This window comes from Acinetobacter sp. V89_4 (genome assembly GCF_029967875.1).
GTDB classification, from domain to species: Bacteria; Pseudomonadota; Gammaproteobacteria; order Pseudomonadales; family Moraxellaceae; genus Acinetobacter; species Acinetobacter oleivorans.
Genome location: NZ_JASCAI010000023.1, coordinates 1 through 57,671, shown reverse-complemented (window position 1 = coordinate 57,671; position 57,671 = coordinate 1). Strand labels below are relative to the sequence as shown.

The following is a 57,671-nucleotide window of genomic DNA, read 5'->3' as shown; positions in this document are numbered from 1 at the left end:
AAAAATCATATCGATTTTTTGATGATGAGTCCCAGTTAAACCACTCAATTCAGTTTGTGGCACACTGTATTTTTCTTGATCAAGGGCATGTAATAAATTTTCAATACCCGCATTACGAACAGCAACTGTTTCAACAACGGGCACACCCAAACGTTGAGATAACTTTTGAGTATTAATTTGGATGCCACGACGACGCGCTTCATCCATCATATTGAGTACAAGTAAAATCGGACGGCCTAGCCCGATCATTTCAAGCACCAGTCCTAAATGCAATTTTAAGTTAGTGGCATCAACCACACACAAAAATGCATCTTGCTGCCCTTCTTCTGCAATCTTACCCAAACAAACGTCACGGGTAATAACTTCATCAGGACTAGTTGCATTTAGACTATATGTACCCGGTAAATCGAGTACACGCACTGCTCGACCTGACGGTAACTGAAAATGACCTACTTTACGCTCAACAGTTACGCCCGCATAGTTTGCAACTTTTTGTCGAGTTCCAGTTAAATGGTTGAAAAGAGAGGTTTTACCACAGTTCGGGTTTCCCACAAGGGCAATACGTAACGCATCACTCATGCGGGTACTCCTTCTTCTACTAAAATTTCAATTTTTTCCGCTTCTGCTTTACGTAAAGCGAAACGAGTAAAGCCAATTTGGATCAAGATCGGATCACCACCAAAAATACCCTTGGTAATCACTTCCACTCGTGTGCCTGGTACAAAGCCCAGACTTTCCAAACGAATTGCGACCAAATCTTGCTGCTCGGACTCTACTTCTATCCGATTCACTTTGGTGATGGTCGCCGCTTGCTTCACTTTTAAAGCTGATAAACGCACCGCATCCGATCCTAAACCTTTTTTTCTAGTATACATATAAATGAGAATAATTACCAAATAAGGTTAAATTTCACTTCTTATTCAGTTTAATCGACAAACCTTAAAGTTTCTTTTAAAGTACAGTGGTTTAGAGGATCTAATGTATGTTGAATAAAAAACCGCGTATTCCAAGCCCAGTTCAAATTCCTGAACATTTAAGCTTTTTACAAGGTTTTCGCGACTACTTAGTTGCACAGACAGTGAGTCCACATACACGAAATGCTTATTTATCTGACCTCATTCAATGCAGTGAACTTCATAAAAAAACAGCTCTTCCACAGTGGACAAGTGATGATATCGCTGATGTTCTAATTGAACTGACAAAAGCAGGAAAAAGCCCCCGCTCGATTGCTCGCTGCTTATCTGCTCTACGCCAGTTTTACAAATTTTTACGTGAACAGAAATTACGAAGCGATAATCCTGTAGCAACTCACCATTCTCCAAAAATTGGACGAGCCTTACCCAAAGATCTATCTGAAGAAGATGTTGAAACACTGATTCAAGCACCCGATATCAATACAGCACTTGGCTTACGTGATCGAGCAATGTTTGAAGTACTTTACGCCTGTGGTTTACGTGTTTCAGAACTACTTAACTTGCGATTAGAGCTCATTAATTTAAAGCAAGGCTACTTACGTGTTACAGGTAAAGGCAATAAAGAACGTTTAGTTCCATTAGGACAATTCGCTTGTGAATGGGTAGAACGCTATTTGCATAATGCTCGGCCTCAGCTCTATAAAAGCTCAACTGACTATCTCTTTTTAACTCAACATGGCGGAATTATGAGCCGTCAGAACTTTTGGTATGCTATTAAACGCTACGCGCTTCAAGCCAATATTCAAGCTGAACTCTCACCTCACACCTTACGTCACGCCTTTGCGACACACTTGCTCAATCACGGCGCTGACTTACGTGTAGTGCAAATGTTACTGGGTCATAGCGATTTATCTACAACACAAATCTATACGCATGTTGCACAAGTACGAATGCAACAATTACATGAAAAACATCACCCTAGAGGATGATAAAGCTTTAAAGCTCTAGGCAAGTATTTCATATCAATCGTTTGATTTCGTTCACAAAGGTTAAGAAAGTTTTAACAATACACATTAGATTTTTTGTTATGCTTAGCAGCTTCTGACTATAAATACTGATGAAATAAGGGTTATCTATGTCTTTTACCCGCTCTCAAATTTTTCTTGCCTGCACTCTGGCATCTAGCCTTTTGTTCAGTGCTTGTTCTAAAGAAAACAAACCACAAAAAGAAGATGCGCTCACAGCGACTGCACCTGCTACTGGGGAAGCTTCAACCATTATCGAACGTAATGATAAGCAGCGTTTGATCGAAACTTTGCAGAAACAATTTAAGAATGCAAATATCAACGCCAAAATTTTAGATATTAAGCCGACAGAAGTTCCTAATTTGTATTGGGTAAATCTTGAAGGAATGACATCAATTTATACAACCAGTGATGGAAAATATTTAATTCAGGGTGATGTAATCCGATTAGGAGGCAAAGAGCTTCATAATATTGGAGATAATCTTCAAGCTTCGGAAAATAAAAAGCATCTTGCTGCGTTAAAAAATGAAGATTTGATTGTTTACCCAGCGAAAGGCGGTAAAGCTAAACATGTGATTTATGTGTTTACCGATGCAAGCTGTCCTTATTGCCATAAACTACATGAGCACATACCTGAAATTAATGAAAAGGGTATTGAAGTACGCTATATCGCTTGGCCACGTGGCGAGCAATTTATGCCGACCATGGAAGCTGTATGGTGTAGTGCAGATCGTAAAGCTGCCTTTAGCCAAGCTGTACAAGGTGTCAATATTCCGCCTGCTCAATGTAAAAACCCTGTTCGTGAACAATATCAACTTGGCTTAAACATGGGTGTAAATGGTACACCTGCTATTTATAGTGTTGATGGCGAGTACTTAGGTGGATATCTAACACCAGATGAATTAATTAAACGTCTGGATAAATAATCTACTTAAAGTTGATGAATGATTAATCATCTATCTCTTACAAAAAGCGCTGCTCTCATTGCAGCGCTTTGTTTTTTCAATAAATAATGCTTTAACTACCTGTGTTTAAAGACTGATCTACTCTTCTTTTCCAAACATCGCACTCTAATTCATTGAACAGGCACTAAAAGCGCTAGAGTCTGGCGTTTTTTTTAGCTATGATCTAGCTTCAACTAAATGATTAAATGATGAATGGAGTGTGACGTGAAACCAGTTCGCCTGGCAATACTCGGTCTAGGAACCGTAGGTGGAGGAGCCCTTAAACTACTACAAGAAAATGCCGCTGAAATTAAACGTCGCACCGGTCGAGAAATTCAAATTACCCACGTTGGAACACGCCGCCCTCGTCCAGATCTTGAATTGGAAGGGATTAAACAAAGCGCCGATTTACTTGACATCGTTCGTCAACCAGACGTTGATGTAGTTGTAGAAGTTATGGGTGGGATCCACCCTGCTTACGAAGTTATCATGGAAGCGATCAAACACGGCAAACAAGTCGTGACTGCAAATAAAGCGTTACTCGCTGAACATGGCAATGAATTATTTAAAGCAGCAGAAGACAATGCTGTGCAAATTGCTTATGAAGCAGCAGTTGCTGGCGGTATTCCAATTATTAAAGTCATCCGCGAAGGCCTTGCTGCAAACCATATTGAATGGTTGGCAGGCATCATTAATGGTACAGGTAACTTTATTCTCACTGAAATGCGTGAGAAAGGCCGTGCATTTGATGATGTATTAAAAGAAGCTCAAGAACTCGGTTATGCAGAAGCAGACCCAACTTTTGACGTTGAAGGTATTGATGCTGCGCACAAGCTTACAATTTTAGCGTCTTGTGCGTTTGGTATTCCTCTTCAGTTTGATAAGGTCTATACCGAAGGTATTAGTAAAATCACTGCACAAGATGTGAAATATGCAGAAGAACTTGGTTTCCGCATTAAACACCTAGGAATTGCACGTCGCGCTGAAAAGGGTATTGAACTACGTGTTCACCCAACGCTCATTCCAGATGAACAGCTTATTGCGAATGTAAACGGCGTTAAAAATGCTGTTTTAGTTCAAGCGCATGCTGTAGGCCCAACGCTCTATTACGGTGCTGGTGCGGGTGCTGGTCCAACAGCTTCTGCTGTTGTTGCCGATGTAATTGATATTGTTCGTGACATCTCTTATACCGAAGACGGTGCAGGAACAATTCCTCAGTTGGCTTTTGAAGCATTAACAAATGTGCCAATTTTAAGCCGTGAAGAAATGACCACTGGTTATTACATCCGCTTAAATGCAGAAGATCAAACTGGCGTACTTGCAGATGTTACTACCATCTTAAGCCGCGCTGGAATTAGTATTGATGCCATCATGCAACAATCCCGTTTAAAAGACCTTATTCCAATCGTGATTCTGACCGATCCAATCGTTGAATCTAAAATGGATGAGGCTCTTGCACAAATCCAAGCATTACCTGCTATTCGTGGCGAAATCGTAAGAATTCGTTTAGAATCGCTCGATAGTTAATCAGGTTGAGGGAAAGATTCCCTCTCCCGCTTCACCTCTAATTGGAACACCATCATGTCTAATGCCAATCGTTATACTGGTCTTGTAGATCGTTATCGTGACCGTTTGCCAGTTTCGGCAACTACTCGTGCTATCTCTTTGGGTGAAGGCAACACCCCACTCATTAAACTTGAGAATATTCCACGTATTATTGGCAAAGATGTTGAAATTTATGTGAAATATGAGGGCTTAAACCCAACTGGTTCATTTAAAGACCGTGGTATGACCATGGCTGTAACCAAAGCGGTTGAAGAAGGCTCTAAAGCGATTATCTGTGCATCTACGGGTAACACTTCTGCTGCTGCTGCTGCTTATGCTGCACGCGCAGGTATCAAAGCATTTGTTTTGATTCCAGAAGGCAAAATTGCAATGGGTAAAATGGCGCAAGCGATGATGTATGGTGCAATCACTATGCAAATTCGTGGTAACTTCGATGATGGTATGCGTCTTGTAAAAGAAGTTGCTGATCAAGCACCTGTAACAATTGTAAACTCAATCAACCCTTACCGTTTGCAAGGTCAAAAAACCATTGCTTATGAAATCGTTGAAGCTTTAGGCCGCGCACCTGATTATCACTGCTTACCTGTTGGTAATGCAGGTAACATCACTGCTCACTGGATGGGTTATACCGAAGCTGTAGCAAACCAACCTGCTGATCAGTTTGAACAAGTGATTTATGATGCAGCTACTGATCAATTCACTGGTCCAAAACCTGAAGGTTTACCAACAATGGTTGGTTACCAAGCTTCTGGCGCAGCTCCATTCTTACGTGGTGCTCCAGTTGAAAACCCAGAAACAGTTGCAACTGCAATTCGTATTGGTAATCCACAAAGCTGGAACCATGCAAAAGCTGTAGTACGTGACTCTAAAGGCTGGTTCGATGAACTTCAAGACAGCGAAATTTTAGAAGCTCAACGCTTACTTTCTATGTATGAAGGTGTATTTGTTGAGCCAGCATCTGCTGCTTCTATTGGCGGTGCGATTCGCGATATTAAAGCAGGTAAGATTGCTGAAGGTTCTGTAATTGTATGTACAGTAACTGGTAACGGCTTGAAAGATCCTGACACTGCAATCAAACAATGTGCTGATGCAGTGATGTTGTCAATTGATGCGACAATGAGCCAAGTAAAAGATTCGATTTTATCTAATATGTAAAATCTGAGTTTTCAAAAAACGGCTGTTCAACACAGCCGTTTTTTTATGTCTTTTTTATAGCCATAAAAAAACGCTTCTTGATAGAAGCGTTTTTAGAATATTTAAATTAAATACGTTTCGGTAAATTACTTAACCAACCTAATAGGTTAGTTGCATCGTTATTACGTGCCTGCGTACTTGGCTCGCCAAGTAATACAATCACTGCTGGACGCGAGTTTACAGTCGTATGCATGACAACACAGCGACCTGCTTCATTAATATAACCTGTTTTAGACAAGTTAATATTCCAACCACCATTACGTACTAAAGCGTTGGTATTATTAGATTTCAACACACGATAACCCAAGTTAAAGTCATAGGTCGGTGTAGTTGAGAATTGGCGAATCAAACCATATTGAGAAGCTGTACTCGCTAAAATCCCTAAGTCACGCGCAGAAGATACATTGCGTGGATCTAAACCAGTTGACTCATAATAATGGGTTGCATTCATACCTAAAGCACGTGCTTTAGCGTTCATCGCCGCTACGAATGCAGGACGACCACCCGGATAAGTACGCGCTAAAGCTGCCGCTGCGGGATTTTCAGACTTCATCAAAGCAAACAACAATACTTCTGCACGGTTCATTTTGTCGCCAACACGAAGTGTTGAACTTGAATTTTTACCGTTTGCCCCAGCAAAATCAATTTGCTCAAGCATAATTTCTTCTGACATGTTCAAACGAGCATCTGCCGTTACCACTGCTGTCATCAACTTGGTAATAGACGCAATTGGCACAGAAGCATTGGTGTTTTTACTAAACAGCACTTCACCCGTTTGCGCATCCATCACTAACGCAGCTCGAGCACTTACGCTCGGCTGAGCATTGTAACCACTCGTATCACGAATTGGAGCAAGCTTAGGAGCAGATGCTATAACTTTAGGTGCATTACTACCACGTAAAGTTGTAGTTACAGATGTTGATCCTTGAATAGTCGGCTCATCATCTTCATCATTCAACAGTTGACTAACGTCAGCTGAAGACCAATTTAAATTTGCAGTGCCAGTACTCCCTGAGGACGGGTTATTGACGAGTTCTGCAAAGCTTGTTGAACTCAAACTAAGCAAAATAGACATGCTTAGCACATGTATTAAAGACTTTTTAGAATTTTTCACGGCACAATACTCGACTCAGGGTGATACACATTTGCGCTTACTATAATTATGCCTTACATTTGAGGTATAAGGTATAACGCTTTTACCGACACAATTGTGCACAACTATTCGCTCACTATATAAGAATAGGATTGCTAATTTTGTCATTCCATTGCAAGCTAATTTTGCTTTATGTAACAAAAAACTTGTTTTTTGAAAGAAAGGAGGTCTTCTTGATTACAGTTTTAGTTGTGGATGACCATGAACTTGTACGTACAGGCATTTGCCGTATGTTAGAAGATCATGCCGATGTAGAGGTCATTGGACAAGCCGAATCGGGTGAAGAAGCAATTGCTATTGTTCGTCAGAAACATCCTCAAGTTGTGTTGCTTGATGTCAACATGCCAGGCATCGGGGGCGTAGAAACGACACGTCGTTTACTACAAACCGCACCAGACACAAAAGTTATTGCTGTAAGTGGTTTATCAGAAGAACCATACCCTTCTCTTCTGCTTAAAGCAGGAGCTAAAGGCTATATCACTAAAGGTGCTCCAATTACAGAAATGGTTCGGGCAATCAACAAAGTCATGCAAGGCGGCAAATACTTCAGTGCCGATATTGCTGAGCAGTTGGCGAGTTCCTATCTATCTGACACGCAGCAATCACCTTTTGACGCTTTATCTGAACGAGAAATGCAAGTTGCAATGATGGTTGTAAATTGTATTAGCGCTCAAGAAATTGCGGACAAACTTTTTGTAAGTGTCAAAACAGTAAATACTTACCGCTACCGTATTTTTGAAAAACTCGCCATCGATAGTGACGTTAAACTAACTCATCTTGCGATCCGGTATGGTCTGATCAAACCATAATCAAACTTATATGCAATTTCCCTTAAACTCATCGTTGTCCAATACGATTTTTCGTTTGGGCACGTGGTATGGTTTATATCGTCTTATTATTGCGGTTAGCCTCAATATTATTTTGGTTTTAACCGATGCTCAAATCGACAATAGTCTACAACAACCCACATTATATTCTTACACACTGCTTGGCTATTCCATATTAAGCCTTCTTCAGCTTTTGTGTTTTAAGTTTGTTGCAACTCAGGCAACAAAGCAGCTTATTTTATTTTTTGTAGTTGATGTTATCTGCCTGAGTTTACTTACATTTTCTGTAGGTGAACCAAATCTACAACTCAGCTTGCTGTATGTTATTGCTATATTTACCTCGGCAATTTTACTCAGCGCAAGAATGTCTTTACTCATTACATTACTTGCGGTCATTGCCGTTATTTACCAACGCTTTGTCGGTAGTTTATTTGACTACAATAATCTAAATACAATTGGCAATAGTGCCTTATTAGCCTTCTTATTTTTTGTGGTGCATGGCATTGGGCAAATTGCGGTACAGCGCTTTAAACTACTTGAAGCACTGACTTTCCACCAATCCATAGAACTCTATCAACTACAAAATATTAACCGCTATATTTTGGAACAAATTGAAGAAGGCTATTTGGTTCTAGATGAAAACTATGACATTGTTTTAAGTAATCCGGCTGCCTGCTCTCTGTTAGGGATTCCTCCTCAATTTGCTAGTGAAAAATATCCTTTAGCGAAATGGCACCCCGATTTATTTGAAATTCTTAAGTTTGATAACCTGCAAGAAGGCGATCGATTTATTTTTGAGTCTCGGCTGTCGGCGTATTCTATTAATATTAAAGTGCAACATCTTGTGGTGCCGCAACAAGCATTGACACTACTCATCTTACAAGATGCACAGCAAATTAATCAGCAAGCTCAACAACTCAAACTTGCTGCTTTAGGGCAACTTTCAGCCAGCATTGCACATGAAATCCGTAATCCCCTAGCAGCCATTGTTCAGGCAAATGAATTACTTAAAGATAGTGATTTAGAACAGCAAAATACTTTACGTCGTATGATTGGTAAGCAAACAAAGCGCATCGATAGTATTGTTCAAGACACATTAGGACTGGCCAGCAGCGAAAGAACTTACCCAATCCAGATTGAATTAAACAATTTCATAAAGACGTTATTAGACGAAGATCTTTTAGATGTTAAACATTCTATACAGCTTAAAATTTCCGATTCATCCTTAAAATTATTATTTGACGAGAAACAACTTAGGCAGGTGCTCATTAACCTTGTCAGAAATGCTTTACGACATAATGCACCCGATTCACCCCATGTTCTGATCAACATTCATTCACAGACAAATAAAATTTATATTGATGTGATCGATTACGGCGAAGGGGTTTCAAAACGTGATATATCTCAATTATTTAAACCATTTTTTAGTACCGAAATTAATGGAACTGGTTTAGGATTATATTTGTCTCATAGTTTTTGTGAGGCAAACCATGCAAAGCTCACTTATGTAGAGCAAAAACAAGGGGCATGCTTCCGAATGGAATGCCCAATAATATATTGATTTTTTTATTAGGTTTTTGGGGAAATGGCAGAACAGCAACCACTGGTTTTGCTTGTAGACGATGAAGAAGATTTGTGCCTTTTAATGCAAATGACTCTTGCACGAATGGGGATTAAAACACATCTTGCTTATCGGGTTGAACAGGCCAAACAACTCTTTACTCAGTTTCATTACGATGCATGTTTAACCGATTTAAACCTACCCGATGGTAGCGGTTTAGAATTGGTTAAACACGTTTCTCAAACTTACCCACACACACCAATTGCAGTTTTAACTGCATACGGCAATATGGATATTGCAATTGCAGCGTTAAAAGCAGGAGCTTTTGACTTTGTAAGTAAACCTATTAACCAAATTCATTTAGATCAGTTATTAAAAAAAGCGCTTAACCAGCCAAAACCAGAACATGAGTTTGGTGAAACAACTTTGGAAAATGACCTATTAATTGGTCGTTCTCCCCCAATACAAAACTTACGGACAGCTATTAAAAAAATAGCCCGCTCTCAAGCTCCTGTGTTTGTTACAGGCGAATCTGGTACAGGTAAAGAGGTTGTTGCTAATCTTATTCACCGCTTGAGTAATCGCAGCGAAGGCCCGTTTATTGCGATTAACTGTGGAGCCATCCCAACCGAGCTCATGGAAAGTGAACTTTTTGGACATAAAAAAGGAAGTTTTACTGGAGCGACCCAAGACAAACAAGGCCTTATTTTGTCTGCTCATGGCGGCAGTTTATTTTTAGATGAAATTGCCGAATTGCCATTAAGTATGCAGGTTAAATTGCTTCGGGCAGTGCAAGAGAAAAAAATTCGCCCAGTAGGTTCAGATCAGGAAATTGATGTTGATTTTCGAGTAATCAGTGCCAGCCACCAAGATTTAGATTTGTTAGTCCGACAAGGTAAATTCCGTCAGGACTTATTTTTCCGTATTCATGTGATGGATATCATGTTGCCCCCACTACGTGAGCGCGGTGGTGATATTTTGTTATTAGCCAATCATTTTATTCAAAAAGTTTGTATGGAATGGGAAATTCCAAGCAAACAATTAACTACAACTGGTGAAACTTATTTATTGCAGCAAGATTTTCCGGGTAATGTTCGTGAATTAAGAAATATGATTGAACGAGCTATTACCTTAAGTGATGATAAATTTATTGATTTAACACATCTAGCACCTCTTCTTAGAAGCAGTAGCGTTAACTCTCAAATCACCACTCAACCAGTGAATGACACGTCAACTGCGATAGCTCAGACTCGGCCAAAATTACCACTGGAAGGTTTAGAACGCTACTTAGAAAATATTGAAAAAGATCTTCTATTGAACGCATTGGACATGACACATTGGAACCGAACATTAGCAGCTAAAAAGCTAGGAATGACTTTTCGTTCTTTACGCTATCGACTGAAAAAGTTTGGCTTAGATACCGAATTGGGAGAAGAAGTATAAAACTACTTTTTCTTTAGAAATAAATCTGCAACGCGATCTAAATAGACGTCTTCTTTCATTTCTGGGGGCATAGGATAGGTCTGATTAGGCTGAATACCTTGCCCTTCAATCATATTGCCATTTGGCGTGTAATAGTGTGAGACCGTCATTTGTAGTGCCGCACCACTTGGCAAAGGAAATAGCTTTTGCACTACGCCTTTTCCATAACTTTTTTCACCCATGACCCATGCACGCTGGTGTTCTTTCATGGCCGCAGTAAAAACTTCGGCTGCCGATGCAGAGCGATGATTAATTAATATACCTAATTTGATATTCTGAAATTCATTGCCGGGCAAAGCCTGAAATTGCTGGTTACCTTCCGAGCGGCTTTTGGTTGAAACAATAATTCCATTATTTAAAAATAAATCTGCTGACTCAACTGCTGCTGATAACAATCCACCCGGATTATTGCGCAAATCGATTAAAACGGCTTTTAAACGTGGTGAACTATTTTCTTCAATTAACCGTTTAATTTCATTAGCCGTATCTTGCTGGAATACTCTAATTTTTAGTACTAAAACCTGATTATGTAGCATTACAGGTTCGATATCGGTTTCTATTTTTTTATTACGAACTAAGTTAATGTTTCCACTTAACTCTTCTGCTTGTACTTGAAGCGTACTTCCGATAGAACCATAAAGCAGTCCGAGCACCTGATCTTGATTTAAGTTTTTTAGATCTTGATTATCAATCTTGAGAATCATCTGACCATTTCTCAGACCTAATTTGTATGAGTCTGAACCCGTTTTAAGATCACGAATAATCCATTTATGGAGATGCAATTCAGGGCTTAAAGCAAAATCAACCGAGGCAAGGTCACCTTCGGTATATTGAATGAGTTGACGATATTCTTCTGCCGACAAATAACGTGAATAACGATCTAGCCCACTCACTAACCCTTTAATGGCTTGTTGAAATAAGGCATCGTCAGACTTCACATCGACATAGTTATCTCGAACGATTCCATAGATTTGTACAAACTGTTGAATCGATTCGATCGGCACCTCTGCATAGCTATGTTCCGGTTCTTCTGAATCAGAATGCAAAGGTGACAATTTCTCTTTTACAACTGGCGCCGCAAAAGCAAATTGGCTGCAACACAGCAACATACTTACAATAAGTTTTTTATATTTAATGTGTTGCAGCATCCAATCACCTTTGGTTTATGCAGATAATGTAATCAGGTTACGTCCTTGCATTTCGGCAGGAACAGGAATCTGCATTAAATTGAGAATCGTTGGTGCTACATCGGCAAGCACACCGCCTTCTGCAATTGTTGCTTGTGTTGGGCCAACATAGATAAACGGTACAAGTTCCGTTGTATGTTGAGTATGAACTTGACCACTCTCGTAGTCTTGCATTTGTTCAACGTTACCATGGTCAGCAGTAATGAGCATGTGGCCTTTTTTCGCCATAACTGCCTCATAGACACGACCTAAACAAGTATCAACCGCTTCAACTGCTTTAACAGCCGCATCAAAAATACCTGTATGGCCTACCATATCACCATTGGCATAGTTCACAACCAATAAATCGTATTCACCAGAATTAATGGCTTTAACCAATTCATCAGTTACTTCATAAGCACTCATTTCAGGCTTAAGATCATATGTCGCAACGTTTGGAGATGGAATTAAAATACGTTTCTCACCTGGATATTCATCTTCACGCCCACCACTAAAGAAGAATGTTACATGAGCATATTTTTCAGTTTCGGCAATGCGTAACTGAGTTTTTCCAAGAGAAGATAAATATTCACCCAATGAATTTTTGAGAGCTTCTGGCATGTATGCAACTGGCGCATCAATGCTAGCCTGATAACGTGTAAGCATCACAAATTTAGAAAGATTTGGTACAACTTTACGCTCGAAGCCTGCAAAGTCTTTCTCTACAAATGCACGAGTAATTTCACGAGCTCGGTCAGCACGGAAATTCATAAATACAACGCTATCGCCATCTTGTACTTTAGCAATATCACCAATGCGAGTCGCTTTTACAAACTCATCGTTTTCATTGGCTGCATAAGCTAACTCTAATCCTTCCACTGCTGTTTGTGCAGTACGAAGTGCTTCGCCTTCAGTTAACAAGCGATAAGCTTGTTCAACGCGATCCCAACGGTTGTCGCGGTCCATTGCAAAGTAGCGGCCAATCATGGTCGCAATACGGCCCTGACCTGGATATTGAGCAAATAATGCATCTAATTTTTCTAAAGATGGCTGAGCACTACGTGGAGGTGTATCACGACCATCAAGGAAAGCATGTAAATAAACTTTTGCACCGCGTTTTAATGCAAGCTCACACATCGCCACAATATGGTCTTCATGTGAATGGACACCACCTTCTGAGAGCAAGCCCATAATATGAACAGCGCCATTAGCAGCTTTGGCTTTTTCAACAGCGTCGATCAACACTTCATGTTTAAAAAAGTCGCCAGTACGAATATCTTTAGTAATACGCGTAAAGTCTTGATATAACACACGGCCTGCGCCAAGGTTCATATGACCAACTTCGGAATTACCCATTTGTCCATCAGGTAAACCAACATCTTCGCCAGAACCAGAAATTAGACTATTTGGATGCTTTGCGGTCATTGCTGCCAAATTCGGTGTTTTTGCTGCAAGAAAGGCATTATCTTCAGTCGCTTCACGGTGACCAACACCATCCATAATGACCAGAACGTGAGGGATCTTGCCAGCAGTTGCATCCGTCATAATCTATTTCTCTTTTGTCTACAATTTCGTCACAATATCTTACCGAATTTTCGGTCAAGACTCTATTTTTTCCTATGGCTTTCACCAATATCTACGATTGATGAAAACCATAAATTTCAATTATTACTAGCGAGCGCGGTAAAGCAAATAACTTCCGGCACCAAACATTAATAAGATAGGTACGAGTACGAACCATGCAGGAGATGGGGCATAAACCAAGCTGGCATAACCCAAGAAATCCTGCAAATAATAGAAACTCAAACCAATAAACAATGCGATCACCAAACGGAAACCCATCGATTGTTGGCGTAATGGCCCAAAAATAAATGAACATGCCACGAGAACCAGAGCAATCAACGAAAATGGCGAGGCAACTTTTTGCCAGAAAGCCAATTGATAGGTTTTTGGAACCTGACTATATTCATCCATATAGCGCATGAAACTGATGAGCTGGCTTGGTGATAAATCTTCAGGATCTAAAGTCACCATGTGCACATATTTAGGCTGTAATGCTAAAGAAAGTGATTGTTCGTCATGGTCGGTTTTGATGGCATTTCCTGCCGCCAAAATATCCATTTGTTGTGCTTTCTTCAAAGCCCATTGACCATCTTTTACGAATTGTCCTTGCTGAGCATTGATTAATGATTGCAAGTAATAGTTCTGGTCAAAATCGACCACTTGAATATCTTTTAAATTGCCTTGAGAGTTAGCATAGTCGATATAGATAAATCGCTGCCCTTCACGTGACCAATAACCTTTCACTTCGCCTAAAGCAGCTACAGATCGGTGACTTTTAACACTTGCTGCTTTTTCATTGGTATATGGAATAACCCATTCACTTAAGGCAAAAGACAAAATAATAAGCAGTAAAGCTGAGCGCATCACCCAACCAACAATACGCCATAAGCTAATACCAGCAGAGCGCATAACAATAAGTTCACTGCTAGTTGCTAGTGACCCTAAACCAATTACCGCACCAATCAAGGCAGAAATAGGCAAAATTTCATATAGATAACGAGGAGCTCCCCATAACACATAGATGAGAGCTTGCCATGCGTTATAGTCTGGTTTGAGCTCCCCTAACTCGCCCAGATACGTAAATAAGATCTGTAAAATCGACAAAACAACTGTGGTGCCAAACATTGCAAGCGCAGTGGTTTTCGTCACATATTTGGCGACTATTCGACGTGCTAACATTATAATTTCACTCGCTTGATCTGTTTCTTGATTTTTGGTGCCAACTTTTGTTTACGTGAAAATAAGGCTGCTGCAACGCCATAAACCACCAACACGGCAGGATAAGCCCAAATATCGAGTTCTTCTTTACTAATACGAGTCTTGATTGCAATCATTAATACGATCAGACTGGAAAAAATAAAAATCGCCGGAATAAGACGGTAATAACGACCTTGTCGTGGACTCACCTCAGACAATGCCACAGAAAGCATTAAAGCAATAATAATGGTGAATGGTCCAAACAAACGCCATCCCAACTCACTTCTTATGACTGGATCATTTGTTTTTGAAAAGAGTTTAGTCGTTGATAATGCTTCCACATCGCCACTCTCAAACTTAACATCTTTGTCATTTTCTAAACGTAGACGATAAGACTGAAACTCTGCTTGCGTATATTTTGGTTGTCCCGGGAATATTTCATAACGGCGGCCTTGCACCAGATCAACGACATTGGCTGTGTCATTTGCAACTTCTACACGAGTCGCTTCTTTTGCCAAGATCATGACATCTGGCTTATCTTCTTTGGTGGCACGTTGATAAAAGAAAATGTCCTTCAAATTCTTTCGGTCTTCCGACAATGAACCTGCATAAATCGTATAGGGTCCAGAAGAAATAAATTCTCTTGGGCGAACCAAATCGAAGCCTGTCCGAACCGCTTGGGTGGTGGTTAATTTCTCAAACTCACGCAGTCCCCACGGCGTCATCCAGAGCATAAGCACAGACTGACAAACCATATAAACAAGCGTCATTGGAATGAGTAATCGTGCTAATTGATGACGGCTCACACCACTACCGTTCAGTACTGCCATTTCATGGTCAACATATAAACGACCAAACACCAACATTAGACCAATGAAAAAACCCAGTGGTAAAATGAGTGTTAGAAATTCAGGTAAACGATATCCAATGATGCTAAACAAGATACTGGCATCTAAACGCCCTTGCGCCGCCACACCAAAGTATTTGATCAGACGACCACCCATCATGATTAAGGTCAATAAAGAAATGACCACCAATGAGGTAGAGACAACTTGCTTGACGAGATAACGCCGAATAATCAAAGTAATACTTCCAAAAGGCTAATCGGGACGACTGCTAGTTTACCCGAATGTTAAAAATATAAAACCGCACATTGCAACGCTATGCTTGAAAGTGTTTCAATGTTTTAATTCATCATAACTTTCTATAGGCAATCACGACAGCCATGAAATTTACAACTTATACAACTTTTCCCGAACAGACATCTAATGAATCTTTGTGGGTTTTAGTTGATTCAGAACAGCTACAAAGCAACGTCAACACATATCAAATCAATAACCTAGAAAGCGTTCTGAACGCTAACCAATTTAAAGGCAACTTCAATGAAACTCTGCCTTTATTTGGTCAGATTTCAAATCAGCCTCACAGCCAATTACTTGGCTTAGGAAAAACAGCTGAACTTCAGGCAGTCAAGCTCGCTAAACTTGCCCAAACGATTATCAAATCGACACAAAATAAATTTAAGCATATCGCAATCGATATTGCTGCGTTACCTGTCGAGCACCATTATTTATTTGCTTTAAGCTTAACTCAAGCAGCTTATGGTTATGATGAGTTTAAATCGAAAAAAAATGAATTTGTGTTACAACAGGTTGATTTAATTAGTTCAACAACTAGCCTAGATGAAAAACAACTGGCTTTAGTACATGCAGTACAGTCTGGTCAGTCTTATGCACGTGATCTTGGCAACCGTCCGGGCAATATTTGTTTCCCAGAATATTTGGCAGAACAGGCTCTAGCTTTAGCCGCAGAATTCCCTGACTTACTTAAAGTAACTGTTTTAAATGAGCAACAAATGGCTGATTTAGGCATGTATGCTTTTCTTGCAGTCAGTAAAGGATCTGAACGTCCGGGCCGTATTGTAACGCTCGAATATCAAGCACAGATTGATCAAGCTCCGGTTGTTTTAGTGGGTAAAGGCGTAACTTTTGATACAGGTGGTATTTCATTAAAACCAGGCCTTGGCATGGATGAAATGAAATTCGATATGTGCGGTGCAGCATCTGTACTTGGTACCATTCGTGCCCTATGCGAAGCAAAACTTCCTATTCATGTAGTTGGTGCAATTGCAGCAGCAGAAAATATGCCTTCTGGTAAAGCAACTCGTCCAGGTGACATTGTGACAACCATGAGCGGTCAAACTGTTGAAATTTTAAATACAGATGCTGAAGGCCGTTTAGTACTGTGTGACACATTGACCTATATTAAACGCTTTAATCCAGCAGTAGTGGTTGATATCGCAACATTAACTGGTGCATGTGTAGTCGCTTTAGGCAAAGTACTCAGTGGGTTGTTCTCACCAGATGATGCTTTGGCAGCAGAGCTCCAACAAGCTGGCGAACAATCATTTGACCGTGTATGGCGTATGCCAGTGATTGATGATTATCAAGAATTACTTGATTCACCATTTGCGGATATTGCAAACATCGGTGGTCCATATGGCGGCGCGATTACAGCTGCATGTTTCCTTGAGCGCTTTACACGTGAATATCGTTGGGCTCATTTAGATGTAGCAGGAACAGCATGGTTATCGGGTCCAGCTAAAGGTGCAACCGGTCGTCCAGTACCATTACTCATGCAATTTTTAGCGAATCGTGTAAATACGAATGGCTAAAGTTAGTTTTTATCTGTTTGAAACCAGCGAAGAACGGCAAGTCGATAGTGCTTGCCGTTTATGTCGAAAAATATTACAGAAGCATCCTAAAATCTGGTGGTATTGCCCAGATATGCAGCTACAACAGATGCTTGATGAAAGATTATGGGAATTCGACCCTGTCAGTTTCATTGGGCATGGCGTTGATCAGACTGATGCTGCTGTATGTATTTCGGCTAAACAACCACTTGAACAAGGCCTGTTAGTATTTAATTTTAACAATCATGCACTTGAACAAGTTGATCATTTTAGCCACATTATAGAAATTGTTGAAAATAATGAAACAGCCAAGCAAATTGGTCGAGAAAAATTTAAAATGTATCGCCGTTTGGGTATAGAACCGCGGACCTTTAAATTATAACGCGCTAAAATGTAAATACTGTTGATCAAGGAGAAACATGGTGGCATTAAATGTCGGGCAAGATTTTAAAAAAAGATGGTTAAATGCGCCTGAAGCTGTCCGTCATACCTATCAACAGGATCTGGCACGTATTTGTGACTTACTAGAGCCTCAAACGCCTATTCAGCTTTGGGTTTTAAATGATGAAAAAGCGCAATTAGAATCACAGCAAAAAATTGAACAAGCCTACGCAGATCTTAAAGCGGAGCTCATTGAGCAAGCACGTATTCGTCGTCAACTTGCTTTAGAAAAATCGCTTGCTGACAAACGTGCATCAGAAGCTGCTTATGCTGCGGAGTTGCAAGCAGACGAAATTCGAAAATTTAATGAACAGACTGAAACATTACACACATTACGTAGTCATTTAGAACAAGAAGTTGCAGAGCAAACTGCGCGTTATCAGAAAAACCCTGAAACACCAGCAGTCAATTACTCTGCTGGCGTAAAACTTAGTATTACCGATGATCAAATCTTATCTGAGCTTGAAAGTTTACGCATTCGTTTAGAACTTGAAGCTGAGAGCTTAATTGAACAGTCTGTAACAGCTTTCCGAGCCAAACTAAATTCGGCAGCTCAAGAAGAAATTGAATACATTTTAAAGAATTCTAAGTTTTCTGATGAAAAAATAGAAAAGTAAAGTTTTTAAGACTCTCTTTGTCATAAAAATGACACTTAATTGTCACAGAATAGTTATGCACAATATTCTTTTAGTTCAAATAATTATTAGAATATCGCATGATTATTTATGAAAATTAATGAGGGTAAAAATGGACATTCCGCATCAGATTTCAATGCAACTTGAGCAGCTTAATCAGGGTGAACAATGGACATTTTCAGCACAAGAACTTTATATGAGTCATAACGACTTTAACTCTTTATCTATCTTACTCACACGAGAGTCAGAAAAAGGCGAATTTTCAATTACACGCACCCAACATAATAAACCATGGGTCGGCACAAACTCGGTTACGCTAACCAAGCAATAAGTTTTCAAAATAAAAAACCGGAACAAGTGTCCGGTTTTTTTATTTTGAAAATTTAGCTTTTTATTTTAAAAAACCATTCTCAGCTAAAAAAGCCATACTAATATTTGATTCTGTTTTTTGTTCAGCAGCCTTGTCACCAAGTAATAAACGCTCGATATAACGCGCCAAAACATCGACTTCAAGGTTTACTTTGCTACCAACTTGCCATGTTCCAATGTTAGTACGTTCTGCTGTATGCGGAATTAAGTTTAAGCTTAAAATATTTCCACGTAAGTGGTTAATCGTTAAGCTAATCCCATCTACCGTCACAGAGCCTTTTTCCGCTAAATATTTAGCAAGTTCTGTCGGTGCTGTAACTTCATAATAGATTGAGCGAGCATCTTCACGTACTACAGTAATTTCACCCACACCATCAACATGGCCACTCACAATGTGTCCACCAAAGCGTGTTGTCGGTAACATTGCCTTTTCAACATTGACACGTTGCCCAACTTTCCAGTTACCCAAAGTCGTACGATTCAAGCTTTCACGAGAAACATCCGCTGCGTACCAATTATCGCCCCATTCAATCACGGTGAGACAAATACCATTGGTCGCAATTGAGTCACCCAAATGTACATCTGACATATCCAGATCAGTCTGAATACGTAAACGCACATCACCACCTACGCTTTGCAGGCTTTCAACTTTTCCTAAACTTTCAATAATGCCTGTAAACATGGCTCAATCTCCAAATCTTTTTACACTGCTTAAATTGCAGCGCTTACCAAAGTGCGAGCTGTGTACTATTACCTGAGGTATCTACACCACCTAGCTCGGCGAAGTGGTAAAGCTGGCCTAATAACTGACGCAATGGTGGTCCTGACTTAGCATGAGTATCAGTAATCACAATAAACTCAAGCACGCGTGCACGTTCAGACTGTCGCTGTTTACTTACTCGATAGCGTGGAACATCTTGTGTTAACAAAGTCACTTTGCCGCGCTCCAGATTAGCCATAAGCAAATCTTTAGGCTCGATATTACCATCAGTTGAATAACTGGTCAGAATATAGCGGGCATTGATGGTTGAAAGTAACTTTTCATACGCATCTTTTGCATATTTAGAAGAGTTATATGGACTTGGACGCTCTTTACGCCAAGCTCTATCAATTCCACTCTTATAACCTTTAGTATCTGGTGATGGTAAATCGACCTGATCCCATAAAGTTAATGCATTCAAAACATGGTAATTACTACTATATGCGTGCTGGTTATAGGGTGGATCGAGATAAGCAACATCGACTTCAAAACCACTCATTTGATTTGCGAGATGCTGTGAATCTACACACCACATTTCAGCAGCAGGACGCTTACGGTCACCAATCTCGCAAAAACGGCTTGGTGTTAACCAAAGTAATGACTCAATTCGTTCTAATGCAGTTTGTGTACGTCCGCCCCACCCTTGATGAAAGCTTTTAAATACGCCGCTGGTGTTACTCACAAAACTTGCTGAATAGAGTAATGGTGCAAGCAAAGCACTCATCTCTACATCATTAATTGCACCTTGCGCCTGCCATGTTGCAATCTGCTGGCGAATCGCATCAATACGCATACCATTACGGCGTTTAAAGAATAAACGGTCACGAGTTGGATCGTATACATCATCGTTACGTGGACAAAGGTTATGCGTTACCCAACCTTTAACTTCAGGTAAGCGATTTAAATAATCGATTGCCTTCTGATAACCACCCAGCTCTTTAAATGCAGGTGCATCGGTACAAGCTAAAATCGCATGATTTAACGCATGGCTATAAGGTTCCCAGTCATTTGCAATCACACGGTAACCATTTTGACGTGCTAAACGAGACACGACACCACTGCCGGCAAAGAAGTCGGCAAAAATCGGAGGATTCTTTTTCTTGCTATTCAGTGTCCCTGTAATTTCAAGGGCTTCTAAAATTAGATGGAGCAATCGGCGCTTGTTACCTAGGTAAGGAACAAGCTGATGGAAAAGATATTCGTCTGTCGTACGGGCCGCATGACGACGTTTGTGATAAACCGAAGGCTCTGAATTCATACTTTCTCTTGCGTAGGGATTAACCTTAAGCGTATATCTTGATCAAGTTGTGTCACATCAAGAAGTGTAAAACGAAGTTGTTGTGCCATATATTCAAACTCTGCATTGAACATGGCTCTTGCACTTTTCCCCAAGAATGTTGGGGCAATATAACTGATCAACTCATCTACCAAACCTTCTTGTAAAAAGGCAGTAGATAATGTCGCACCGGCTTCCACCAATACATCATAAATTTGATGTTGCTTAGATAGGGTCTGTAACAGCATTTTTAAAGGCTGAATTTCTAATTGTATCACGCCTAAATCAGCAAGTTCTTGACGATATGGCCCCATCACCAGCACGGTTTCAGGGTTTTCTAAAATTTTAGCGTTAAGTGGCAAACGCCCCTGACGATCTAAAACAACCCGTTTTGGTTGAGCAACTGTCTCAATATCAATATGACCAAGTGAACGCACATTAAGCTGACAATCATCTGCAATCACAGTTTCAATACCTGTAATCACCGCTGCTGAAATGGCACGCCAATGCTGGACATCTTGACGGGCAGCAGAACCAGTAATCCACTTCGATTCACCTGATGCCATTGCCGTACGTCCATCAAGACTTGAAGCTACTTTTAAGCGTACATAAGGCATGCCTGTAGACATCGCCTTTAAGAAACCTTGATTTAATTTTTCTGCTAAATCTTCACAAATGCCAATTTCTACTTCAATTCCGGCATTTTTCAAAATCTGAACACCCCTACCTGCAACAAGCGGGTTTGGATCAGGACATGCCACAACCACCCTTTTAACCTGTGCCTTAACCAGTGCTTCGGCACAAGGAGGAGTTCTCCCATAATGCGCACATGGCTCAAGCGTGACATAGGCTGTTGCACCCTGTGCTTGTTCAGCTGCCTGACGTAAAGCAAAGACCTCTGCGTGTGGTTGACCCGCTTTAGGATGGAAGCCTTCACCAATTAACTGATCATCTTTGACAATGACACAACCAACATTTGGATTAGGCTTAGTCGAATATAGACCTCGTTTGGCAAGTTCAATGGCTTGCTGCATCCAATATTGATCTTGTTTCAACTCAGACATAGAAATCTCAAATAGTTATTGTTCACGTTGTTGCATTTGCTCAATTTGACGACGAAACGCCTCAACATCCTGAAAATCTTGATATACAGAAGCAAATCGGACATAAGCGACATGGTCAAGTGCAAATAGAGATTGCATGACGATTTCACCAATTGTTCTAGATTTTACGTCACGCTCACCTAAACGGCGAATCTGCAACTGAATATCGCTTAAAACTGTTTCGATCTGCTCTTGTGTGACCGGACGCTTTTGCAGAGCATGCATTAACGAACGACGTAATTTGGCCTCATCGAAAGGTTCATTTTTTCCATTCGATTTGATCACACGGGGCATCACCACTTCATAGCTTTCAAAAGTGGTAAAACGTTCACCGCAACTTACACACTCACGACGTCGACGAATCTGACAGCCTTCGGCGGCTAAACGTGAATCGATGACTTTACTATCTGCGGCGTTGCAAAATGGACAATGCATAGCGGATTTATAGGGTCGATTACTTTGACCTAGTGTAGCAAAATTTCTACACTTACAGAACCAGCATTCTATAAGACAAAAAAACAGTCCTGAGCAAGATCAAAGTATCGCTTTGATCACAGCTCAAGACTGTTCTTTTAAGACAGCAGATATATTAATAATGATTATTCAATACGTTCGCCATGTTGGCTTAAATCCAGACCCATGCGCTCATCATCAGCGTTCACACGGATACCAATCACCAGATCAATCACTTTAAGAATAACGAAAGTCGCGAGACCACTGTAAACCATGGTTGCCAATACGCCTTCAACTTGTACCCATAATTGGCCAGCGAATGTTGGAGCTAAGGTAACGTTAGCTGCTTTAATAATTTCGTCACTGTAGAATACGCCAGTTAAAATCGCACCGACAATACCACCTACAGCATGTAAACCAAACGCATCCAAAGCATCGTCGGCTTTAAGTAAGCGTTTAAGTGCAGTAATACCCCAGAAGCACACTACGCCACCAATAAGGCCCATCACTAAAGCACCGCCTACCCCGACAAAACCTGCTGCTGGTGTAATCACAACCAAACCAGCTACAGCACCAGAAGCACCACCTAATACAGATGCTTTGCCACGGATCATACGTTCAACAACTAACCAAGAGAATGCAGCAGCAGCGGCAGCAACTTGAGTCACTAAAATTGCCATACTTGCACGAGCACCCGCGCCTAAGGCACTACCACCGTTGAAGCCGAACCAACCCACCCAAAGTAAGCTTGCACCAACAACAGTTAGAGTCAGATTATGAGGAGCCATAGATTCACGGCCAAGGCCAATACGTTTTCCAAGCATGTAAGCAGCAACGAGACCTGCAACACCTGAGTTGATGTGTACAACTGTACCACCAGCAAAATCTAATGCGCCTGCTTTAAACAACCAGCCATCTGTTGCCCAAACCCAGTGAGTAATTGGTGCATAAACAACAAGTACCCAAATTGCAATGAATGCCATGAAAGCTGAATATTTCATACGGTCTGCAATAGAACCACTAAGGATTGCAACTGTAATGATGGCAAAAGTCATTTGGAAAATAACAAAGAGACTTTCAGGAATTGTCCCGCTCAATGCATCAAACGCGACTCCGTTGAGCATGGCTTTAGACAAATCACCAAAAAATGCACCTGTGCCAGAGAACGCGATTGAATACCCTGCAATCACCCACAGCAAACTTACTAAAATTGCAGCGGAAAGGCTGAACATCATAGTACTTAATACATTTTTCTTACGTACCATACCACCGTAGAATAGTGCCAAACCAGGAATGGTCATTAATAGAACCAAAGCTGTTGAAACTAAAATCCAAGATGTATCGCCTGTATCAAGTTTTGGTGTTGGTGCTGGAGCTGCTGGAGTTTCAGCAACTGGTGCTTCTGCAGTGGTTGCAGTAGCTGGAGATGTTGATGTAGCCGCAACTTCCGATGTAGGCGTTGTTACAGCATCTTCTGCCCAAACGGCAGTACCACCCAAAAGAGCGCCTGATAGACTCAGCGCCATAAGCATTTTTTTCATTCGTGTCCCCCAACCTCATTTGCGAGTTATTTTCTACTCAGCAAGCTTTGTGCCAATTAGACAGCATCTGGTCCAGTTTCACCCGTACGGATACGGATAACTTGTTCCAGGTTAGTCACAAAAATCTTACCATCGCCGATTTTCCCAGTGCTTGCTACACGAGTAATTGATTCAATTACCGCGTCAACCATTTCATCACTAATCGCAATTTCGATTTTTACTTTAGGTAAGAAATCAACCACATACTCTGCGCCACGGTAGAGTTCTGTATGTCCTTTTTGACGACCAAAACCTTTAACTTCAGTTACGGTAATCCCTTGTACACCAATGTCAGAGAGCGCTTCACGCACATCATCCAATTTAAACGGTTTTACAATTGCAGTTACAAGCTTCATGTTTGTTTCCTTCGGCTTCTTTTCACCAGTAAGGTTTTATGTTCAATTTTCATGCCAATATTTCAAAGGTTGAGGGAAATGAATCTATTGCATGAACTTTCTTTATAACCTATTTAGTGATCAAGATGTAGATGAGCTATTAAAAATAAAATGAATTTTAAGTATCGCTGAGTGCTTATTTAATGTTCTATTTGTACTAAAAGAATTGAAACCTATATCCCAAGTTCAAGCAGTGTTAAACTGTAAACCATAAGGTAATACAACACTTTGGATATTTTATGCTAGAAACATTACTACAGGCCATTTTGGAACAAATTGATGAGCCTAAAAAAGATTTGGAAAAAAATTTACGTGCATTATTAAATGAAGCAGTCGAAAAGTTAGATCTTGTGTCCAAACAAGAGATTGACCGTCAAAAGACCGCACTTCAATCGGCCACTCAACGTTTAGAAGAGCTACAAAAACAAGTAAGTCTGTTAGAAGAAACTTTAAAGAATAAAAAATAAGCACCAACGTAGCGCACTTATACTTTACAACGATTAAAAATGAAGCACCATAATGGAACAATAAGATGTCTTTTTCTAAAATTTATACACGGGGACTTTTGGGTTTACATGCACCTCTAATTGAAGTTGAGGTACATGTGAGTCAAGGCTTACCTTCTCTTACCATTGTCGGACTAGCAGAGGCGGCTGTACGAGAGAGTAAAGACCGAGTTCGCTCAGCCATTATTAATAGTGGATTTCAATTTCCAACTAAACGGCTGACCATTAATCTTGCACCAGCAGATTTGCCCAAAGATGGGTCACGTCTGGATTTACCAATTGCTGTAGGCATTTTAATTGCTTCTGGTCAGCTTCCTGAAAACTGTGCCGAAGATTTTGAATTAATTGGTGAATTAGCACTGGATGGTCATGTAAGACCAGTGTCAGGTACTTTAACTTTGGCCATGGCGTGTCAACAGGCCAAGCATAAAATGCTTTTACCTCTTGATAATAGTCAGGATATTAACCATTTACCGGACCTTGAGTGTTATCCGGTGAGCCATTTAAAAGAAGTCTGTGAACACTTTCTGGGCACGAAATCTCTATCTTCGATTGAACCTTCAACAACATCAAATCAAATGCCTTATAAATTTGATTTGGCAGATGTAAAAGGTCAGCTACGCCCACGTCGCGCCCTAGAAATAGCCGCAGCAGGGGGACATTCTCTGCTCTTTAAAGGACCACCGGGCACCGGTAAGACTTTACTCGCTTCACGCCTTCCTTCAATTTTGCCACCTCTTTCTAATCAAGAAACACTTGAAGTTGCGAGTATTTATTCGATTTCAAATACACCGCATACGTTTGGACAGCGTCCTTTTCGTGCACCCCACCATACGGCATCAGCAATTGCACTTGTTGGGGGCGGATCTCACCCTAAACCGGGTGAAATTACCTTATCCCACTTAGGTGTTCTATTTTTAGATGAATTGCCCGAGTTTGATAGAAAAGTGCTAGAAGTTTTACGCCAGCCGCTTGAATCAAAAGAAATCATTATTTCACGAGCAGCTCGGCAAATTACTTATCCTGCTAACTTTCAACTGATTGCTGCGATGAACCCCTGCCCATGTGGTTATGCGTTTAATCAAGACAGCCGTTGCCAATGTTCACCTGACAGCATTAAGCGCTATCAAAACCGTATATCGGGCCCTTTACTTGACCGTATCGATTTACATATTGATGTACCGCCTTTAAAAGCTCAGGAACTGCAAGATTCAACACCTGTTGAAGGTTCTACGGCTGTAAGACAGCGCGTGATTTCTGCTTATGAACAACAAATGCAAAGACAAAATTGTTTAAATCAAGCGCTTTCACCGAAGCAACTAGAACAATATGCTGTCCTTGATAGTACTTCACAGCGAATGATTGAAATGGCACAGCAACGTTTAAATCTATCAGCTCGTGCTTATCATCGTGTTTTACGAGTAGCGCGGACCATTGCCGATTTGGCTCAAAGCGAGATGATTCAGAGCCCTCATCTTACAGAAGCTCTCTCTTATCGAGGCAATCATTCTTAAGGTAAAACAGCGGATGATGAGTCCGCTGTTCTTTAGTTAAGAACTTGATTTAAGGTCTCGATTAAAGAAGTAATTTCTTTCTCTGATAAAGCAGCAAAACCCAAGCGAATACAACGATTAGAAGACTCGTTTTGTTTAAACTTATGCTCTGTATCAATGTTGAGTTCTTTTAATTTTATAAGCTGATCTCGAGTAAATGGTTTCTGGAATTTTACCCATAACGCCATTCCACCCGCGGGTGGTTGTATATGAACACGCTCTGCAAAAACTCTTTTAAACTCAGCTAACGCATGGTCTCGGCGTAGTTGATATATTTTTTTCATTTTACGGATGTGTCTTTTAATTTCACCCCGTTGCATTAAATCTGCTAAGGCAAGTTCAGTAATATTATTACCTTGACGATCAATCAGTAAAATATCTTCAGTAATCGATTGAATGATTGGTGACGATGCCACGATGTAGCCTAAACGAATCCCTGGTGCAAAAACTTTAGACAATGAACCAACATGAATAACCAATTCAGAATGAGGCAAACTTGCTAAGGGTGGCATAGGCCGACTGTCATAATGGAATTCATTATCATAGTCATCTTCAATAATATAAAAGCCCCATTTTTTTGAAAGCTCTAAGAGTTGAAGACGGCGATTCATTGGCATCGTGACAGTTGTGGGATATTGATGATGCGGAGTTGTATAAATGGCAGCAACCGAATGTTCTTTTAAAATACGTTCTAAATCCTCAATGACAATACCTTGTTCATCTAATTTGACAGAAACGACCTGAAAACCATTTGATTGAAACGCTTTAAAAGCAGATGGATAGTAAAGCTCTTCAACAACGATAACACCTTGCCGATTAGGTAATGCACGAGATGCAAGAAAAATTCCCATCTGGCTACCGCGTACAATACAAATCTCACCTGCGGCAACATTCATAAAACGTTCCATCGACAACATTTGTTGTAAGGCTTGTCTTAACTCAGCCATACCTTTCGGATCACCATATCCCATATACTGGTTTTGGGTAATTTTAATCAGTGCATGCCGATAGGCGCGTGAAAATAGTTCGTAGGGAATAAGCCGTGGATCTGGCACACCATCGTTATGTGGATATAAAGCAACTTCTTGAATAATTGGCTTCTCATTAACTTTTCGCTCAGATACTGACTCTATTTTGAGTTGTTTTTCTGGCAAAACATCTGCCACAAATGTGCCTTTTCTGGGGCGAGTCACAAGCCATCCTTGTGCTTCTAATTCTTCATAGACCGCTTGTACCGTTTTCCGATTAATTCCTAATTCTTTTGATAGGCTACGAGACCCCGGCAGCATAGTCCCTTGCGCCAACCGGCTACTTAAAATTTCCTGACTAATCAAGTTAGTCAGTTTTAGAAAAACCGTCTTTTCTTCTCTTTCATCGATACGAAAATGTACTTGCCAAGGTCTTAGCATATTTGCCCCATCTGGACCATATAACTTATTAAAACTGGATGTATTGATTCATCCAGTTGTTTTCTATTCTGCCTTCACTTACTTAATTTGGTCAACTGGACTGGAGAAGAGATGAAGACTGCTTCTGTAAACAAACAAGACCTTATGCAAAATGCACAGCAAGACATGCAAAAGTGGATTAGTGACTCAGATTTAACTGACCGCCAAAAGCTTGCACTCACTTGTCGTATTTTATTTGATCATGGCCATGATGCTGGTTTAGCAGGCCAAATTACTTGTCGTAGTGAAAGTAAAGAATTCTTTATTACCCAACGTTTTGGTTTAGGTTTTGATGAAATTACTGCCTCAAACTTGCTTGAGGTGAATCAAGACCTAGAACCCATTAATCAAGAAGGAATGGCAAACCCAGCCAACCGTTTTCATACATGGATTTATAAAGAACACCCAGAGGTGAACTGCATTATCCATACGCATCCGACTCATGTAGCTGCATTGTCGATGCTCCAGATTCCACTCATGATTTCTCAGATGGATGTCTGTGCACTTTACGAAGATTGCTCTTTTGTAGGCCATTGGCCGGGTGTTCCTGTGGGCAATGAAGAAGGTATTTTGATTTCTTCTGCTCTGGGTAAAAACCGCGCTGTTTTGTTGTCTCACCATGGTCAACTGGTCACAGGAAAAACCATTGAAGAAGCCTGCAACTTGGCGCTTTTAATTGAACGCGCAGCTCAACTGCAACTTTTAGCCATGTCGGCCGGGCAAATTCAGCCGATCCCACACGATTTAGCTACAGAAGCTCATGACTGGGTATCTACCGATAAACGCAACAAAGTGAACTTTGCTTACTACGCACGTAAAGCTTTGAAAAAACATTCTGACTGTATTTGAAAAGAGACTTCGACCATGAAACTAAACGGCATTATTGGCTACCCTGTTACTCCTTTTTCTGATGACAACACCATTAATCTTCCTGTTTTAAAACAGATGCTGGATTTGCTTATTGAAAACGGCTGCGATGCAATTGCGCCTTTAGGCAGTACTGGCGAAAGTGCTTATCTTGAATGGGATGAGTGGTGTTTAGTCGCTAAAACTTCAATTGAAAGCATTAATAAACGTGTACCTGTCATTATTGGAATTTCAGAACTCACGACGGATCAAGCCATCAAAAAAGCGCAGATCGCGCAAAGCTATGGTGCAGATGCACTTATGGTGATTCCTGTATCTTATTGGAAGCTAACAGATCAAGAGATTTTTGAATATTATCAAGCGATTGCACAAGCGATGACTTTACCGATTATGATTTATAATAACCCTGCAACGAGTGGTGTTGATATGTCTCCAGAATTAATCGTGCGCATGTTTAATAACATTGCAAACATCACAATGGTAAAAGAAAGCAGCGGTGATATTCAGCGCATGCATAAAATTCAAGAACTCTCAAAAGGAGAACTTCCGTTTTATAACGGATGTAACCCTCTAGCTTTAGAAGCTTTATGTGCTGGAGCAAGTGGTTGGTGTACAGCAGCACCAAATCTGTTAGGTCAACAACCTCAACAACTTATCGAACATGTAAAAAATGGTGAATTACAACAGGCCCAAAAATCATTTTATCAACAACTTCCTCTACTACGCTTTATTGTAACTGGGGGTTTACCCAAAACGATTAAAGCAGGTTTACAGCTAAAAGGTGTTGCTGCAGGTTCACCCCGTAAGCCATTGTTCAAAGCCACAGATATTGAGCTTAATCAGTTAAAACAACTACTTTCTGAAATAAAAAACTAATAAAAAAAGCGGGTCAATAAACCCGCTTTTTATAACTCAAAGCTTAGAATGTTTTAGTTAAACTAAACACTAAACCTGTGTCATAAGGTTTTTTCTGAGCATCGGTCATGCCAGAAGTACTAATGTCCGTACCCACTACATCTAGCTCAGCAACAATACCCAAGATGTTATAGTTTACGCCGACTTTATAATCGATATAGCTATCGTCTTCACCTGGTCCACCCGCAACTACAAGTAAAGAGTCTTTATTTTTAAGCTTGTTATAGCCAACTGAAGCAAGGCCTGTAAATCCTGTATCTGCAATTGGTGCTGAATAGCCAACGTTGAAATACCAGAACTCATCAGAGTGGCCCCAATAATCATCTGAGTAGCTTACGCCCACACTAAGTGCATCACCTTTAAATAAAGAATCAGCAAAAGTTAATTTTCCGTAAAATTCGTTAAAGTCAAAACCCGTATCCCCATTGTATGGGTTAGTAAATTTTGAGTCAGAACCAATATAACCGTAATGAATTACACCCACGTCATAGGTTGGTGCCAGCTTATCTGATAGTTTTAAGGTATTGGTATAACCTAATGAGATATCAGTTTCAGTTGAAACACCTGGCGTATTAAAGTCAACGCTTGAACCCCAAAGCGCAACATAAGCACCCGACTTATGAGAAAAAGTAAAACCACCTTGAATGGCTGGATTATTTGATGATTGGGTAACTCCGCGGAAGCGGTAGTCTGTGGTTGCTGCGACGCTCCCTGTTGCGGTGATACCATAAAAAGATGGTGCATCTTCAGCCATAGCCATGGTTGAACCTGCTGCAAAGATACCAAGACCTAAGGCCTTAAGTGCAAATTTCATCATTTTGATCTCCCCCATAATGAATGCACGATTTATGTATATAAAACACATTGTGTTACTTAAGCTTTAGCAATTGCTGTGCCAATTCCATATTTGCTATCAACGCACTTCATTAATTTTGAGATCAAACTTGTTTTACAATGAACCCCCTGCTTGTTTTTCATAAATATATATCTATAAAAAACAATAAAATAAAATAAAACTCTTGTGCAATTAGAAATAATAAACATATGAAAACCCCTTATCGGAAACTAGTAACCGAGATGGGAAGTATTCATTTACTCAATGTAAAATTTCTATTTAGCCTTGATTAGGAAATATAAAAATTACGTAAATTTCTTAAAGCTAGGCTTTTAATGGTCTGTAAATGGGCATTTCATTTAATTAGATTTCTTTATTTTTTCTATTTTTAAACTTATGAACTATTTTGGGTCTTTTTTAATCAGCAATATGAGCAAAAAGAGTAATGCACAAAATTTACGCAAAATATCGCACTAAATTTGACCAATTAAACTAAATTCTATTGCTCGTTTAGAGTGATCTATTTTTGCACATTGTTCTTAAAAATAATGTTATAAAGTAACACTTTAAAAAATATTAAAAATAAATCGTCGAAAAAATCAACTCAACAGGAGATCAAAAACTAAACATATCCATCAAAAAGGATCAAAAAATAAACAGAAGAATCAACTATTTTTTGAGCTTGGAATATAAAATAAATGGTAAAAATACACTAAAAAATAAATTACTTTTTTTATTTTAAACAATACATTAAGTATAAAAGGTTAATAGTAAATTTAGTCAACAAGCAGTAGCACATTAATCAATTTCTGCATAGCATATATAAAATAAAATCAACAAAAATATATCTTTTTTATAGATTACTTATACAATTGATTCAAATCCTAGGCCCTGAACAATAACAAGGCACAGGATTTATCGTTTTTATGAGGTTCTTTAAATATGCTAAATGCACAAAAACTTACATTAGCAGTTCTCATTTCTGCGGCAATAATTTCCTCAGCTCAGGCAAGCGAGCAAAGTGAGGCAAAAGGATTTGTTGAAGATGCGAACGGTTCTATTCTCTTCCGTACCGGTTATATCAGCCGTGATAAAACCAACTATGTTGAAAACCTTACAGGTAAACCTGTACAAGTTAAAGACACTAGTTCATTTGCTCAAACCGCAATTGTAAATATCGACTCAGGCTTTACCCAAGGTATTGTTGGTTTCGGTGTTGGCGTTGTTGGTGATGGTTCATTTAAAATCGGCGCAAACAAAAACGCTGGCAATAACATGATTCCACGTGAAACTGGCCTCAATAACGAAGGTGTACCAACAAAAGGTGCTGGTGATTCATATGATCACTGGGCTCGTGGTGGTGCTAATGTTAAAGCACGTTTCTCGAATACAACAGTACGCTATGGTACTCAAGTACTCGACTTACCTGTTTTGGCAAGTAACACAGCTCGTTTAGTACCTGAATATTTTACTGGTACTTTGTTAACTAGCCATGAAATTAAAAATTTAGAAGTGATTGCGGGTAAATTCACTAAAGATCAGTATTCTGATCAGGTGAACACAGATGGACGTCATCTTGACCGTGCAATTGTTTGGGGAGCTAAGTACAAATTTGATGACAATTTAAATGCATCTTATTATGGCTTAGATAGTAAAGATAAGCTTGAACGTCATTATGTAAATGTAAACTATAAACAACCATTGGCAAATGATAGTTCATTAACTTATGATTTCAGTGGTTATCATACTAAGTTTGATGAAGGTGCTTTTACTTACTCACAAACTACTGATGACCTATCTAATCGTAAGAATAATATTTGGGCAATCTCTACAGCGTACAACACTGGCCCACATAATGTAATGGTTGCTTACCAACAAAACAGTGGTAACGTTGGTTATGACTATGGGGAAAATGCTGACGGCGGCCAAAGTATTTATTTGCCAAACTCTTACCTGTCTGACTTCATCGGTAACGATGAAAAATCTGCACAGATCCAATATAGCCTAGACTTTGGTAAATTAGGTGTATTACCTGGTTTAAATTGGACAACTGCATTTGTATACGGTTGGGACATCAAAGTTAAAAATGTAACTGACAGTGCTCAAGAACGCGAATTCTTTAACCAAGTAAAATACACCGTTCAAAGTGGTTTTGCTAAAGATGCAAGTCTTCGTATTCGTAACTCGTACTACCGCGCTAGTGATGCCTATCAAAATGGTAACTATATCGGTGACACGAATGAATGGCGTATCTTCCTTGATATTCCTGTGAAATTATTCTAATTCACAAATTTATCAAGCATAAAAAAACCTACGTCTGGCAACAGATGTAGGTTTTTTATTAAGCTCAGAATATCAATTAAGGCATTCTGAGCCTTATCAATTAAAGCTTATTTAGCAGCTTCAATTGCTTTTAATACTTCAGCTTTAGCAACGTCAGCACCTTCCCAACCACTGATTTTTACCCACTTACCTGGTTCTAAATCTTTATAGTGACTGAAGAAATGCTCAATTTGGCTAATTAATAACGGAGGAAGATCTGTATATTCCTTAACGTCTTTATATAATGGAGACAATTTTTCGTGTGGAACAGCGATTAATTTCGCATCGATACCACCATCATCTTCCATTTTTAATTTGCCCACTGGACGGCAACGAATGACTGAACCAGCGGCAACAGGATGTGGAGTTACAACAAGTACGTCTAACGGGTCACCATCTTCAGACAAAGTATTTGGAACATAACCATAGTTCGCTGGATAGAACATTGCTGTGCCCATGAAACGGTCTACAAACAATGCATCAGAATCTTTGTCGATTTCATATTTAATTGGTGCTGCATTTGCAGGAATTTCAATGATGACATAGATGTCATTTGGGGCATCTTTACCTGCTGGGATATTGCTGTAACTCATATCAATACTCTTTCGTTATGAAGTCAGATGTAAAATCCACTCGATTATAGCGTGGATATCATCAAAATGATGCCGATTATACAATGCGCACACGCGAAAGTTGATATGAATGATGACAGAATGACACTCAAGTCAGTTTAATCGTGACCACTAATAAGAAGATTGGGCACAATATAGATAAGAACCAGACAATCGAACGTAAAGTTGCCCAGTTACTTAAATAACAGATCCCATAAATAACTCTTAAAATAATATATGCCCAACCCAATCTCAGAATAAAATATTCCGGAACGACCATATATTCAGCCATTAAAATAGCCGTTAAGAATAAAGGTAAGCTTTCAAAGCTATTTTGTTGTACGGCATTTGCACGAGCAGCCAAACCAGTTGTTTTGGCAAAAAAAGCTCTCGGGTTTTGATTATCGGCAGGCTGAAACCCACCTGTAAACTTTGCAATTACGGTAAATGCGTATGGCAGCAAACATGCCACTAAAATAATATAGATAATGCCGCTGATGCCCTGCATAGTGCCATCCATCACTGAAAATACTGTTGATCATGCTATCATAACATTGCGTTTTTACCTGAAATTTTATGCAATCACTTGTCATCACTGATTAATAGGGCCATGTATGCAACAACCTGATCAAAAAGAATTGTTTGAAGTCTTGGATAAGCAAAAACAGAATCAACTTCAGATAGATCGCATATTAAAGATCGTGCTCCCTATTATGGCTTTTTTACTTAGTGTGATTTGTGCAAATTTGAATTGGCAATCGACACTTGGCACCTTTGTTATTTTAACAATTACCTTTATTGCAGTCGGTATTAAACGACTCACTTTGTGGCACTGGCTCATTGTGATTACGATATATTGCTTAGCAGATAATTATTTAAGTTATGGTCAGCTTGATTTAACTCACCTACGCTTGCAACTCGGCACAATGCTTGTTTTTGTTGGGATGGTCGGAATTGGACGTCCTTATATAGACCGCTGGTTTATAAAAAGCCATAAAAACTAAAATAAAAAAGCGCCCTAAGGCGCTTTTTTATTCACTGATTAGGCTGGTTTACGTAAGTCTTTACGTAAAATTTTGCCTACATTTGATTTTGGTAATTCATCCATAAACTCAACATAACGAGGGCGTTTATAGCCTGTTAAATTTTCTTTAGCGAAACTCAAAACTTCTTCAGTCGTTAAGCTTTGATCTTTTTTCACAATAAAGAGTTTTGGCACTTCACCTGATTTTTCATCTGGAACACCAATGGCTGCAACTTCCAATACTTTTGGATGTTTAGCAATAACTTCTTCGATTTCACTTGGATAAACGTTAAAGCCAGAAACCAAAATCATATCCTTTTTACGGTCTACAATTTTTGTATATCCACGGCTATCCATCACACCGATGTCACCCGTACGGAAGAAACCATCCGCTGTCATGACTTTAGCTGTCTCATCAGGACGATTCCAGTAGCCCTTCATCACTTGAGGACCGCGAATCGAGATTTCACCTTGCTCACCTAAAGCAACTTCTTTACCGTCATCATCTAAAATAGCAACTTCAGTTAAAGGTAACGGAATACCAATAGTGCCGCTAAATTCAGTAGAAGCAGGTGGATTTGCAGTTGCTACCGGTGAAGTTTCTGATAAACCATAGCCTTCAATAATGGTTGTACCAGTAATTTTCTTCCACGCTTCTGCTGTAGAAGGTAAAACGGCCATACCACCGCCCATCGCCATTTTTAAATTGCTATGGTCAAGTTGTTTGAATTCTTCATTGTTCACTAAAGCATTAAACAATGTGTTTACTGCTGGGAAGAATGATGGTTGATATTTACGTAATTCGTTAATAACAGCTGGTAAATCACGAGGGTTCGGAATCAAGATATTTGCTTGACCTTTATACATACCGTACATCGCGCAAACCATGAACGCAAAAATATGATAAAGCGGTAATGCACAAACAATACGGTCGCCTTTAGCGCCATCATTTGCTCCAAATTTACTTTGAAAAATACCATCACATTGAAGTAAGTTTGCTACAAGATTACGATGAGTAAGCTCTGCACCTTTTGAAACGCCTGTTGTACCACCAGTGTATTGAAGTACAGCAGTGTCACTTAAAGTTAACGTCGGACGCTTATAATTACTCGCATTTTCTTTATTTAATGCTGAGTTAAATTTAACGTGCCCTGGAATATTCCAAGCTGGAATTTGTTTACGTACTTTACGTAATACAAAATTCACCAGAGTACCTTTGAGTGTACCGAGCATGTCTCCGACTGATGCAACTACGACATGCTTCACTGGAGTTTTACCCAAAATGCTTTGGTAAACACTGGCAAAGTTTTCGATAATCACGAGTACTTCTGCACCTGAGTCATTTAATTGATGCTCAAGTTCACGCGCAGTATAGAGTGGGTTAACGTTTACTAACACCAAACCTGCACGTAACACAGCTAATGCAACTACAGGATACTGCAATACATTCGGCATCATCACTGCCACACGAGTTCCTTTTGCTAACCCCAAATTTTGCAAATAGGTTGCGAACTTACGGCTTGCAAGTTCTAACTCATTAAATGACATCGCTTTATCCATAAAGATAAAGGCATCGCGAGAACCAAATTTTTGGAAATTACTCTCAAAAATATCAACAAGTGAGGTATTTTCCGCAGGCAATGCTACTGTTTCTGGAATCCCTGTTTTTTGGTATTCTGCAAACCAAATTTTTTCCATAATGCCATTATCTCCGATTCGTAATCCTTAGTAATAACTGTTATTCAATGCCCCAGCTATTCTTTAGCTTCTTGGTGCCAGAACATATTTAAAACTTATTGGCACATTCATGACACTTCGAACAAGATTATGAGACAGAAGTTTTGACAATTTAACCCTGCCAAATTTTTTGCATGGAGTACAAATTACGTACTCCAAATTGCTGTCCTTTTAATCGTTATTCAATACCAACAAGTTCAGTTCATTGCTTGAACATGTTGCCATATATAGCGTATTTATGTTGCCAGACGCTAGCTTTATCTCTGAATCAACAGTTTATTTGCTTTTTGATATCCACGTGGTAAGAGCTGACCTTTCGAAGCTCGTTTACCCATATATTTTTGTAGATCATCACCTTTTAATTTTAGATGTTGCTGACCTGCAACCACCTGAATTATTTCATCTAAGTTCAGGGTTGTCATGGATAAAATTTGCTCTTTCGCATCAAGTTGTATCAACTTATTACCTTTACCCTTATTTAGATTTGGTAGTTCTGCCAAATCAATAATCAAGAGTCGACCTGCTGAGCTGAGCACCGCTAAGTGCGTCATATTCTGAGCAGATATTAATGGTAAAGCTTTTGATTTTTCAGGAACAGACAAGAATGTCTTACCTGCCTTGGCATTGGTATCTAACTGTTTGGTTTGAGTTTTAAACCCATAACCAGAGGTACTCGCAGCGATAAGTTCTGACTCTTCATCTTCTAGATAAACCTGAATAAACGACACACCACTTGCAGGAGCAAGTTTAGAACTTAAAGGTTCGCCCAAACCTCTTGCTGATGGCAAACTACTAATAGGCAAGGCATAACTACGCCCTGTCTCATCAAGGAAATAGATCCGTTGATTAGTTTTACCCACAGCGTGACTTAAATATTGGTCGCCCGCACGATAATTTAAATTCTCTGCATCAACATCTGCACCTTTTGCAGCACGAATCCATCCAGCTTCAGATAAAACCACCGTTACTGCTTCAGCTGGCATTAAATCCTGTTCTTTAATCTGAACAGCTTCAGCACGCACCACGATTGGAGAACGGCGTTCGTCACCAAACTTTTTCGCGTCTTCTTTTAATTCACCAATAATCAGATTTTTTAAAGATTCTGGATTTTCTAATTGCTCACGAATAATGGCAGCTTTTGCAGCAAGCTCATCTTGTTCATGACGGATTTCCATCTCTTCAAGTTTTGCTAAATGACGCAACTTGAGTTCTAAAATTGCTTCTGCCTGTATCTCATCAATATTGAAATGTTCCATCAATACAGGTTTAGGCTGATCTTCTTCACGGATAATACGAATCACTGTATCAATATCAAGATAAGCAATTAAAAGACCTGCCAAAATATGCAGGCGTTTCTCAATTCGGTTTAAATGATATTCTAAACGGCGAGTTACTGTTTTTTTACGGATCTCAATCCATTCAAGCAAGATACGACGAATCGATTTAACCTGAGGACGTCCATCCTCACCAATCATGTTTAAATTAACACGGTAGCTCGACTCTAAATCGGTGGTCGCAAACAAATGGCTCATCACTGCTTCCGCATCAATACGGTTTGAGCGCAATACAATCACGAGTCGTGTTGGGTTTGCATGATCCGACTCGTCACGAATATCAACGACTAATGGCAGCTTTTTGGCCTGCATTTGGTCGGCAATTTGAGTAATTACCTTAGAGCCCGATACTTGATAAGGCAGCTCAGTAATCACGATTTCATTTTTTTCAATAGTATAAACCGCTCGCATGCGGTAACTACCACGACCAGTGGTCTGGATTTTGAGTAATTCTTCTGGCGGAGTAATAATTTCAGCTTTTGTTGGTAAATCTGGCCCTGGAATATATTCAGCCAATTTTTCATCTGAAGTTTGTGGGTTACGAATTAAGGCAATCGTGCCTTTAATCACTTCACGTAAATTATGTGGAGGAATATCTGTCGCCATACCAACGGCAATACCGGTTGTGCCGTTGAGTAGAATATTAGGAATACGCGCTGGCAACGTAATAGGCTCTTTTAATGAACCATCAAAGTTATCTTGCCAGTCAGTTGTGCCCTGACCTAGCTCATTTAACAACAACTCACTGTAAGCAGAAAGCTTTGCTTCGGTATAACGCATCGCAGCAAATGACTTAGGATCATCTGGTGCCCCCCAGTTACCTTGTCCTTCAATTAAAGGATAACGATAACTAAATGGCTGAGCCATCAATACCATCGCTTCGTAACATGCCGAGTCACCATGAGGATGGTATTTACCGAGCACATCACCTACTGTACGTGCTGATTTTTTTGGCTTGCCGCTATTTTTTAAGCCTAGCTCGCTCATGGCATAGACAATACGGCGCTGTACAGGCTTTAAGCCATCACTGATATGCGGCAATGCACGGTCCATAATGACGTACATGGCATAATTTAAGTAAGCCTGTTCAGTAAATTCGGCTACAGAGCGGTTTTCTGTCGCTTGATGCGCAAGGCTGGTCATAGTCAGCTTATCTTCCAAATCAGTCGTTATTTTAAATGAGTCTTATGCTAAGTGGGCTATGTTACAGACACAAGAGGGAGTCTGTCACCTGAGCGTCAAATTATGTCTCATCTCTCTATATTTTTAGTTACTTGCTATAAAGTTAGGCAAAACTACAAGCCTATCGACTCTAGTCTTTTCCCTTGGGTTTCTTCACCTAATATTAAAATTACAGCTGCGACCAAAAGTAAAACAACAGTAAACATCATAAATACATGGCTAAACCCATGCTTTGCAACCATCATATGAGTAACGACAATCGGCGCCAAAATTCCGCCTAAACGCCCCATTGCCGATGCCCAGCCCGAACCAAAAGCCCGAATATTGGCTGGATATTGTTCTGGCGTATAGGTATATAACACGCCCCATGCCCCTAAATTAAAGAAAGACATGAGACAGCCCCAAAACATAATGCTATTTACGCTGTCGGCTTGTCCAAAGAAATATGCAGACAGTGCACAAAACCCGATAAATGAAGCAAGAGTAATTTTTCTACCCAGTCGCTCAACAAACCATGCCGCTGCTAAGTAACCTGGTAGCTGTGCCAAAATCATCAGCAAAACATATTCAAAAGATTTAACAATGTCATAGCCCTGTTTCACCAGTAAACTTGGCAACCAAGTAAAGATACCGTAGTAGGAATATACGATTCCAAACCAGATGAGCCACAGCATTAAACTACGGCGTGCAAAAGGGCCACTCCAAAGTTGTCTAAAAGATACCTTTTGTTGTATGGCGACAGGCACAACTTCAATGTGATGAACAATTTGAACACCCGCTTGAGCTTCTAGTTTTTGTACTAAAGCATGCGCTTCTTCGATACGTCCACGGTTAATCAGATACGGTATCGATTCGGGGAGTTTTTTCCAAATCACTAAAATATAAATTAGAGGGAGGCCGCCCATCAGAAATGCGATATGCCAGCCAAATTTAGGAATAATAAAATAAGAAATTAACGCCGCAACTAACCAGCCTAAACCCCAAAAACTTTCAAGTAATACAATAAAACGACCACGTACATGTGAGGGTATATATTCACTCACTAATGTCACCGCAACAGGTAACTGCCCGCCAAGTCCAAGGCCAACAATAAAACGGAAAATCAATAACCATTTTAAATCTGGAGCAAAAGCACATAAAGCAGTCGCAATACTATAAATTGCCATGGTCGTGGCAAATATTGTCTTTCGACCAAAACGATCGGCTAAGGCTCCTGAGCAAACTGCACCAATAGCCATTCCTACAAAGCCAATACTTACAATCCAACCACTTTCGGCTGGTGTCAATGCCCAGTCTTTAACAAGCGTTGTCATGATAAAAGCAATGATACCGGTGTCCATCGCATCAAACATCCAACCTAAACCAACCACCCACAATAATGTGTAGTGGAATTTGCCAATTGGAAGATTTTGTATACGTGAAACCAGATCCATAAGAAAACTCTACTGGAAAGAATAAGTGAGCAATACAATATTTAATTGTTATAGCATGCTCACATCGTATTCTGCATGATTAATGTTCATCGGTCGATGAAGCTGATTCTGCATCGTCATCTTTATAAATAAACTTAGGCATTTCTAAGCCGAAATAGATCGCAATCAAACGCAGAGTAAAACCGAAAATTAAGGTTGAAATAACAGTTAACTCTAAACTGAATCCCAAATCTAAACATACCCAGTAGCAAATGACTGCTACAAAAGAAATACTCGCATAAAGTTCACGACGGAAAACGAACGGAACGTCGTTACATAAAATGTCACGCAAAATACCGCCAGAAACGCCAGTTAACACCCCTGCTACTGCCGATACGACAAAACCATGCCCCATTTGTAAGGCAATCTGACAACCAATAATGGTAAATCCAATTAGACCTAAAGCATCGAGCACCAAAAAGATGTTATGTAAGTGACGCATCCATTTGGCAATAATGATTGTGACAAATGCAGCACAACAAGTCAGAACCAAATATTCAGGATGTTTTACCCAAGTTAAAGGGTAGTGGCCAAGTAATACATCACGTACAGACCCACCCCCTAAGGCAGTCACACAGGCAATCAGTACGACACCGAACCAGTCCATACTCCGTCGACCAGCAGACAGTGCGCCTGTCATGGCTTCGGCAGTAATCGCAATAATATAAATAACGGTGAGTAACATTGCCCTTTCCCTCAGGCCAAACGGTGCGCGTATTTTAAGATAAAGTTATAGGAATTGTGCACAGCATTGTTTAAATTTTTTTCCAGAGCCACATATACAAGGCTGTTTCATGGTGACATGCATATCTACAGTGGGATCAAGAAAAAACCATTGTTGTTGATGATATACAAAATGTGAAACCTCATGGTGAACCTGAACTTTTTGTCCATCATGATAATGTGCCTTGAATTCAACCTGTGCATGGGTTTTATCGAGTTTTTCTTTGGCGTTAACGACGTCTAAACCCAACCATTGATTTTGTTTACTCCAGTCTGCAATAGCCTCTTTATCAAGTGCATTTTGCTGACCTAAAGCGGTTGTTTGAACAATATAATCAATTTGCTGTAATGCAAAAGCACTATAGCGCGAACGCATCAGCTGCTCTGCAGTCAGGGCTTTTGCTGTGCCTAAATGTAAAGGCTCACAACATTCTGCATAGCTGCCTTCTCCACATGGACAAGTGTGTTGAGTCATTCTGTGTTTCTCAAATAAAAAAAATAGCTCAGAGTTGAGCTATTTTATGATGTTTCTAGGCTTAAAATGTCATTTAATCTTTTGATTCATCTTGTTCGATAGAAACAATATGAACTTTCTCGATCTTATGACCTTCCATCGTAATCACTTCAAAGCGATAACCATCTGCTTCAACAGCTTCACCATTTTCTGGTAACCGACCTAAATGGAATAACAAGTAACCTGACAAAGTTGAATACTGTTCACTCTCATCGACCAAATCACGACCTAATAAAAGCGATACGTGGCGAATGTCCGTTGAACCTTCAAGTATTAATGAACCATCTGCCAAGCTCTCAGCGGCTGCGTCTAGCTCATCTTCATCAGGGAATTCACCCGCAATGGCTTCTAAAATATCAATTGGCGTTGCAATACCTTCAATTGAACCATATTCATTTAAAACGATTGCCATTTGTAACGGTGCTTGACGTAATTGCTCCATCACCATAAGTACTTGAGCATTTTCATGCACAATGACAGGTTCACGTAAATGCTTTTGGAAATCGACCACACCTGTTTCAATAAAGCCATTTAGAACTTTATGAGTGAGTGCAATACCCTCAATATTATCAAGTTCACCACGTGCAACAATCAAACGAGAGTGTGTCATTGACATTAAACGTTCTTTTAAAACTTCTGGTTCATCGTCTAAATTAATCCACTCAAGTTCAGGTCGTGGAGTCATAACAGACTTTACAGGACGCTCTGATAAACCAAGAACACCTTGCACAAGCACACTATGATAAGCGCCATTTTCTTCATCAAAAACTTCATCTGCAAAAGCTTGTGTAGCCAATACGTCTTCTTTATCAGAAGATTGCGTATCTGAGCTAGAACCACTGCTTTTACTTCCTAGCATACGTAACACGGCTGAAGCAGTGCGATAACGTAAGTCTGTAGTTGTAACCAGTTTTTCCTGATTGCGACGCATGCTTTGGTTGATAATTTCCACCAAAACCGAGAAGCCAATTGCAGCATATAAGTAGCCCTTCGGAATATGGAAACCAAAACCTTCCACCACCAAAGAGAAACCAATCATCATCAAGAAACCAAGACACAGAATAACAACCGTTGGATGCTTATTCACAAAATCCATGAGCGGTTTCGATGCCCACAACATGATTCCGACAGCAATTACAACTGCAACCATCATAATAGACAGTTCTTTCACCATACCTACAGCGGTAATCACACTATCTAACGAGAACACAGCATCAAGCACAACAATCTGGACAATGACCATCCAGAACGCAGCATGAACAGGGTTATCTTCTTTATGAAGTTGATTACCTTCCATGCGCTCATGCAATTCCATGGTGCCTTTAAAGAGCAAGAACACACCACCGAACAACAAGATCAAATCACGGCCAGAGAATGGGTGATTAAAAATATGGAAGAGTGGTTCTGTCAGTGTCACGACCCAAGCAATCGAGGCTAAAAGTATTAGCCGCATTCCTAGGGCGAGTATTAAACCAATTATACGTGCTTTAGCTCGCTGCTCTGGCGGCAGTTTTTCAGCCAAAATAGCGATGAAAACGAGGTTATCGATCCCCAATACAATTTCAAGAACGATTAAAGTTGCTAAACCCACCCAAGCAGATGGATCAGACATCCATTCAAAGATCATCGATCCTGCTCCTGTGCTGATTGGATTTTATCTTTATTTGGCAACACAGCAGGCATGCCCATACAAAGGAGGGAAAATGTTTTTTTAGGACAAGAAATTAAAACGGAGCGACTACAACCACTACCCATATTTGTTCATATGTTGTTAAACGAATTTTTAGTATAGGCAAGATTTAACATAAATTCATCATTTTTATTTGTTCATGACAGGCATTCACTAAACCCATACAAAACGTTAGTCTTTACTATAAATCTGCTTATAAAGTTGTCATATTTTTTGCTTAGTGTAGACAAGAAATATGAACGTGATAAGGTGAAAATAAAACAATGAATAGCGTATTAACAATGGCAGTAAATGATTCACCAATAACAGCTGTAAAAACAAAACAACCTCTTATTGCATTATATTGTGGTTCACGTGCGGGAAATAACCCGATCTACCGAGAAAAGGCGATTGAACTCGCTCATGGAATTGCTGACCAAGGTTTCGGTTTAGTCTACGGTGGTGCCAGTATTGGTTTAATGGGACAAGTTGCTGAAAGCGTTCTCGCAAACGGCGGAGAAGCTGTCGGTGTCATTCCTGAATTTATGCTCGACTATGAAGTAGCCCATGCTGGCTTAACCGAATTACATATCGTAGAAACCATGCACGAGCGCAAAGCCATGATGGCAGAGCGTGCAAGTGCATTTATTGCATTACCCGGCGGTTTAGGAACATTCGAAGAAATATTGGAAATAGCCACTTGGGGCCAACTTAACCAACACCAAAAACCCATGATTTTGTATAACGTAAATGGCTTTTATAATGCATTGATTGCCCAGCTAGACCATGCGGTTCAAGAAGGTTTTCTTCCCCTTCAGCACCGAGCTAAATTAATTGTATGTGATGATGTCGATCAGATTTATAACGTCATTAAAAATTTAAAAATGCCGAAAAGATTTGTTGTTTAGTTACCCACCTACTCTCCATAAAAAAGCGGTTCTGCCGCTTTTTTTGTTTTAACTATTTTCACCGCTACCATCAAAAGCACTTAGATTTATTAAAGGAGTAATCAACATTGTCTTACTTTTTTTACTTTCAATTTGTTTTACACTAGACCAAAACGTTAACTTTCAAATGTTATGAATGCCACGCCGACTCACCAAGCCTTGCAACCTGAATATCGCTTACTCGTACTTTTGGTTTCCATTGGCTTTTTTATGCAGGCTTTGGACACAACAATTGTAAATACAGCTATTCCTGCAATGGCTCACCATTTAAATGAAGACCCTCTACGCATGCATAGCGTAGTAGTGGCCTATGTTTTATCAGTAGCCGCCTGCATTCCTTTAAGTGGATGGTTAGCAGACCGCTTTGGTGTTAAAAATATTTTCTTATCGGCAATCGTTATTTTTACTTTAGCCTCTTTAGGTTGTGGTCTTTCTCAGAGTCTCAATCAACTCTTATTTTTCCGGGTCATCCAAGGCGTAGGCGGGGCTTTACTACTTCCTGTTGGTCGATTATCACTTTTAAAGATTATTCCCCGAACTCAGTTTTTAGCTGCAATGAGCTTAATGAGTCTTGCAGGTTTACTCGGGCCGTTGGCTGGTCCAACTTTAGGTGGCTGGTTAGTTGAAGTTGCAACTTGGCATTGGATTTTCCTCATCAATATTCCCATGGGTATCTTAGGTATCTTAATGACATTAAAAGTCATGCCTAATTTAAAAGAGCCTTCAGTTAAAACATTTGATTTAGGCGGCTTCATCTTATTAGTGGTAGCCATGATTGGATGGTCTTTGGGTATCGAACATTTAGCCTCCCCTGAATATTCAAAATGGTTCAGCATTTCACTATTGGTCGTCGGCATAATCGCAACACTTTGGTATGCCTATCATTCTCATACTCATCAAAATGCGTTGTTCCGCAGTCGACTCTTTAGAAATAAAATTTATGCGATTGGTATTTTAGGTAATTTCTTTGCTCGCTTCGGTGGTAATGCTTTACCTTTTGTTTTACCGCTCATGCTACAAGTCGCTTTTGGCTTTGAACCTTTTATTGCTGGTTTAATGATGATTCCTTTAGTCTTGGGTTCATTATTTTCAAAGCCAATTGTCAGACCGATTATTCAAAAGATTGGCTATCGACGTTTTTTACTCATCAACACAACGCTGGTCGGGCTATGTATCGCCTCTTTCGCCATCATGACAGTCGACACTCCAACTTGGTTTAGAGCCTTACACTTTTTCTTATTTGGCACATTAAACTCACTGCAATTTGTGGGTATGAACACATTGACCTTAAAAGATTTGCCTCAACAAGATGCAAGCAGCGGTAATAGTTTCTTGTCGATGATCATGATGCTATCAATGAGTATTGGCGTGGCACTCGCTGGCACACTCATTAATATCTTTACTGATTATTATGGAGCTGACCATGTGACCACTGCATTCCACGTCACTTTAATTTGCCTCGGGTGCATCAATATCATTACAGCGCTTATTTTCTGGCAAATTCCAAAAAATACCCCCGTATAAGTCGTTGCATTTTTAGCGTGGTTTCTCCCTCTTGAATCAAGTTATGATGTCGGCTTCAAATCTGTAATGAGTTTTGCATGACCAAACTGGCTAAAACCTTTTTCACAGCACGGTACAATACCTTTATCGGAATTGGCTTGGGATGTGTTATGGGAATTCTGGCTTATTTTGGTTTGTTCTATCAGCAAAAAGCCATTGCACAAGATTATCCAGTTCAAGGCTTTGATGTTTCTCACCATCAAGAAGATATTAACTGGAAAAAAATATCACCGGAAAAGTTCCAATTCGTTTATTTAAAAGCAACTGAAGGCGGTGATTACAAAGATTCAAAATTTCAAGAAAACTGGCTCAAAGCTCGTGAACATGGGTTTCATGTAGGGGCTTACCACTTTTATCGCCTGTGTCGTGATGGAAAGACACAAGCTGATAACTTTATTGCGACTGTACCTAAAAAATTAGATGCTCTTCCTCCCGTCATTGATCTGGAATATGACGGTAACTGTATTAATTCGCATACCAAAGAACAATTACTTAAAGAAATAGGCATCATGCATGATCGCCTAAAACAGCATTATGGCAAACAGCCTATCTTTTATATTTCTAAAACTTTTTATCACATTGTGTTAATCGGTAGTTTTCCTAATACACCACTTTGGGTCAGAGATTACGAAGGAAAACCTGAACTTAAAGATAAAAGAAAATGGCTCTTTTGGCAGCATAGTAATCAGGGTAAAATTGAGGGAATAACAAAGCCCGTAGACTTAAATGTTTATGAGGGTTCAGTCAAAGAATGGCACCAATTCTTACAGCAGCAAGGCATCGTGAAAGCACAATAATATGCGCAAAATCATTCATATCGATATGGATGCCTTTTATGCATCAGTCGAATTGCGAGAGCGTCCTGATCTAAAGCATCTCCCTGTGGTTATTTCTTCGCATCATCCGCGAGCTGTCATTGCTGCTGCATCCTATCCTGCCCGTGAATTTGGTTTACGTTCAGCCATGTCGATGAGTCAGGCAAGAAAACTATGCCCTCAAGTCGTTATTATTGAGCCAAATTTTGAAAAATACCGCACAGTCTCTGCTCAAATTCACTCTATTTTTCAGCAATATACTCTGCTTATTGAACCTTTATCGCTCGATGAAGCCTATTTGGATGTCACTGAAAATCTAAAACAGATTGCGAGTGCAACCGAGGTTGCGATGCATATTCGGGAAGATATTTTTAGGTTAACTGGACTGACTGCATCAGCAGGTGTAGCCCCCAATAAATTTTTGGCAAAAATTGCTTCAGATTGGAATAAACCGAATGGCTTATGTGTAATCAAACCTTCGCAGGTTGCAAGTTTTATTCAAGACCTGCCACTTAAAAAGATTCCTGGCGTCGGTAAAGTCACTCAGGAAAAATTACAGCAGCTTCAATTACATACTTTGGGTGATTTACAGAAAATTGAAGAGGCTGTTTTAGTTCACCACTTCGGTAAATATGGACAACAACTCTACCTATATGCACAAGGGATTGATCATAGACCTGTTCAAGCTGAAAGAGCCCGCCAACAAATTTCGAAAGAGACAACTTTCGATAGTGACTTTACTTTGGTTCAATGTCAGCCCTATTGGCAAGGACTAGCTGAAAAAGTATGGCAAAGCTTAGAGAAAAAGCAACTCAATGCACGTGGTGTGAATATTAAGCTTAAACTCAAGAATTTTCAGACTTTACAACATAGTAAAAGCTTTAAAAGACCGATCCAGTCGCTACAGGACTTAATCCAAGTTTTATTTTTATTATTAAATGAAATGCAGATTCCTGAACATTTTCAGTTTCGCTTAATTGGTATAGGCGTTTATCAATTACAGACTCAAGCGGATGACTTCCAACTTAACCTTTGGTGATTGATTAATTTTCACTCAAAAGAGCAACTTTTAAACAAAATAGACTCCCTTTTACTGAAACTTTAGAGTAACCTAATCAACGCATATTCATTACCCATGTATTTGCAACATGCCAAAGCAACCTTTACTTTCGGCATATCGTCCTGTGATTGGCGTGACGACCAAATCCGAATATTACAGGGCTCTTCTGATACATGGCTTAGATATCCCTTCATCACAATAATCTACTGAAATTCCTTTCTACTTGCTTGCACCAACCCAGTAACTCTTCATAAAATCAAAACTATTAAATAAAACCACCCTAGAGCATTTTTATGACGGTAAAGCGTTTACACGTGACTTCACGCTACTGTGAAGTTGCGATTTCAGGCAATTTGGTACATTTAGCTGGCCAACTCGCAGATGATACAAGCGTAGATGTTACAGCACAGACTCAACAAACTTTAGATAATATTGACCGTCTATTGGCAGAAGCTGGAACAGATAAAACCCATATTCTTTCTGTTATGATTTTTCTAAAAGATATCGACAAAGATTATGCAGCAATGAATGCTGTTTGGGATGCATGGATTAGTGAAGGACATCCACCAGCACGTACTTGTGTAGAGTCCAAACTTTATGCGCCAGACGTGCTTGTAGAAATGACGGTTGTTGCAGTACTTCCATAATTTTTATAAATATAAAATGACACTAAATTGAGCAATATCCCTAGTTATATTGCTCAATTTTTTAGTAATTTTAACATTGTTAATGTCAGCATGTTATTAAGATCTTCTTTAATGAGTTCTCTAATCAATTGCTATAATCTCTAATTTTTAAGACTTCACAAACGCATTTGACATTCGTTCTAGTTGCGGCGTTGCATGTAAAATTGCCATCTCTGTTTCTGGAGTCAATAAGTCCCTTCTCAGATCGTGATAATCAGGCACCTCACTGTAATGCAGTACACGATAGCCGGCCAATTGTAATAGACGACGTTCATATTGCTGATGCGCACGGCGTAAACCATTTTCGCCAAGAACCACAATGACAACAACCTGATAATTTTGATCAAGTACAACAAAATCAGCTGCCATATTTTGATATTTTCGACGTGTATGCGCGTATTTTGTAGTTAATAATGCATCAAAGGATACATGTGCCAACACGGTAAATTTAGGTAAAACTGTTTGTAGTCTGGTTAATGTCATTTGCTCATGGCTAGTTAATACTGCACGGCGCTTCAAGGCACTATCATGTTGATGCCTTCGTGAAAGACTTTTCACTGCCATTACAACAGCCAAAAATAATAATAAAATCGTAATTAAATAGTACATGGGTCCAATCCTTTAGGTTTTTTATAATGATTTTGCTAGATCACACTTTGTTTTAATTGATAACGACACAGCCGTTTTTTAAAAGGTTCACTTAGTAATTTCACTTGTAGTTATCAAGCTTGGCTTAAATTTAGCCACCCTCACATTATTTATAATCATAGAGTCTACAACAATCAAGTGCAGCTCGTCAGATTTTTGCTATTTATCATTATTCGTTACGTTTTTTGTACTTTTAATCTTCAAAAATCTCACTATACGATTTAAATAGATACTTTAAAAACAAAACAGGCTCTATTTAAGAGCCTGTTTTATCACTATCCACGAACCTTGCTTTTAGGTTTACTTTTTCCACCAAATGGTCTTTTCTCACCTGTTTCACGAGGAGGCAAACCAGTGTGCTGGGTTAGAACCTGTCCTTTTTGTGGACGTTTTTGCCCTGCTGCTGAACGAGATTGTCCCTGACCACGTTTTGCTGAATCACCCGCTACAGAAGAGTTCTTCTTACGTGCCGACTTATATTCACCTTCAGCAGTACCTTGTGGCTGATAGGTCGGGATCAAGTGCTGCTTTGAATTACCAATTAAATCTGCACGGCCCATTTCTTTTAAAGCTTCACGAAGTAATGGCCAGTTGTTTGGATCATGGTAGCGTAGGAATGCTTTATGCAGACGACGGCGTTTCTCACCTTTTACAATATCAACTTTTTCAGTATAGCGAGCGACTTTAGCAAGCGGGTTTTTGCCCGAATAATACATGGTTGTTGCAGTTGCCATTGGCGATGGATAGAACGTCTGTACTTGATCGGCACGGAAACCATTCTTTTTTAACCAAATTGCAAGGTGCATCATGTCATAATCTGATGTACCCGGATGTGCTGCAATAAAGTAAGGAATTAAATATTGCTCTTTTCCTGCTTCTTTACTGAAACGGTCAAACATTTGCTTGAAACGATCATAAGTACCAATTCCCGGCTTCATCATCTTAGATAAAGGACCATTTTCGGTATGTTCAGGAGCAATTTTTAAATAACCGCCAACGTGATGTTGTACTAGTTCTTTTACATATTCAGGGTTGAGTACGGCAAGGTCATAACGTAAACCTGAACCAATCAGAATTTTCTTCACACCTTTAATTGCACGTGCTTTACGATAAAGCTGTACTAACGGTGCATGATCGGTATGCAAGTTTTGACAAACACCCGGATAAACACAAGAAGGTTTACGACAGTTCTTCTCAATTTCTGGGTCTTTACAGTGCAAACGGTACATGTTTGCCGTTGGACCACCTAAATCTGAAATAATGCCGGTGAAGTTTGGCGCTGTATCACGGATTTTTTCAATTTCACGTAAGATCGAATCTTCCGAACGGTTTTGAATAATACGACCTTCATGTTCTGTAATCGAACAGAATGTACAGCCACCAAAACAGCCACGCATAATGTTGACCGAGAATTTGATCATATCAAATGCAGGGAAACGAGCATCGCCATAAGTAGGATGGGGCAAACGCGCATATGGAAGATCAAACACATAATCCATTTCCTCAGTGGTTAGAGGAATTGGTGGAGGATTGATCCAAACATCACGTTCACCATGGCGTTGAACCAAAGCACGGGCATTACCCGGATTAGTTTCAAGGTGCAAAATACGGTTTGCATGCGCGTAAAGTACGTGATCATTTGACACTTCTTCAAAAGAAGGTAAACGAATTACCGCTAACTCGCGTGGAGGTAACTTGTGTTTAATTGCTTTTGACGGTGTCGGCTTTAATTGAACGATTTGAGTATCGTCATCGAGTTTGTCACCTTCACGCACAATCGGATTTGCAACAATCTCTTTCTGGAAATCTTGATACTGAGCTAATGAGTTACCTTTTTCTTTTTCAACCTCACAGCCATCAATATCTTCAGTCATGACATAGGGGTTAATAATTGGATCAACACGCCCAATCGTATCTACATCATTACTCGCAACTTCAACAAACTTTGCTTTTGATGCTTTGTTATGTTTATTAATAATAAATGCTGTACCACGAACATCAGTAATCTCATGGATTTTATCACCTTTGGCCAAACGATGCATCACATCAATAATGGCACGCTCACCATTACCATACATGAGTAAATCGGCTTTTGAATCCATCAAAATCGAACGACGAACTTTGTCTGACCAATAATCGTAGTGCGCAATACGACGTAAACTACCTTCAATACCACCTAATAACACTGGTACATCTGGGAAAGCTTCACGACAGCGCTGGCAATAAACTGTTGCTGCGCGGTCAGGACGTTTATTTGGTTCATTGTTTGGAGAATAAGCATCATCAGAACGGATTTTACGATCTGCCGTATAACGGTTAATCATCGAATCCATATTACCTGCGGTTACACCCCAAGCAATCGTTGGCTTACCTAAAACGCGGAAGCTTTCAACATTGGTCCAATCTGGCTGCGCAATAATTCCGACACGGAAACCTTGTGCTTCAAGTACACGCCCAATCACACCCGATACAAATGATGGGTGGTCAATATAAGCATCGCCACAGACTAAAATAAAGTCACATGCATCCCAGCCGAGTTGGTCCATTTCTTCTCGTGACATCGGCAAAAATGGTGCGGGTTCAAAACACGACGCCCAATATTTGTCGTAATCAAACAGCGCTTTTGGCGCAGTCTGCATGGTGTAGGCAGTAGACATGGCTTGCGAATCTCGGCTAGCAGATGGAGGAGAGACATCTAAAGATGAAAGCCGATCATTTTAACATGAATTCCATTCATTTTCCCTGTTTATAAAACATGCGAAAACAACAATATAGAAATTAATTTGATTAAACTTTACTCAATATTTTATTCTTGGAATAAATACGGCGGAACAAAATCCGCCGCAGTTTTAATTTTTATTTGTAGAGATTAGAACAACGCTTTTGGCAAACGAATCTGAATAATCTCATTATCATCAGCCAATTTTGAATTACGTCCTGTCGAACCAGGGAAGTTATTATCATTGAAAACGGTAAGCGTTGTACCATTTTCAATAATCACATCTTCAATAGTTTCAAATGGGAAAGCAAAAAACTGTCCCGTACCAATATCCCCTGCTCTAGCTGTGCCATACAACAAATTCGGGTTAGCAATTTTAATTAAATCGACTAAATCTTCACGGCTTACTAGCTGACCTGACTCATTTAATTTAATACGGATTAATTTTTTATATCCGCCTAAATTATTCTGGGTCGCATCACGCTCAATAATAATGCCTTCTTTATCATTAAAGAGTTGGAAGTCACCAATATTGGTTGCCTTGCTGTCTAACTGGAACCAATAATATTTTCCTGTATACGCTTTTTTCTTCAGGTCAAATTGAGAAATCAGTAGTTGTCTTTCTGTTTCCCGAATTGATTTAATTGGTTTTTCTATAAGCGGGTAAAGATACTGCCCGTCTGGCGAAATCGCCATTCCTTCAAAACCACCACTTTGTTGAACTAGAGGCTCTACAAAATTAATTTGTGCTTTATTAAACTGATTTTGTGGTGAACGTAACTCTTGAGTCGGGTTTAACGGATTTGGCAGAGCAATCGGTGCATCTAATAACACGCCATCGGCTGAAAAATGAAGTAAATAAGGCCCAAACTCATCCCCAATCCAGTAAGTCCCATCGCTAGTACGTTGCATAGACTCTGGATCAAAATCTGCACCCGTTAATAAACGCTCTGCTGTATCACCATTCACGATATTAAATGGAATTAATTTGTTCGGATCACGCAATTGAATAAAGCCTTGTACCGTAACTTGCCCTGTACCTTTGGTTTTAGTTTTGACATCAGGTTTTAATTTATAAATACGAAGTAGAAAGTCTGCTGAATTATCTTGGGTACCAAAGCCATTATCGGCCATTGCCATATAACTGCCATCTTCATTTTTTAATGCAGCAGAAAAACCTTGTACAGGCTGGCCTTTAAATGGAGGATAAATTCCATTTGCACCTTTGACATATGCACCAGAGTCTGGGCCAGCAGCATAGGTTTCTACAGGCAATTTGGCAAAAGAAATTAAGGTCGGTTCAGTAACTTTTTCAGTAGGTGAAGTTTGTTCTTGATCGTTATCATCATTACATGCCGTCAATCCTAAACTGGCACAACAGAGTAATGCCACTAATGTTTTTTTGCTCATAGTTTTATACAGTTGGTAAAAAATTAAGCAAATTTAATCAAGCTTATATGAAGTTTTTACTTCAAAAAGATGAAATCTTTATGGCGAAAATATGACAAACCCCACTGTTCAATACAAACACAAACTAAATAACTTCATCAAAAAGAATTAAAGTTTCGTTGGCTGATATTCTCCAGCAATTGCTGCTTTTAAAAAGTTCTGGAAGGTTGGACATTCCATATGATTTTCAGCTGGACATACCGCAGCATGCTCTAATCCTTGACTAATAAAATGTAATCGCTTTGCCATTTGTTCTAGTTGTTCAGCTTTATCTTTTAGTTTCTGACGATCAAGATTAGGCTTACCATCTTGTCCAAACATTGTTGCGATTTCATTTAAAGAAAAACCTGCGGCACGACCTAAAGCAATGAGTGCCAATTGATCAAGCACCTGCTTCCCATACTGCCGACGTAAACCTTGCCGTCCTATCGATTTAATTAATCCTTTCTCTTCATAAAAACGTAGTGTAGCGGTTGTGACTTTTGCCTTTTTAGCGACTTCACCAATATCCATAACAACCTCTTGACTTCAAGTGAACTTTAACTTGCACAATAAATTTATCACGTTTCAGACGTATAAAAGCAAGGTTTCAAAATGAATCTCTCCACATTGTTCTTTCAAGCTTTATACCTTGGTGTTGGTGCAACAGTCATTATGGATATATGGTTGTTAATATTAAAGATATTTAAAATTCCGACCTTAAATTTTGCCTTTCTCGGTCGCTGGGTCGGTTGGATATTCCACAGAAAAATCATCCATCAATCTATAGCTCAAAGCCCTCAAATTAAAGGTGAATATTTATTAGGTTGGGTTGCTCACTATAGTGTCGGACTAATCTTTTCATTTAGCTTTCTTTTAATTGTTAGCTCAGATTGGCTTAGCCATCCTCAATTTTATTCAGCACTTCTGTTTGGTGTAGTCACCGTTCTCATTCCTTTTTTTATTATGCAACCTGCGATGGGTAGTGGTTTTGCTTCTTCAAAAACCCCTCGTCCTTTTTTGAACTGCCTAAAAAGTTTGATGAACCATAGTGTTTTTGGTTGTGGCTTATATCTCACTGCAAAACTATTTCAACTTTAAATAAAGAGGAAACTACTCATGAAAACCGTTGCCATTATTTACTATAGTCGCCAAGGCCACACCCAATTTATTGCTCAGCAAATTCAAACTGGCATCTTGAGCCAAGAAAATATTAAAGTAGATCTGCTCAGTGCGGAACATCTTGTCGAAAACCCAGAAACCCTAATTCAATATGACGGCTTAATTTGGGGATCTCCTACTTATTTAGGGGGTGTATCTTCCAAATTAAAACAACTCATGGATGCAACAGGCTCATTATGGAAAAAACAGAAATTTAAAGGAAAACTGGCGGCTGGCTTTACCGTATCTTCCCTTCCCGCAGGTGATAAACAATCGACACTAATTTCACTTTTTACCTTTTGTATGCAACACGGCATGTTATGGGTCGGCAACCCGATTATGCCTGAGCAACACCAAGGGGTTCCTTATACTCAAGCAGCCAATCGTCTAGGCTCATGGTCAGGCTTAATGGCTCAGGCTGAACATGGCAGTAATGCTGATAGGTTTGATGAAGGAGATATTAAAACTGCTCAACAATTTGGAGAAAATTTTGCATTGACCTTAAATGCTTATCAAGGAATATAAGATTATGAAAGCACAGAAGCTTTTATTCCTCTTCATTTTATCTGGAATGATGTCTTTTATAGTTTCAGGTATTTCAACTTTTAAAGTAGTGGGACTAAATCATCATTTCCTTTCATTGTGGGTATCGGCTTGGATTATTGCATGGATATTGGCTTTTCCAAGTGTATTGATTTGTGCTCCTATAGCCCAAAAACTTGTCGACATCGTATTTAAGTAAGTTGATCTGTAAGTTAAAACGTACAAAACTTGCGGCGATTTGCGGATATTCATCTTTAGTATTTTTTCATAATATATGAAACATAGAGAGACAGGATGTCTCATTGAAGAAGAATAAGAACGCAGGAAGCGGTAGTTGACAGGAGTTAGCTACATAAGCTGAATACGAAAGAACCTTGACAGGATGTCGGGGTTCTTTCATTTTAATTATACAAAATTCTCACTATTTGCTTGTGCTGAGCAACAGAACTTATATTGATCGATTAGTTGCAGCTGAATACCATGATTTCATTTGAAATTTGATTATCGGTTTTGTATTTTGCTTACCTCATCTTTATCTAACAATTATTTTAAACCGACTCAAATAAACATTTTGAGTCTCAAATTTTTCATAATTGCTTTAATGTCAATAATGACTGGGTGTACAAGCTTAGGCCCGAATAGTGGTTCATTTTCATGGCGTTCAAATAAGCTCTCGTCTGGTCTACAAAAAGCTTATTCTGTTCCACAAAGCACAGCAAATCGGTTATCTCCAATAATTATTCAAAGTGCTGACCAATATAATGTGCCGCCTCTTTTACTTGCCGCGGTCATAAGACAAGAATCGAGTTACAATACTAATGCCCTCTCGCCTACGGGTGCAGTCGGTTTAACTCAAATTATTCCCAGCTATTGGCAACAAACTTGTGCTGGTAATTTGTATGATGAATCTACAAATATTCAATGTGGTGCTTATATCTTAAATCACTATTATCAGTCAGCGGATAGTTGGTTCAAAGCAACTGCTTATTATAATGTGGGACCAACTGGATATGAGCGAAGCTTCTGGACACGGCACAAAGCTAAAAAATATGCTCGATCTGTTAAACGTCATCAAAAAGCTTTAAAAAGTGCTTTATAAATAAGTTTAAATAAAAGCCCATCAATAGATGGGCTTTTTTATACAGTTAATTTTATTCGTCAAATAAACCGTCAAACAGAACAGAAGATAAATAACGCTCCCCACTATCTGGCAGAATAACAACAATAGTTTTACCAGCATTTTCAGGGCGTTCTGCAATTTTTGCCGCCGCAGCCAAAGCTGCGCCACTTGAAATACCCACTAAAATACCTTCTTGGGTTGCACAGTTTCTTGCCCACTGAATTGCTTCTTCGCTAGTCACTGGTAAAACTTCATCTACAAGATCTAAATCAAGATTCTTTGGAATAAAGTTCGCACCAATTCCCTGAATTTTATGCGGTGCAGGTGTAATGTTCTCTCCATTTCTAGTTTGAGTAATAATTGGAGACTCAGCAGGTTCAACGGCTACAGAATACAAAGGTTTATTTTGAACTTGTTCGAAATAACGAGAAATACCGGTAATTGTGCCACCAGTACCTACGCCAGCAACCAAAATATCAACTTGTCCACCTGTAGCTTGCCAAATTTCAGGACCGGTTGTGTCTACATGAATTTGAGGATTCGCTGGATTTTCAAATTGCTGAGGTAAGAAATAAACATCTGGCTGTTCAGCTGCTAATCGTATGGCTTCATCAACTGCACCTTTCATCCCTTTCGCTGGTTCAGTTAAAACTAAATTGGCACCGAGTGCTTTTAATACTTTTCTACGCTCAAGACTCATACTTGCAGGCATAGTTAAAGTAATCGGATAACCCTTAGCAGCTGCAACAAAAGCCAATGCAATCCCTGTATTACCACTGGTTGGTTCAATAATATGCATGCCTTCTTTTAACACACCACGCTTTTCTGCATCGGCAATTAGTGCCGCTCCGATACGACATTTCACAGAAAATGCAGGATTACGGCTTTCCACTTTTGCTAATACGGTTGCACCAGTTTTAATCAAACGATTAATGCGAACTAAAGGAGTATTGCCAATAGCTTCTGCATTATTTGGATAAACTGCTATTCCTAAATTATTGGGTGTTGGAAATTGCTGATCAGTAGACATGTTATATCCTTATTAGATTTGGAATGATTCTGAATCATTATAAGCTTCTATAATAAACAGGAAAGTAGAAAAGCTAAGTAATGCTTGAATTCTCAAGTAAACAGTATCTCTTGTCATAGATTTCTTTTTAAGAAACAAAAAATTAATAATTATTTTAAAAATCAAATTATTAGATTAAATAAGTTTATTTTTCCATCCATATCTTACGTTATTAACACTACCCTAATCTTCTGATCACACACTAAAGTAAGGTTTTTCCAAAATTTTATATAGCGAGTTACCAAAGTTCACCCTCTCTCCAATCGGCACAAATACTATCATCTTCTAAATTATGAGTTAGTCGCTCTTTCAGCATAGCGCTCAACGGAAATAGCATAATTTGATAATCATCTGTTAGATAAGTGGAAGTATCTTGCTTGATGTATAAATCCCCCCACCACGAAATCCAATCTAATTTTTTATAGAATGTCTCATCTTCAGGCTGTAATGCCGCGAGTTCATAGCCTAAAGTAGTTAAAGCATCAGTTAAATATTTTAATAATTTAGATGCGAGTCCTTTTCCACGCATTTTGAAATCAGTAGTCACATATTCTATGTAAGCAGTTTTTACAGTAATACCATCGTTTAAGGTGAAAATTCGATCTGTCCATAAAGCATGTGACACAATATTATCATCCAATATGCCTATTATATGTACAGCATTTTGCATGAAGGTATATTGACTCCAAGGATCTTCATCAAAAGCAGCAAAACACAGCTCAGCAATTTGTTGTCGTTGTTGCTTATTTAGGTCATGAGCCACGATGATTTTAAACTGCATAGACAGAAACTCTATTTTAATTGCTTAAATCATAAGCAAAGATCGAAATAATACGAAGTTTTTTAGTTTAAATTAAACAATTAATTTAATTCACGCATAAAGAAACACCCCGGTTTCTTTCGA

56 protein-coding genes and 1 pseudogene (1 of these 57 running past the window's edge) are annotated in these 57,671 nt (G+C 39.5%); 26 read left to right on the top strand and 31 right to left on the bottom strand.

The window, feature by feature from the left end:
• On the bottom strand, positions 1-579 hold the 5' end (the start) of the coding sequence (locus tag QLG01_RS10310; RefSeq protein WP_282496392.1) for a ferrous iron transporter B. 1,275 nt of this gene lie to the left of the window's left edge; 579 of the gene's 1,854 nt are visible here — the first part of the coding sequence; it begins with the start codon at positions 577-579; its stop codon lies off the left edge, out of view.
• Complete coding sequence (locus tag QLG01_RS10305) at positions 576-839, bottom strand: FeoA family protein (RefSeq protein WP_013199126.1); 264 nt, start codon at positions 837-839, stop codon at positions 576-578. Before QLG01_RS10305 ends, QLG01_RS10310 begins: the two co-directional genes overlap by 4 nt.
• A 143-nt stretch (positions 840-982) precedes the next feature.
• Between QLG01_RS10305 and xerD the strand changes: the two genes are divergently transcribed.
• From xerD to thrC, 4 genes are all read left to right on the top strand, one after another.
• Positions 983-1,903 carry a site-specific tyrosine recombinase XerD gene (gene xerD / locus QLG01_RS10300; RefSeq protein ID WP_282496391.1) on the top strand — a complete coding sequence of 307 codons (921 nt, stop codon included), beginning with the start codon at positions 983-985 and terminating at the stop codon, positions 1,901-1,903.
• 146 nt (positions 1,904-2,049) lie between these two features.
• Positions 2,050-2,865, top strand: coding sequence for a DsbC family protein (locus QLG01_RS10295; RefSeq protein ID WP_013199128.1), 816 nt, complete (start codon positions 2,050-2,052; stop codon positions 2,863-2,865).
• Positions 2,866-3,108: 243 nt separating this feature from the next.
• Entirely contained in the window at positions 3,109-4,410 is a 1,302-nt protein-coding gene (locus QLG01_RS10290) for a homoserine dehydrogenase (RefSeq protein WP_005301642.1), read from the top strand.
• 54 nt (positions 4,411-4,464) lie between these two features.
• Entirely contained in the window at positions 4,465-5,604 is a 1,140-nt protein-coding gene (gene thrC, locus QLG01_RS10285; protein ID WP_003654438.1) for a threonine synthase, read from the top strand.
• 106 nt (positions 5,605-5,710) lie between these two features.
• Here the strand turns inward: thrC and pbpG are convergent, their stop codons facing one another.
• Positions 5,711-6,757 (bottom strand): D-alanyl-D-alanine endopeptidase PBP7/8, encoded by a 1,047-nt coding sequence (gene pbpG / locus QLG01_RS10280; RefSeq protein WP_147306163.1) that lies wholly within the window; start codon positions 6,755-6,757, stop codon positions 5,711-5,713.
• 212 nt (positions 6,758-6,969) lie between these two features.
• On the opposite strand from pbpG, the gene QLG01_RS10275 reads away from it, so the two are divergent.
• Genes QLG01_RS10275 through QLG01_RS10265 form a run of 3 tightly spaced genes read left to right on the top strand, consistent with a single transcriptional unit; the run spans position 6,970 to position 10,627 of the window.
• Complete coding sequence (locus QLG01_RS10275) at positions 6,970-7,605, top strand: response regulator (protein WP_003654436.1); 636 nt, start codon at positions 6,970-6,972, stop codon at positions 7,603-7,605.
• A 10-nt stretch (positions 7,606-7,615) separates the two neighbouring features.
• Positions 7,616-9,184, top strand: coding sequence for a PAS domain-containing sensor histidine kinase (locus QLG01_RS10270; protein ID WP_282496390.1), 1,569 nt, complete (start codon positions 7,616-7,618; stop codon positions 9,182-9,184).
• Positions 9,185-9,208: 24 nt separating this feature from the next.
• Positions 9,209-10,627 (top strand): sigma-54 dependent transcriptional regulator, encoded by a 1,419-nt coding sequence (locus QLG01_RS10265; protein WP_282496389.1) that lies wholly within the window; start codon positions 9,209-9,211, stop codon positions 10,625-10,627.
• Positions 10,628-10,629: 2 nt separating this feature from the next.
• Here QLG01_RS10265 and QLG01_RS10260 read toward each other — a convergent pair whose 3' ends face one another.
• The 4 genes from QLG01_RS10260 to lptF form a co-directional block, all read right to left on the bottom strand.
• Positions 10,630-11,814, bottom strand: coding sequence for a S41 family peptidase (locus tag QLG01_RS10260; protein WP_282496388.1), 1,185 nt, complete (start codon positions 11,812-11,814; stop codon positions 10,630-10,632).
• A 15-nt stretch (positions 11,815-11,829) separates the two neighbouring features.
• Positions 11,830-13,377 (bottom strand): 2,3-bisphosphoglycerate-independent phosphoglycerate mutase, encoded by a 1,548-nt coding sequence (gene gpmI, locus QLG01_RS10255; protein ID WP_049838283.1) that lies wholly within the window; start codon positions 13,375-13,377, stop codon positions 11,830-11,832.
• A gap of 126 nt (positions 13,378-13,503) precedes the next feature.
• Positions 13,504-14,574, bottom strand: a complete 1,071-nt coding sequence (gene lptG, locus QLG01_RS10250; protein WP_013199135.1) for an LPS export ABC transporter permease LptG — start codon at positions 14,572-14,574, stop codon at positions 13,504-13,506.
• Positions 14,574-15,674, bottom strand: a complete 1,101-nt coding sequence (gene lptF / locus QLG01_RS10245) for an LPS export ABC transporter permease LptF (RefSeq protein ID WP_013199136.1) — start codon at positions 15,672-15,674, stop codon at positions 14,574-14,576. The genes lptG and lptF overlap by 1 nt, the downstream gene beginning before the upstream one ends.
• 143 nt (positions 15,675-15,817) lie before the next feature.
• Here lptF and QLG01_RS10240 point away from each other — a divergent pair, with 143 nt between their 5' ends.
• From QLG01_RS10240 to QLG01_RS10225, 4 genes are all read left to right on the top strand, one after another.
• A complete protein-coding gene (locus QLG01_RS10240) occupies positions 15,818-17,266 on the top strand; it encodes a leucyl aminopeptidase (protein ID WP_282496387.1) in 1,449 nt (482 codons plus the stop codon).
• A complete protein-coding gene (locus tag QLG01_RS10235) occupies positions 17,259-17,666 on the top strand; it encodes a DNA polymerase III subunit chi (RefSeq protein ID WP_282496386.1) in 408 nt (135 codons plus the stop codon). Before QLG01_RS10240 ends, QLG01_RS10235 begins: the two co-directional genes overlap by 8 nt.
• Positions 17,667-17,703: 37 nt before the next feature.
• Positions 17,704-18,342, top strand: a complete 639-nt coding sequence (locus QLG01_RS10230) for a hypothetical protein (RefSeq protein WP_107882356.1) — start codon at positions 17,704-17,706, stop codon at positions 18,340-18,342.
• A 130-nt stretch (positions 18,343-18,472) separates the two neighbouring features.
• Complete coding sequence (locus tag QLG01_RS10225) at positions 18,473-18,691, top strand: hypothetical protein (RefSeq protein ID WP_005301614.1); 219 nt, start codon at positions 18,473-18,475, stop codon at positions 18,689-18,691.
• Between the two features lie 60 nt (positions 18,692-18,751).
• Here the strand turns inward: QLG01_RS10225 and QLG01_RS10220 are convergent, their stop codons facing one another.
• The 6 genes from QLG01_RS10220 to glnK all read right to left on the bottom strand — a co-directional run bounded on the left by QLG01_RS10220 (position 18,752) and on the right by glnK (position 24,257).
• Positions 18,752-19,411: a riboflavin synthase gene (locus tag QLG01_RS10220; RefSeq protein WP_002121149.1), complete on the bottom strand. Its 660-nt coding sequence runs from the start codon at positions 19,409-19,411 to the stop codon at positions 18,752-18,754.
• A gap of 43 nt (positions 19,412-19,454) precedes the next feature.
• The gene (locus QLG01_RS10215) at positions 19,455-20,747 is read right to left on the bottom strand and encodes a DNA adenine methylase (RefSeq protein ID WP_005301611.1); all 1,293 of its coding nucleotides are present in this window, start codon (positions 20,745-20,747) and stop codon (positions 19,455-19,457) included.
• Positions 20,744-21,829, bottom strand: coding sequence for a bifunctional diaminohydroxyphosphoribosylaminopyrimidine deaminase/5-amino-6-(5-phosphoribosylamino)uracil reductase RibD (gene ribD / locus QLG01_RS10210; RefSeq protein ID WP_282496385.1), 1,086 nt, complete (start codon positions 21,827-21,829; stop codon positions 20,744-20,746). Before ribD ends, QLG01_RS10215 begins: the two co-directional genes overlap by 4 nt.
• Before the next feature lie 15 nt (positions 21,830-21,844).
• The gene (gene nrdR / locus QLG01_RS10205) at positions 21,845-22,303 is read right to left on the bottom strand and encodes a transcriptional regulator NrdR (protein WP_004795187.1); all 459 of its coding nucleotides are present in this window, start codon (positions 22,301-22,303) and stop codon (positions 21,845-21,847) included.
• 164 nt (positions 22,304-22,467) lie between these two features.
• A complete protein-coding gene (locus tag QLG01_RS10200; protein WP_282496384.1) occupies positions 22,468-23,862 on the bottom strand; it encodes an ammonium transporter in 1,395 nt (464 codons plus the stop codon).
• Positions 23,863-23,918: 56 nt separating this feature from the next.
• Positions 23,919-24,257, bottom strand: a complete 339-nt coding sequence (gene glnK / locus QLG01_RS10195) for a P-II family nitrogen regulator (RefSeq protein WP_000780326.1) — start codon at positions 24,255-24,257, stop codon at positions 23,919-23,921.
• A 278-nt stretch (positions 24,258-24,535) separates the two neighbouring features.
• Here glnK and QLG01_RS10190 point away from each other — a divergent pair, with 278 nt between their 5' ends.
• Together QLG01_RS10190 and QLG01_RS10185 are read left to right on the top strand one after the other, a co-directional pair.
• Complete coding sequence (locus QLG01_RS10190) at positions 24,536-24,763, top strand: accessory factor UbiK family protein (RefSeq protein ID WP_004795193.1); 228 nt, start codon at positions 24,536-24,538, stop codon at positions 24,761-24,763.
• 65 nt (positions 24,764-24,828) lie between these two features.
• Positions 24,829-26,316 carry a YifB family Mg chelatase-like AAA ATPase gene (locus QLG01_RS10185; protein ID WP_282496383.1) on the top strand — a complete coding sequence of 496 codons (1,488 nt, stop codon included), beginning with the start codon at positions 24,829-24,831 and terminating at the stop codon, positions 26,314-26,316.
• 32 nt (positions 26,317-26,348) lie between these two features.
• On the opposite strand, the gene QLG01_RS10180 is transcribed toward QLG01_RS10185, so the two are convergent.
• Positions 26,349-27,764 (bottom strand): PLP-dependent aminotransferase family protein, encoded by a 1,416-nt coding sequence (locus QLG01_RS10180; protein WP_282496382.1) that lies wholly within the window; start codon positions 27,762-27,764, stop codon positions 26,349-26,351.
• Between the two features lie 111 nt (positions 27,765-27,875).
• On the opposite strand from QLG01_RS10180, the gene QLG01_RS10175 reads away from it, so the two are divergent.
• Both QLG01_RS10175 and QLG01_RS10170 read left to right on the top strand, forming a co-directional pair.
• The gene (locus QLG01_RS10175; protein ID WP_282496381.1) at positions 27,876-28,652 is read left to right on the top strand and encodes an aldolase; all 777 of its coding nucleotides are present in this window, start codon (positions 27,876-27,878) and stop codon (positions 28,650-28,652) included.
• Positions 28,653-28,667: 15 nt separating this feature from the next.
• Complete coding sequence (locus QLG01_RS10170) at positions 28,668-29,546, top strand: dihydrodipicolinate synthase family protein (protein ID WP_282496380.1); 879 nt, start codon at positions 28,668-28,670, stop codon at positions 29,544-29,546.
• 43 nt (positions 29,547-29,589) lie between these two features.
• On the opposite strand, the gene QLG01_RS10165 is transcribed toward QLG01_RS10170, so the two are convergent.
• Entirely contained in the window at positions 29,590-30,402 is an 813-nt protein-coding gene (locus QLG01_RS10165) for a TorF family putative porin (RefSeq protein WP_049838290.1), read from the bottom strand.
• A 56-nt stretch (positions 30,403-30,458) separates the two neighbouring features.
• The gene (locus tag QLG01_RS10160) at positions 30,459-30,629 is read right to left on the bottom strand and encodes a hypothetical protein (RefSeq protein WP_282496379.1); all 171 of its coding nucleotides are present in this window, start codon (positions 30,627-30,629) and stop codon (positions 30,459-30,461) included.
• A gap of 733 nt (positions 30,630-31,362) precedes the next feature.
• Between QLG01_RS10160 and QLG01_RS10155 the strand changes: the two genes are divergently transcribed.
• Positions 31,363-32,703 carry an OprD family outer membrane porin gene (locus QLG01_RS10155; RefSeq protein ID WP_199987913.1) on the top strand — a complete coding sequence of 447 codons (1,341 nt, stop codon included), beginning with the start codon at positions 31,363-31,365 and terminating at the stop codon, positions 32,701-32,703.
• Between the two features lie 107 nt (positions 32,704-32,810).
• Here the strand turns inward: QLG01_RS10155 and ppa are convergent, their stop codons facing one another.
• Both ppa and QLG01_RS10145 read right to left on the bottom strand, forming a co-directional pair.
• On the bottom strand, positions 32,811-33,335 hold the full coding sequence (gene ppa, locus QLG01_RS10150; protein WP_004795210.1) for an inorganic diphosphatase: 525 nt from the start codon (positions 33,333-33,335) through the stop codon (positions 32,811-32,813).
• Between the two features lie 127 nt (positions 33,336-33,462).
• Entirely contained in the window at positions 33,463-33,861 is a 399-nt protein-coding gene (locus QLG01_RS10145) for an MAPEG family protein (RefSeq protein WP_004795212.1), read from the bottom strand.
• Between the two features lie 106 nt (positions 33,862-33,967).
• On the opposite strand from QLG01_RS10145, the gene QLG01_RS10140 reads away from it, so the two are divergent.
• A complete protein-coding gene (locus QLG01_RS10140; protein ID WP_005301519.1) occupies positions 33,968-34,357 on the top strand; it encodes a hypothetical protein in 390 nt (129 codons plus the stop codon).
• Between the two features lie 38 nt (positions 34,358-34,395).
• Here the strand turns inward: QLG01_RS10140 and QLG01_RS10135 are convergent, their stop codons facing one another.
• From QLG01_RS10135 to QLG01_RS10110, 6 genes are all read right to left on the bottom strand, one after another.
• Complete coding sequence (locus tag QLG01_RS10135) at positions 34,396-36,075, bottom strand: long-chain-fatty-acid--CoA ligase (RefSeq protein WP_004795215.1); 1,680 nt, start codon at positions 36,073-36,075, stop codon at positions 34,396-34,398.
• A gap of 296 nt (positions 36,076-36,371) precedes the next feature.
• Positions 36,372-38,591: a DNA topoisomerase IV subunit A gene (gene parC, locus QLG01_RS10130; RefSeq protein ID WP_013199151.1), complete on the bottom strand. Its 2,220-nt coding sequence runs from the start codon at positions 38,589-38,591 to the stop codon at positions 36,372-36,374.
• A gap of 152 nt (positions 38,592-38,743) precedes the next feature.
• Positions 38,744-40,063: an MFS transporter gene (locus tag QLG01_RS10125; protein ID WP_151767103.1), complete on the bottom strand. Its 1,320-nt coding sequence runs from the start codon at positions 40,061-40,063 to the stop codon at positions 38,744-38,746.
• A gap of 79 nt (positions 40,064-40,142) precedes the next feature.
• A complete protein-coding gene (locus QLG01_RS10120) occupies positions 40,143-40,787 on the bottom strand; it encodes a trimeric intracellular cation channel family protein (RefSeq protein WP_004795225.1) in 645 nt (214 codons plus the stop codon).
• A gap of 45 nt (positions 40,788-40,832) precedes the next feature.
• A complete protein-coding gene (locus QLG01_RS10115; protein WP_282496378.1) occupies positions 40,833-41,300 on the bottom strand; it encodes a YchJ family protein in 468 nt (155 codons plus the stop codon).
• Between the two features lie 73 nt (positions 41,301-41,373).
• Positions 41,374-42,966, bottom strand: a complete 1,593-nt coding sequence (locus QLG01_RS10110; protein WP_282496376.1) for a transporter associated domain-containing protein — start codon at positions 42,964-42,966, stop codon at positions 41,374-41,376.
• A gap of 326 nt (positions 42,967-43,292) precedes the next feature.
• On the opposite strand from QLG01_RS10110, the gene QLG01_RS10105 reads away from it, so the two are divergent.
• The 4 genes from QLG01_RS10105 to dinB all read left to right on the top strand — a co-directional run bounded on the left by QLG01_RS10105 (position 43,293) and on the right by dinB (position 47,372).
• Complete coding sequence (locus tag QLG01_RS10105; RefSeq protein WP_013199154.1) at positions 43,293-43,916, top strand: TIGR00730 family Rossman fold protein; 624 nt, start codon at positions 43,293-43,295, stop codon at positions 43,914-43,916.
• Between the two features lie 171 nt (positions 43,917-44,087).
• Positions 44,088-45,479, top strand: coding sequence for a multidrug transporter subunit MdtD (gene mdtD / locus QLG01_RS10100; protein WP_282496375.1), 1,392 nt, complete (start codon positions 44,088-44,090; stop codon positions 45,477-45,479).
• Between the two features lie 77 nt (positions 45,480-45,556).
• A complete protein-coding gene (locus QLG01_RS10095) occupies positions 45,557-46,315 on the top strand; it encodes a GH25 family lysozyme (protein ID WP_282496374.1) in 759 nt (252 codons plus the stop codon).
• 1 nt (position 46,316) lies between these two features.
• Complete coding sequence (gene dinB, locus QLG01_RS10090) at positions 46,317-47,372, top strand: DNA polymerase IV (RefSeq protein ID WP_151989346.1); 1,056 nt, start codon at positions 46,317-46,319, stop codon at positions 47,370-47,372.
• A gap of 4 nt (positions 47,373-47,376) precedes the next feature.
• On the opposite strand, the pseudogene QLG01_RS10085 reads toward dinB, so the two are convergent.
• Positions 47,377-47,493: pseudogene (locus QLG01_RS10085) on the bottom strand (hypothetical protein).
• Between the two features lie 193 nt (positions 47,494-47,686).
• Between QLG01_RS10085 and QLG01_RS10080 the strand changes: the two are divergent.
• Positions 47,687-48,040: a RidA family protein gene (locus QLG01_RS10080; protein ID WP_004795237.1), complete on the top strand. Its 354-nt coding sequence runs from the start codon at positions 47,687-47,689 to the stop codon at positions 48,038-48,040.
• Between the two features lie 147 nt (positions 48,041-48,187).
• On the opposite strand, the gene QLG01_RS10075 is transcribed toward QLG01_RS10080, so the two are convergent.
• The 4 genes from QLG01_RS10075 to QLG01_RS10060 all read right to left on the bottom strand — a co-directional run bounded on the left by QLG01_RS10075 (position 48,188) and on the right by QLG01_RS10060 (position 53,408).
• Positions 48,188-48,688: a DUF2726 domain-containing protein gene (locus QLG01_RS10075; protein WP_005301476.1), complete on the bottom strand. Its 501-nt coding sequence runs from the start codon at positions 48,686-48,688 to the stop codon at positions 48,188-48,190.
• Between the two features lie 314 nt (positions 48,689-49,002).
• Positions 49,003-51,384: a YgiQ family radical SAM protein gene (locus tag QLG01_RS10070; protein ID WP_282496373.1), complete on the bottom strand. Its 2,382-nt coding sequence runs from the start codon at positions 51,382-51,384 to the stop codon at positions 49,003-49,005.
• A 212-nt stretch (positions 51,385-51,596) separates the two neighbouring features.
• Positions 51,597-52,856 carry an esterase-like activity of phytase family protein gene (locus QLG01_RS10065; protein WP_282496372.1) on the bottom strand — a complete coding sequence of 420 codons (1,260 nt, stop codon included), beginning with the start codon at positions 52,854-52,856 and terminating at the stop codon, positions 51,597-51,599.
• Positions 52,857-53,003: 147 nt separating this feature from the next.
• Positions 53,004-53,408 carry a helix-turn-helix domain-containing protein gene (locus QLG01_RS10060; protein WP_282496371.1) on the bottom strand — a complete coding sequence of 135 codons (405 nt, stop codon included), beginning with the start codon at positions 53,406-53,408 and terminating at the stop codon, positions 53,004-53,006.
• 81 nt (positions 53,409-53,489) lie between these two features.
• On the opposite strand from QLG01_RS10060, the gene QLG01_RS10055 reads away from it, so the two are divergent.
• The 4 genes from QLG01_RS10055 (at position 53,490) to QLG01_RS10040 (ending at position 55,677) form a co-directional block, all read left to right on the top strand.
• A complete protein-coding gene (locus tag QLG01_RS10055) occupies positions 53,490-53,975 on the top strand; it encodes a DUF2938 domain-containing protein (protein WP_282496370.1) in 486 nt (161 codons plus the stop codon).
• 18 nt (positions 53,976-53,993) lie between these two features.
• Entirely contained in the window at positions 53,994-54,560 is a 567-nt protein-coding gene (locus tag QLG01_RS10050; RefSeq protein ID WP_174745295.1) for a flavodoxin family protein, read from the top strand.
• Positions 54,561-54,564: 4 nt separating this feature from the next.
• Entirely contained in the window at positions 54,565-54,777 is a 213-nt protein-coding gene (locus QLG01_RS10045) for a DUF2798 domain-containing protein (RefSeq protein WP_191901030.1), read from the top strand.
• A gap of 291 nt (positions 54,778-55,068) precedes the next feature.
• A complete protein-coding gene (locus tag QLG01_RS10040) occupies positions 55,069-55,677 on the top strand; it encodes a transglycosylase SLT domain-containing protein (RefSeq protein ID WP_282496368.1) in 609 nt (202 codons plus the stop codon).
• Between the two features lie 52 nt (positions 55,678-55,729).
• Here the strand turns inward: QLG01_RS10040 and cysK are convergent, their stop codons facing one another.
• Positions 55,730-56,728: a cysteine synthase A gene (gene cysK, locus QLG01_RS10035; protein WP_282496367.1), complete on the bottom strand. Its 999-nt coding sequence runs from the start codon at positions 56,726-56,728 to the stop codon at positions 55,730-55,732.
• A 277-nt stretch (positions 56,729-57,005) separates the two neighbouring features.
• Entirely contained in the window at positions 57,006-57,548 is a 543-nt protein-coding gene (locus QLG01_RS10030) for a GNAT family N-acetyltransferase (RefSeq protein ID WP_282496366.1), read from the bottom strand.
• Positions 57,549-57,671: the final 123 nt, after the last annotated feature.

Coding starts and splice junctions, on each gene's coding strand:
- QLG01_RS10295 (WP_013199128.1), top strand. CDS start 2,050: ATGTCTTTTACCCGCTCTCAAATTTTTCTTGCCTGCACTCTGGCATCT.
- QLG01_RS10240 (WP_282496387.1), top strand. CDS start 15,818: ATGAAATTTACAACTTATACAACTTTTCCCGAACAGACATCTAATGAA.
- QLG01_RS10120 (WP_004795225.1), bottom strand. CDS start 40,787: ATGTTACTCACCGTTATTTATATTATTGCGATTACTGCCGAAGCCATG.
- parC (WP_013199151.1), bottom strand. CDS start 38,591: ATGACCAGCCTTGCGCATCAAGCGACAGAAAACCGCTCTGTAGCCGAA.
- glnK (WP_000780326.1), bottom strand. CDS start 24,257: ATGAAGCTTGTAACTGCAATTGTAAAACCGTTTAAATTGGATGATGTG.
- mdtD (WP_282496375.1), top strand. CDS start 44,088: ATGAATGCCACGCCGACTCACCAAGCCTTGCAACCTGAATATCGCTTA.
- QLG01_RS10165 (WP_049838290.1), bottom strand. CDS start 30,402: ATGATGAAATTTGCACTTAAGGCCTTAGGTCTTGGTATCTTTGCAGCA.
- QLG01_RS10095 (WP_282496374.1), top strand. CDS start 45,557: ATGACCAAACTGGCTAAAACCTTTTTCACAGCACGGTACAATACCTTT.
- QLG01_RS10030 (WP_282496366.1), bottom strand. CDS start 57,548: ATGCAGTTTAAAATCATCGTGGCTCATGACCTAAATAAGCAACAACGA.
- ribD (WP_282496385.1), bottom strand. CDS start 21,829: ATGTCTGAGTTGAAACAAGATCAATATTGGATGCAGCAAGCCATTGAA.
- lptG (WP_013199135.1), bottom strand. CDS start 14,574: ATGTTAGCACGTCGAATAGTCGCCAAATATGTGACGAAAACCACTGCG.
- QLG01_RS10070 (WP_282496373.1), bottom strand. CDS start 51,384: ATGTCTACTGCCTACACCATGCAGACTGCGCCAAAAGCGCTGTTTGAT.
- QLG01_RS10140 (WP_005301519.1), top strand. CDS start 33,968: ATGCAACAACCTGATCAAAAAGAATTGTTTGAAGTCTTGGATAAGCAA.
- QLG01_RS10060 (WP_282496371.1), bottom strand. CDS start 53,408: ATGGATATTGGTGAAGTCGCTAAAAAGGCAAAAGTCACAACCGCTACA.
- cysK (WP_282496367.1), bottom strand. CDS start 56,728: ATGTCTACTGATCAGCAATTTCCAACACCCAATAATTTAGGAATAGCA.
- gpmI (WP_049838283.1), bottom strand. CDS start 13,377: ATGACGGATGCAACTGCTGGCAAGATCCCTCACGTTCTGGTCATTATG.
- QLG01_RS10055 (WP_282496370.1), top strand. CDS start 53,490: ATGAATCTCTCCACATTGTTCTTTCAAGCTTTATACCTTGGTGTTGGT.
- QLG01_RS10225 (WP_005301614.1), top strand. CDS start 18,473: ATGGACATTCCGCATCAGATTTCAATGCAACTTGAGCAGCTTAATCAG.
- QLG01_RS10135 (WP_004795215.1), bottom strand. CDS start 36,075: ATGGAAAAAATTTGGTTTGCAGAATACCAAAAAACAGGGATTCCAGAA.
- QLG01_RS10180 (WP_282496382.1), bottom strand. CDS start 27,764: ATGCTAAGACCTTGGCAAGTACATTTTCGTATCGATGAAAGAGAAGAA.
- QLG01_RS10260 (WP_282496388.1), bottom strand. CDS start 11,814: ATGCTGCAACACATTAAATATAAAAAACTTATTGTAAGTATGTTGCTG.
- QLG01_RS10185 (WP_282496383.1), top strand. CDS start 24,829: ATGTCTTTTTCTAAAATTTATACACGGGGACTTTTGGGTTTACATGCA.
- QLG01_RS10230 (WP_107882356.1), top strand. CDS start 17,704: ATGGTGGCATTAAATGTCGGGCAAGATTTTAAAAAAAGATGGTTAAAT.
- QLG01_RS10050 (WP_174745295.1), top strand. CDS start 53,994: ATGAAAACCGTTGCCATTATTTACTATAGTCGCCAAGGCCACACCCAA.
- dinB (WP_151989346.1), top strand. CDS start 46,317: ATGCGCAAAATCATTCATATCGATATGGATGCCTTTTATGCATCAGTC.
- QLG01_RS10265 (WP_282496389.1), top strand. CDS start 9,209: ATGGCAGAACAGCAACCACTGGTTTTGCTTGTAGACGATGAAGAAGAT.
- QLG01_RS10170 (WP_282496380.1), top strand. CDS start 28,668: ATGAAACTAAACGGCATTATTGGCTACCCTGTTACTCCTTTTTCTGAT.
- thrC (WP_003654438.1), top strand. CDS start 4,465: ATGTCTAATGCCAATCGTTATACTGGTCTTGTAGATCGTTATCGTGAC.
- QLG01_RS10045 (WP_191901030.1), top strand. CDS start 54,565: ATGAAAGCACAGAAGCTTTTATTCCTCTTCATTTTATCTGGAATGATG.
- QLG01_RS10075 (WP_005301476.1), bottom strand. CDS start 48,688: ATGTACTATTTAATTACGATTTTATTATTATTTTTGGCTGTTGTAATG.
- QLG01_RS10200 (WP_282496384.1), bottom strand. CDS start 23,862: ATGAAAAAAATGCTTATGGCGCTGAGTCTATCAGGCGCTCTTTTGGGT.
- QLG01_RS10125 (WP_151767103.1), bottom strand. CDS start 40,063: ATGGATCTGGTTTCACGTATACAAAATCTTCCAATTGGCAAATTCCAC.
- xerD (WP_282496391.1), top strand. CDS start 983: ATGTTGAATAAAAAACCGCGTATTCCAAGCCCAGTTCAAATTCCTGAA.
- QLG01_RS10115 (WP_282496378.1), bottom strand. CDS start 41,300: ATGACTCAACACACTTGTCCATGTGGAGAAGGCAGCTATGCAGAATGT.
- QLG01_RS10105 (WP_013199154.1), top strand. CDS start 43,293: ATGAATAGCGTATTAACAATGGCAGTAAATGATTCACCAATAACAGCT.
- QLG01_RS10160 (WP_282496379.1), bottom strand. CDS start 30,629: ATGTTTATTATTTCTAATTGCACAAGAGTTTTATTTTATTTTATTGTT.
- QLG01_RS10080 (WP_004795237.1), top strand. CDS start 47,687: ATGACGGTAAAGCGTTTACACGTGACTTCACGCTACTGTGAAGTTGCG.
- QLG01_RS10235 (WP_282496386.1), top strand. CDS start 17,259: ATGGCTAAAGTTAGTTTTTATCTGTTTGAAACCAGCGAAGAACGGCAA.
- QLG01_RS10065 (WP_282496372.1), bottom strand. CDS start 52,856: ATGAGCAAAAAAACATTAGTGGCATTACTCTGTTGTGCCAGTTTAGGA.
- QLG01_RS10175 (WP_282496381.1), top strand. CDS start 27,876: ATGAAGACTGCTTCTGTAAACAAACAAGACCTTATGCAAAATGCACAG.
- QLG01_RS10155 (WP_199987913.1), top strand. CDS start 31,363: ATGCTAAATGCACAAAAACTTACATTAGCAGTTCTCATTTCTGCGGCA.
- QLG01_RS10145 (WP_004795212.1), bottom strand. CDS start 33,861: ATGCAGGGCATCAGCGGCATTATCTATATTATTTTAGTGGCATGTTTG.
- QLG01_RS10220 (WP_002121149.1), bottom strand. CDS start 19,411: ATGTTTACAGGCATTATTGAAAGTTTAGGAAAAGTTGAAAGCCTGCAA.
- QLG01_RS10270 (WP_282496390.1), top strand. CDS start 7,616: ATGCAATTTCCCTTAAACTCATCGTTGTCCAATACGATTTTTCGTTTG.
- QLG01_RS10110 (WP_282496376.1), bottom strand. CDS start 42,966: ATGATCTTTGAATGGATGTCTGATCCATCTGCTTGGGTGGGTTTAGCA.
- nrdR (WP_004795187.1), bottom strand. CDS start 22,303: ATGCATTGTCCATTTTGCAACGCCGCAGATAGTAAAGTCATCGATTCA.
- QLG01_RS10190 (WP_004795193.1), top strand. CDS start 24,536: ATGCTAGAAACATTACTACAGGCCATTTTGGAACAAATTGATGAGCCT.
- ppa (WP_004795210.1), bottom strand. CDS start 33,335: ATGAGTTACAGCAATATCCCAGCAGGTAAAGATGCCCCAAATGACATC.
- QLG01_RS10215 (WP_005301611.1), bottom strand. CDS start 20,747: ATGAATTCAGAGCCTTCGGTTTATCACAAACGTCGTCATGCGGCCCGT.